Raw genomic sequence first — 57,671 nt, forward strand, 5'->3', positions numbered from 1 at the left:
CTAATTGTAACTCTGCACTAACTCTATTTCTGAAGGCATTTATATCCCCATCATACCCTACCTGATAGAAAGTGATAAAACTCAGCGTAGCACTTTCTGACACATCCAAATTAGATTTTATATAAGTGGATGATTTCCAGAGATCTATATTCACGACTTCACTCACTGCATCAAAGGTCTCCCATCTCTCATACTCATTCAATATCCCCGTACCCATATCTAACTCAAACCCATCAAAATCAAAGAAGCGATATTTAATCCCGACTCCAGCTAAATGCCTAGAATCCAATCTACGACTGGCATCAAAGGAAGACTGTAAGAACAACTCGTAGGATAGCCTTCTCTTTCGAAGAAAATTAGCTCTAAAGTGTAGATACCCCGTACTGATAATGGGGTCTCCAGTAGCGCGATAATAGTTCAGTTCCCCACTCTGGAAGTAGGCATGTTTCTTAGACACATAGGCTACATCGAGTGCTGACTCTATCGTCATTAGTTTTGCCGATTCGTCAGGAGTCGGACTTCTGTTATCTGCCTCAAAGAAAAAATCAAACCCACCGTAAAAGTAATTCGACGAATCAGAGGTTACATCCATTTTATTGACATTTAGGATTTGACCATATGTAGAAAAGCATAGTATTGATTGGAGGGCAAAAAGAAAGAGTAAAGGTCGAAACATAATAAATTGTCAGTGTTAGTTTGGTGAGGTAAAATATAAATTTGTATGGAACTATAAAAGGCAAGACTCAACGAAAAGGATATATACCCTAACTTCGAACCGTGAACGAAACAGAGACAGCTCCGAAACTTGAAATCCTATATCAGGACGAAGATTATGTGATCATAAACAAACCTCACGGATTGTTGGTACATCGCAGCAAAATGGCGGCCAACACCAACCATTTTGCGCTTCAAGAGCTACGTAACCAGCTCAATAGACACGTTTATCCCGCACACCGGTTGGATAGAAAAACCAGCGGAGCTTTGGTATTCGCTTTAACTCAAGAAGCCTTAAAAGCTGTGAGACAGGAATTTGAAAAACTAGCAATAACCAAAACCTACTGGGCAATCGTCAGAGGATACACAGAGGATGAAGGCTGTATCGATTACGCACTAACGAACGACAAAGGAAAACTTCAAGAAGCAATCACACGCTACCGAACGCTAGACCGTAGTGAGATTGATGTACCCTTCGGCAAACATCAGACGTCTCGCTATTCACTGGTCGAAGTGTACCCCGAAACAGGCCGCATGCATCAGATCCGAAAGCATTTGGCACACATCTTCCATCCCATCATCGGAGACAGACCCATTGGCTGCAACAAGCAGAACAAGCTGTTCTTAGAAAAATGGAACATGAACACCATGCTACTGCATGCCAAAAACATCTCCTTTCATCACTATGCACTAGACAAACGTATCTCTGTCAGTGCGTGTCTACAGCCAGAGTTTATTCGGATGATTGAGACCTTGGGGTTTAGTAAAGAGCTACTCTCCTAATTTTCCCGCCACGAAACCTGTACTCCATGCTGCCTGAAAATTGAACCCACCAGTGATCCCATCGACATTCAGCACTTCTCCTGCAAAATACAGCCCCGGTACTTTTCGGCTTTTCATGGTGTTAAAGTCTACATCTGCATTGTCCACACCACCACAGGTCACGAACTCTTCTTTGAAGGTCGTTTTGCCTTGAACTGAATAGGTATCGTTGCAAAGTACATTGATCAGACGGTTTCTTTCCTTTTTACCAAGCTCGTTCCATCGTTTGGTCTCCTCTATCTCTACGCGATCCAATAGATAAATCCAAAGACGCTTCGGTAGTTCAAACGGGTTGACATTCACCACGAGTTTCTTCTCAAAACTGGCGAGAGACGACTGGAGTTGCTCCCTGACCTGCTCCTCGTTATCCCAACTAGTCCAGTTGACCTGTATGCTAAAATCATACTGGCGATCGTACAACGATCGAGCACCCCATGCCGACAGCTTTAGCACGGCTGGCCCGCTCATCCCCCAGTGAGTTATCAACAGCGGCCCAGAGACTACCAGTTTAGTTCCTTGGATCTTAACAGTTGCTTTGGATAGCCCCGTCCCTGGGAGCTGTATCAGTTTTCGTTCATTGGGGATGTTAAAAGTGAATAGCGACGGCACAGGGTCTAAGATATGATGCCCTAGTTGTTCGAGCCAAACATAAGATTCCTTTTTGGGACTCCCGCCAGACGCGACGATGACATGGCTGTAGGTTGTCTCACCGTCTTTTGTAACGAGTCTAAAGTCATCCTCACCAGAGATCAGTTGTGTAATTCGATGGTTCTGCCTTACTACTATTCCCAGTTGACTACACTGCGTTCTCAGACAATCAATAATCGTTTGAGAATCATCTGTAATCGGAAACATACGTCCATCAGACTCTGTTTTGAGAGACACACCTCGTGACTCGAACCAGTCGATAGTACTTTGCCTATCAAAGTGTGAAAAAGTCTTCTTGAGATACTTGGCCCCTCTGGGGTAGTACTTGAGAAACTCCGCATTGGATTCACAGCCGTTGGTGACATTGCACCGTCCGCCTCCAGACACTTTTACTTTGGATAGCGTCTTACCTGACGCCTCCAGTATCTCCACGGTCGCACCTGGGTGATGCGCTTTGCATGACAATGCAGCAAAGAACCCTGCTGCTCCCCCCCCTATTACGGCTACTTTCATAGCCCAAAGAAAACAAGATAAACCCAAACCAAGTACATAAGTAATGGTTCTATTGTTTCGATAGACTAATGATTCTTCTATCTTTGCGCCTTCAAATAATTAGGTCTATGATTTCAGCAAACAACATCTCTCTCCAATACGGTAAAAGAATTCTTTTTGACGAAGTAAACATCAAGTTCACGGGCAACAACTGCTACGGTGTGATTGGTGCCAATGGCGCGGGCAAGTCTACCTTTCTAAAGATTCTTTCTGGCGAGATACAGCCTAATACAGGTAGCGTCGTATTGGATCCGGGCAAACGCATGGCGGTATTGAAACAAAATCACTTTGAGTTTGATGAAGAGACTGTTATCAATACGGTAATGAGAGGTCATACGGAACTATGGGCGATCATGCAGGAAAAAGATGCGCTGTATGCTAAACCTGATTTTAGCGAAGCGGATGGCATTCGTACTTCAGAGCTAGAAGAGAAGTTTGCAGAGATGGATGGTTGGAATGCTGAACCCGATGCAGCCAGTTTGCTAAGTGGTCTGGGGATCAAAGAAGATGACCATTATCAACAACTCAAGGAACTCAATGGTAGCCAAAAAGTAAGAGTACTACTCGCTCAAGCACTATTCGGCAACCCAGATCTTTTGATTTTGGATGAGCCGACCAACGACCTGGATCTTCATACGATCTCTTGGCTAGAAGACTTTCTTTTGGATTTCAAAAACACTGTAATCGTTGTCTCGCATGATAGACACTTCTTAGATACAGTATGTACTCATGTAGCAGATATCGACTTCAGTGCAATCAAAATATTCACTGGTAACTATAGTTTCTGGTACCAATCTAGTCAGTTGGCACTGACTCAGCGTAGCTCTGTCAACAAGAAGGCCGAGGAGCGCAAAAAGGAATTGCAGGATTTCATTGCTCGATTTAGTGCCAATGCTGCCAAATCCAAACAAGCCACTTCGAGAAAGAAACTTTTAGACAAAATCAACATTGATGAGATTCAACCTTCATCGAGACGATACCCAGCCATCATATTCAACCAAAATAGAGAAGCTGGTGATCAAATCTTAGAAGTAAAAGGATTGAGCAAATCGGTATCTGGAAAGCCGCTGTTTACTGACTTTGATCTCTTTGTGAATAAGGGAGACAAAATTGCTTTCCTAGCAGACGATAGTTTGGCCATCACCAACTTATTCAAAGTCTTCATGGAAGAAGCTAAAGCTGATAGCGGCACCTTCAAATTCGGCCAGACGATCACCACCACCTACCTCCCGAATGAAAACGAAGAGTTTTTTAAGACGGATGAAAATCTCATCGATTGGTTGAGAGAGTATTCTACAGGGGAGAAAGACGAAGTATTCATCAGAGGGTTCTTGGGCAAGATGCTTTTTTCTGGAGAGGAAACCTTCAAAAAAGCAAGTGTACTCTCTGGAGGTGAAAAAGTGAGATGTATGCTCTCCAAAATGATGCTAAACGAGGGCAACGTTTTGATCCTTGACGAACCTACCAACCATTTGGACTTAGAGTCGATTCAGTCACTCAACAACGCGCTGAAAGACTTTCCTGGCACCATTCTATTTACCTCTCATGACCATGAGTTTGTTCAGACTGTTGCGAACCGTATCATAGACCTGAAAGATGGTAAATCTTACGCAGATAAACTGAGTACTTTTGATGATTATCTTGCGACTATTGAAAAGTCATAAACCGTTATAATACAGATTGTTAAACTAAATAGTTGTAATTATTTATTTAAACAAGGAAAGCTTTCCTTGTTTATGTGTATTTTCACTTAGATAAGAGTTAAGATTTTCTCTTAATTCCATTAAGCAATACGCTTAAATACTAGTGTTTGATAGAATTCATACAGATGATTATAAATTGTCTTCACTAGTTTTGACTTTCAACCATTTGAGAAGATATTAGATGAAGCATATATTTTGGATATTATTACTGGCTAGTCAAGTAACTTTTGCGCAAAGTATATCTGAGAAAAAACTGAGCAAAAAGAAACTAATAGAACAAGCTGATTATTATTTCTTTCAGGAAGACTTTGTCAAAGCATTAGAGTTGTACAGTGACATACTAGACAACTACCCTCGCAATCACTATGTTCAGTATCACAAGTATGTAGCTTACCAACTCACGGCAGGCACGAGCGAAAACTTGGACTCTCTCAAAGAATATGAAGCCAATGAAGGAAAAACAGACAAGTTCTATAACTACTGGCTAGGCCGTATACATTACAACCGCTATGAGTTTGATATTGCTGAGAAGCATTTTCAAGCCTTTCTAGATTTAGATATCTATAAAACCAAAGAAATCACCGTAGAGACGAAACAACGACTAAAAGAGACTGTCAAAGCGCAAGAATTTTACCTTTCTCCTAACGAGTTTGAGGTCGTGAACCTAGGTTCTCCTATTAACTCAGCATACGATGATTTATCCCCTGCGTTCTTCTCTGGGCATAGTGAGTTACTGTTTATCTCTTCGAGAGATTATGCTCATGAAGGCACAGACTATAAAAAACCGACGACTCATTCTGTCTTTCATTGCGTCAAAACGGGTGAGTCTTGGGACACTCCCACCTCGATTGATGCGCTAGGAACTTTTACCGAGAAGAATGCAAAAATTGAAGTAGTCAACAATGACGGCAGACTTTTCCTATACAAAACAGAAGCAGGTAAGAGTCAACTATATTTCAGCCAACCAATCAAGAACAGCTGGTCAAAACCTATCATATTTGATTCGCGACTAGGTTCAGCCAACATCCAATCTCACTTTTTCATCAATGATGCGGAGACGGTTATCTACTTCTCTTCAAAAACAGACAATGGCGACTTGGATCTATACCAAAGTATCTATGATCCTGCCAGACAAAGCTGGTCATCTCCTGTGGCAGTGCCTGGTTTAGTCAATTCACAGTATGATGAAGACAGTCCCTTTTTATCACATGATGGCAAAACGCTCTATTTCAGCTCTAACAATCCAGAATCTATCGGGGGGTACGACATTTTCATGTCGACATGGAATGAAGGCAGCTACGGCTGGGGCACGCCTGTCAATCTGGGCTTCCCTATCAATACAATCAATGATGAAATCAACTTCCAGATGAATGAAGATGACATATCAGGCTTTATGAGTTCTGATAGGTTGCATGGCAAAGGAGGCTTTGACATCTATTACTTCCACAAACAAGGCAAAGTTTTGGTAGAAGGGACGGTTTTTAACAGTGCAGATGGTAGTCCCGTAGCGAATGCTCGAATTGACCTTAAGCCAATCAACAATGATGACGAGACTTTTAGAACACATACCGATCAAAATGGGCACTACGAAACGGAAATCTTCACCAATGAGAATTTCAAAGGGCTCATCTATGTAGGCAACCAGCTGGCTCATACAGAGACTTTTAAATCTGAGCATCCAGAGCATAGTAAATCATTCGAACAAAACTTTAGAATTGATATCCCAGAGCACGTAGAAGAAACTGATTTTAAAACGCTCTATGACAAGAAATCTGAGCAAAAATATGAGCGAATGGAGATGCTCGGTAGCAAATTTAGAGCGGGAGAAAAAGCCATGCTTCGAAACATCTATTTCGATGTTCATTCGGCGCAGTTGACACAAGAGTCCTACCCTGTCCTCAAAGAACTCTATCTCATGCTCAACAAAAACAAAAGTCTCAATGTTGAAATAGGAGGTCACACTGACAATACAGGTACGCTACAGAGTAACATGGACTTATCCCTAGCCAGAGCGGAATCGGTAAAGGCATACTTAGTAAAGCAAGGGATCGCAACCAATAGACTAATCACAAAAGGCTATGGCCCTACAGAACCTCTGGCCTCTAATGACGATGAAGTCAATGGACGAGAACTCAATAGAAGAATAGAGGTACGTGTACTAAACTAATCCTGTCGCAATCAGCTTAATTTATAATATATTTGCCCTCAAACTACAGAAAACAAACATCTGAAGCATTGAGGAGCCTTTTAGTTGTACTATTTTTATTTATATCCTTTGGTATCCAGGCTCACAATAGAGATACGGTGACCATGAGCAACAATCAAGTGTTGATTGGTGAAATTAAAGGCATGGAACTAGGGGTGCTCAGCATCGAGACTGATTACAGTGATAGCGACTTCAAGGTTGAGTGGAGCAATGTAAAAGGACTCAACACCTCTGCGGATTTTATCATCATGTTGAGCTCTCGCTACCGCATCAAGGGAACCATCAACATGGATGAATACAACCCCCAGTATCTCATAATATCACCTGTGGAGGGATCCAGATTATTTGCCAAAATAGAAGATATCGTATATTTAAAGTTAACCGAAGATGGTTTTTGGGATAAAGTTAAAGCGAGTATTGATGGTGGGTACTCGATCACCAAAGCTAGCAGCACAAAGCAACTTACGATCAATGGAGATTTTAGCTATACCAACACCGCACTGAATGCACAGGGCTATATCAAGCTACTGGACAACAGAGTAGAAGAAGATACAACGATCATCAAAACAGTACGAAACAATACTGGTAGCAACATCAGAGTATTCCTGAACAAGAGCTGGTTTATATCTAGTGCTACGGATCTACTGCAGAGTGATGAGCAAAACCTAGCCTTACGATCCACTAACCAAATAGGTATCGGTAAAATACTCGTAAGAAATCACCTCGTGTTTTTATACTCTTCAGTAGGGGTTGCTTCCAACACCGAAAAATTCAAAGATGGTGATGATTATTCTCAATCTTTAGAAGGCTTTGCCGAACTAGAGTTCAATGCATATGGTTATGATGACTTCACATTTTACACGAAGCTTCAACTTTATCCTAGTTTATCTAAGGAAAATCGTTTTAGAACAGTATACAATTTTAATGTGAAATACGACCTTCCCCTGGATTTCTACGTAGGTGCTAGTGCGACCCTCAACTACGACAACAAACCTGGAGAGGATGTTTCTAAATTCGACTATGTATTTCAGTCGGTATTTGGCTGGAGTTTCTAGCCCTACCAACCCACCTCCAACCACTCAATCCTTACTCTTATTGTTTACATTTTAATAAAAATCAATTTTTACATGCAGCGTTTTATTCTATTAGGAATACTCTTATTTACATTTTTCAATAATCATGCACAAGACATACTCACACTGAACAACGACGACACCATAGTAGGTGATGTTAAATCATTCGACAAAGGAGTGTTAATCTATGGCACATCATATAGCAAGTCAAATTTTAAGATTGATTGGAAATCGATCAAAAGACTTCAGACCAATGACACCTACATTATTCAAGTCCGAAATGGGAAGAGCATTTCCGGTACCATATCTATAGAAGACAGTCTAGCTACTATCACTGGAAATGATAGTATCACTGTAGTAGTGCCTACTATAGAAGTTGTTTATTTGAACTCCATTAGCAAGGTTTTTTGGGATAGAATGAGCTTGTCTATTGATGGTGGATACACACACTCAAAGGCAGCAAATAATGACCAGCTCACCCTAAGAGGAACCGCTTCTTACTTATCAACTAAAATAAACCCCGACCTATACTTCAACTTTGTAGACAATGCCATCGATGCAAATGACTCTGTCAGAGTTAGGAAAAGGCGGCACAACTATGGCGGAAATGTAAGGGTCTTCTTGACCAACTCTTGGTTTGGCATTACAGGTGCTGACTTTCTAAAATCTGACGAAATGCTCATGGACCTAAGAAGCACGTACACTTTGGGACTGGGCTACTATCCCATCCGAAATCACAAAATGTATCTCAATATCTCTACAGGTGCGGCGATCAACGACGAACGCTACCAAGCAGAAGCCATGACAGATAACACAGCAACTACAGAGGGCTTTGTCAATGCTGAGCTCAATGCCTTTGGACTCAAAGATGTCAGTATCGTTAGTTCTCTCAACTACTTCCCTAGCATTACCGATTGGGGACGAAACAGACTGAATTTCAATGTGAATGTGAAATTTGACTTACCGAAGGACTTCTACATTGGTATGGGGTACACGCTCAACTACGACAGTGATCCCAATATTGAATCTATAAGCACAAGTGACTATGTAGTACAGACTACTGTTGGATGGAGTCTTTGATCGCTGCTAGCCTTACAATCTATCTTAAGTATTTACCTAGAGGGAACCACCTATTGTATAGGTAATTCTCTTAATAGGTAGGTAATCACATTATTTTATATGCTTTTTTACAGTTAATTTTTGCTTTTATTAACATCTAATAACATATTGTTAATAGAAACTAAATATTATCCCAAAATATTTAGGCTTAAACAGTTAGCAGCATGAAAAGCATAATTACTAATGGTGTATATACACTACTCTTAATCGCATGCGCAAGCATGAGTCACGCACAGAGTGCCGACTTCACCAATGGAGAAATAGCATTTAATGAAGGCAGACACAGAGAGGCACTTTCACTCCTCAATCAAGCCGTTCATAATGATATGTACCTGATGAAAGGCAAAGAGATACCAAAGGCCTATGCTTATCTCGCAATCATCAGAAATGAATATCTAGAAAAAAAACTAGAAGGGGGAACTATTCAAACACTACAGGAAAATCCAGGATTACTCAACAGTACGATTAGTGATGTTCAAAATGCACTGAAATTTCAGGACAACGGGTCTAAGATTCTAGTAAATCGTGCCCAGAGTCAGCTGATTAGCAATGCCATGAAAGTAGGAAAAATAGTAGCCGACTCACTTTTAGAGCTTGACCTGGAGGTAGATGTAAAACAAGCGAATCAACTAGCTGTGATCTTGAATTTTGAATTAAAGGATCTATCAGAGATTAGTGAAGACAACTGGGAGCTGCATGATATGATTGGACTATCTCACTATATATTAGGAGAAGAGGATTTGGCTATGTTGGAGTTCAAAAGAAGCAGAGATGTGTATAATGCTACGGGCGAGACGACACTTTCTGAACTACACCTTTACAATTGTGTATATAGCACCAAATACAACTACAAAGTATCAAAGAATTATATAGAGGCATACAACGCATCGGTAGATGGAAAGAAAGTGGTAAGCCAGATGATGCAGAATGTAGACCCTGATAGTCTTCACCACCTAAAAAGACTGGCTGCCATGGATGGCACTTTTACGAGTATTCAGAGTAGAGTAGAGAATATGAACATCATCTCATCGGCCAAAGAATAAGACAGACTAGATTAACTATTGAAAAAAAGCTCGGTTTTGCCGAGCTTTTTCTTTTCACATCAGTTTGGTTTTAACTTTCCCCATATTACAAATAGCAGATCACTTCGTGTTTCTGGGGAGAGATAGAGATCGAGGATTACTTCGTGATTCATGATTCATGGTTCGAAATTCATTATTGTTTTTCGTGAATAACCATCTCTTATAAGTCCTTGAGGTTACATTTGAATGATTGGAGTAAAAAATATCGAATCTGTCTGCCGAGTTTAACCTCCAACTTTACAGACTGATCCCAAATAGCCTGAGTTCGATTAATAATGAATACCAATCCTCTTCTATATGCTTAATTTCAGGTTTTAATTATACCAGTATTCACAGCCTTGACCCTGTCTGATCGGGATGAGGCTCTTGTCATCGAACTCACCAGAATATATCACGAGCCCCTCGCATAAGGTGGTGATCTAGTACATGATAAACACCACAAGTTAACCGATACCTTTTGTGCTGCTTGCGCAAGCATGGCTTCTGTCTTGCGCAAGGGCGCCTCCCTTCTTGCACAAGGACGTGCCTGACCTTGCGCAAGCTCATTATGATATCAAAGTACAGTCAATCGATAGTTGGGTTATAGTATTTTGATTGGCTTTGACAGCAGGGCAACCTATGAGCGGATCAAAGTTACGCCTTGTACCGCAAAAGGCTAAATGCGCTCCCTACCCAGAACAAAATACAAAATCACTTGCCCTGTAACCAGACGCTTTGCAAAAGCTCCAAGACTGCACAGAACAAAATACAAAAGGCGTAGATTAAATCTACGCCTAGATAAGTATCCTCAGTTTACAACTCTCTTTTTCACATGATCATTGCATCCATAATCCAACCTTTCATAACTCTTATTACCATCTCTAATCCAATAAAAATCTAAGGAACCCTTTCTTTTGAGAATACTATCACCAGCTTGTAATTGGCTAAACACGTGCGATCTTTCATTTACAAAAAGCCAAGAACTCAATGTATCATACCCATTAGAATACAACATTATCTTAGCATGATTGAACTCATTAAGTGATGCATCAATTACTACTCCATCTATCTTTTCATTAATCGCTCTACTAGTTTCTTCACATAACGAACTTTTACTAACACAACTATAACAAACAGCATGTATTGAAAAAAGTAAAAAATAAAACAACATATTCTTAATACCAAATTTCATAGTCAAAGTAAATTAAAAAGTCCATGTATAATCAAAACCATAAGTGTATCCTAAAGGCAAACCAATAGACCCACCAAAACCCTTTGAGTAATAAGAAGGTTTAGCTTTATTACTAATCCAATTTGGAAGAAATGGAGTACTAAAGATATTATTTCTTCCCGTTGAAATATCTACTGCACCTATTGCATAATTACTTGAACTTCCCCAACCTTTTAAGGTTTCAAAATCAAATTGTCTGTTAACATCTCTATTTTGATGAATACCATGTGAAGTTCCAGCAGAAAAATCAACTCCAAGTGCTGGACCAAATGTAACGTAATGCATGTATTCATTACCTACAGATACTCTACCAATTTCAAATTTCAAACCTCCCTCTGGTCGTAGCGTCCGCTACGACCTATGCATCAAAAGAGCATCCACTCGATTACACATAGCTGATCTCGCATTGTAATCTACCCTACATCCTGAAAAACATCAACAACGGGCGGACGCCCTTCTACGTTTGGGGTCGTAGAACCGCTAGCGCTTAACCTACGACCAGAGGGGGTAGATTAAATCTACGCCTAGATAAGTATCCTCAGTTTACAACTCTCTTTTTCACATTGTCATTACAACCATAATCCAGTCTTATATATTCAGTCTTTCCGTATCTAGTCCAACTAAAATTCAAAGACCCCTTTACTTTAAAAATATCATCTCCTGAGCGCAATGTTTCAAAAACACCTGATCGTTCATTTACAAACATTAATGATTTAATTGTATCTCCTTCATTAAGATACATAATGGTCTCTGCCAAATTAAAATCACTTTTATAAACTTCAAGTATCTTTCCTTCTATTGACTGTTCTAACATTTTTTTTGTTTCTCTACAACTACTATTTTTAGCACGATGATCAAAACAGCTGAAAGCTAAAAGTGAAAAACAAATTATTATTGGCTTATTAAAAATCATTGTTACTATAATTAAAATATAGAATTATATATGCCTGAAAATGTAAAAACTCTAGTGTATTCAAAATTATAGGTATATCCAACTGGAGAACCTATAGAACCACCAAACCCTCCAGAAATATATGAATCCTTTGAGTTATTATTAGTAAGATTTGCTGCATCTGCCATCCAGTATGGAAGAAATGGCTTATTACCCTTATTATTTCGTCCAAAAGATATATCTCCTGACAAAACACCAATATTATGGCTTCCTGACCATCCATTCAGATCTGCGAAATTTATTGCTTTAAGACTATTCTTATTTTGATGCACACCACCAATTACACCAATGGATGCATCTACACCAATTGATGGACCCAAGGTAATGTAATGCTTATATTCATTCCCAATATATACCCTACCAATTTCAAATTTCAAACCTCCCTCTGGTCGTAGCGTCCGCTACGACCTATGCATCAAAAGAGCATCCACTCGATTACACATAGCTGATCTCGCATCGCTTCTACCCTACATCCTGAAAAACATCAACAACGGGCGGACGCCCTTCTACGTTTGGGGTCGTAGAACCGCTAGCGCTTAACCTACGACCAGAGGGGTTGCATTAGCGGTTAGTCTTGATTTCCTCGTTGGTAAATCTTCATTGATTGTAAAAGACACCAACATACTGGAACGTATGGAAGATATTGCCAAGCTCCCTGAGGATAAAAAAATAGAACTCTTTAACGTGATGGATGCCTACCTAAGAGACTTCAAAACAAGTAGGGCTTATTCAAAATAAAAAAGCCACCCCGTAGGATGGCTTTGATTTCATTTCAAATATTTATCTTCTATCGCTTGTGATTCTTTAAAGAGCTTGTAAATGTGCTCACAAGCTTCACTTTCAGAATCAAATTCTTTTTCATCATTTCTACCACCTCTTTCATCAAGGTAGAACACTTCCCATTTATGATACGAGTTATATAAAATGATATTGTCAGGCACAAGCTCTCCTTCTAATGAATATGCTTGAGAAGCAACACCAAGTAAATCTAATTTAGTTTGAAGCTCTTTCTTATTCATGTCAAATTATTTCAATGGTACAATTATCCCTCGTTTCAAAAGAGTATTCATATTTACAGGTGATAAATATTGTGTCCCTAAACCAATCTTATTAAAAGCTGGTGCAATCGTTGATGATTGAACTGGAAAAGGTTTAACAACCTGAAATGCATTGTAAGCACCAGTATTACCAGGAGGCAAAGCCCTCATATTCATAGGAGTACCGTGCGGTGAAAAATACTTCCCAAAACCACTACCAAATCTATCAATCTTGGTTCCAGGCATTAAATATTCAGTTGACCATTTACCTAATGCTCCACTATTCTTTGGATAATAACTAGTTACCGCTTTCGTACTTGTCCTAGCAGCATCATCTACAAAACCTGCACCTCTGACTACACCACTTCCTATTCCCCATGTAAAGTAAGTCAAAGCGATCTGAAATTCAATATTATATGGTTCAATAGCACCTGTGGCCCGAGGTGCAACTATGTCTCGGAAATTGTTAAAATCAAACATATCGGGCATATACCCCTCTGGTCGTAGCGTCCGCTACGACCTATGCATCAAAAGAGCATCCACTCGATTACACATAGCTGATCTCGCATCGCTTCTACCCTACATCCTGAAAAACATCAACAACGGGCGGACGCCCTTCTACGTTTGGGGTCGTAGAACCGCTAGCGCTTAACCTACGACCAGAGGGGGGGGTGAAGAGGATTTGGCTATGTTGGAGTTCAAAAGAAGCAGAGATGTGTATAATGCTACGGGCGAGACGACACTTTCTGAACTACACCTTTACAATTGTGTATATAGCACCAAATACAACTACAAAGTATCAAAGAATTATATAGAGGCATACAACGCATCGGTAGATGGAAAGAAAGTAGTAAGCCAGATGATGCAGAATGTAGACCCTGATAGTCTTCACCACCTAAAAAGACTGGCTGCCATGGATGGCACTTTTACGAGTATTCAGAGTAGAGTAGAGAATATGAACATCATCTCATCGGCCAAAGAATAAGACAGACTAGATATCCCCCGCTATCTACTTTTCAAGGGACTTCAGAAAAGAAACTACTGCTGTCCAATACGCTTCATGGTCATCGTAGCGCACCCACAAAGCACTTGACCCGTGGTTGCCTAAAGTCTCAGGCAAGAAATTCATCTTCCCATCCACTGGAATCGCTTCATATATGGCTTCCCAATTCGGTTTTTCATTGCGGGCTGAAGTGATAAATACGGGACACGTGATCTGCTTAGCGCTTTGGGTAATCCAATCCTCGGGTTTGCCTTGCGAACGGAAATACTCTCCAGGAGAAAATGATAATACTGCTTGTATCACATCTGGGTTGTCTCCGGCATATTTGATCACTAATGCTGAGGAATAGCTACTACCCCATATCAATAGCTTGCCCGTAGTGAGGCTCTTTGCGTAGCTGACCGCTGCTTCTATGTCTTGATGAGCATCCACATAGCGTGTCTGACGCATCTGGGCTTTGGCATGTTGATGGGTTTCGTTGCGGATGCCATTGACGAGATTGCCGGAGCGTAGATCAACTGCTAGGCAATTATACCCTAGTCGGTTCAGGGTAGGAGCAATTTCCAAGTACTCTCCTCTACTCCACCCTGCCTGATGAAACAGGACAATCAGAGGAGCAGATTTGGGATGAGACATGTGTAAGTCCGCCACCACCTCGACTCCATCCGCTGCTTTGAATGTAACTTTTTCAGAAGCCACAGCAAACAGACTTGAGAACAGGAGAATTAGACTTAGAAATTGCTTCATAATATGTTGTTAGACAGCTACACTGTTGTCACGTAGTGCATCATTGAGAGAGGTCTTTTTGTCAGTACTCTCTTTTCTTTTACCAATGATGATTGCACACGGAACGTTGTATTCGCCAGCAGGAAATTTCTTGGCATAAGAACCTGGAATCACTACAGAACGCTCAGGTACATAGCCTTTGTACTCCACAGGTTCGTCACCCGTCACATCGATCACTTTCGAACTCATCGTCAAGTTGACTCCTGATCCTAGTACAGCTTCTTTTCCTACTCTCACACCTTCTACTACGATGCATCGTGACCCGATGAAGGCATTGTCCTCGATGATCACAGGAGATGCCTGAACTGGTTCTAGTACACCGCCGATTCCTACACCACCACTGAGGTGAACATTCTTGCCAATCTGTGCACAGCTACCTACAGTAGCCCATGTATCGACCATCGTTCCTTCGTCGACATACGCACCGATGTTGACATACGAAGGCATCAATATCGTACCCGCCGAGATGTATGCGCCATATCTTGCTACTGCGTGAGGGACTACACGAACACCGAGCTTGTCATAGTCTTTTTTGAGCGCCATTTTATCATGAAACTCAAATGGCCCAACCTCTATCTTCTCCATTTTTCTCAATGGGAAATACATAATCACCGCTTTCTTTACCCAGTCATTGACTTGCCATCCGTCTGCAGTAGGCTCGGCAGTTCTCAATCTACCTTTGTCCAATTCTTCGATTACATATTCTATAGCCTGCACCACTTCTGGCTGGCTCAATTTCGATCTGTCTTCCCAAGTATCCTCTACTAGTTTCTTGATGTCTTCCATCTTATCTTTGGTATTAAATTTAAAAAGTGACTAAGTATCATTAGCGGGTAAAAGCTCCGCAATATTACATACATTTGATTTCATGCCGAAGGAAAAAATAGCAATCATTTCCCTGCTCAAACCCGTAGACGATATCCGCTCCTATCATAAGCTGGCCAAATCAATTGCTAAGTCATGTCCACTCCCCATCCACCTGATCGGGTATCCATCCAAAGCACAACATTCCACGAGTGAAACCATCATCTTCCACACCTCTAAAAACTATAGTAGATTAAGTCTTCCTAGATTTATTCAGCCTTGGGTAGTCTTTAAAAAACTACTTAAACTGAGACCGAAACTAGCAATCATTAACTCCCCTGAATTACTGCCAGTTACAATTGTGTGCCAAATAATATTTGGTACGAAAACCGTCTATGATATCCAAGAAAACTACTACAGAAACCTATGGCACCAACAGATCTACCCTCCTGTAGTCAAACATCTGTTCGCCTGGGGGATTCGGCTGATTGAAACTGCATCCGCACCTTTCATCTCGCACTTTATCTTAGCAGAAAAGTGCTACGCCAACGAACTTCCTTTTTTGAGAAATCGATATACGGTCTTAGAAAACAAAGCACTAAAACCCGATACAACACCTATCATTAGAGAGGGAAAAACAAAGGAAACAAGACTGCTTTTTAGTGGGACGATTTCAGAAAATACAGGCGTCAAGACAGCGATCGAGCTGGTCAAAATTTTGAACCAACCGCATCTACATTTGGAAGTAATCGGGCACTGTTCGAATAGAACCTTGTACGAAGAGTTATTGCAAATAGGCCACCAATGGCTGAGTCTAAACATCTCCCTAACCCCATTGCCATACCGTGAGATTCAAGCCGCTATATCGAGAGCAGATGTAGGGGTCGTTAGTTATCGCACCAACCCTAGCAATGTCCATTGTATGCCCACCAAAGTTTATGAATATGCTGCCAATGGACTAGCGATGTTGTACGAAACGGGTAGCTATTGGTCACCTTTCATCCAAGCAGAAGGGAAAGGTTTGGCTTTGGACTTCAATAAACCTGAGAGAGAAAAGACACTAGCTTTCTTAACAGAAGTAAAACAACAGCCTGCTACGCCTAGCGCACAAGCGCTCTGGGTATTTGAAGAGTCTAAACTAATGAATGTAATAAAGCAGCTACTCAACTAGCTTCTTTGTCAATCCTCCTGTCTATAAAAGTCGGCATGAACTCCATCCTCTGTAATAGAGAAGTGATTTGTGCCATGGATACTGATCGTATAACCACCATCAGAACTTTCTAGATATACTTTTTCGGTTGATTTGATTGCTAATGTCAGCCGCTCACGCTGTCCCTTGTTGATGGTCCATTGGTAGAAGTTATTGTTGACTTCATCAAAGCCAATCAAACCTTCTTTCACATACTGATCTCCGTTCTTTTGTTCGATCTCGAAAGCATTATCCTGAATTCGTGTAAAACGAATGACCGTCTCATCTGTGCCTTTGAACTCTCCATGCAGCATGGACAACACCGTATGGGCATTCTGCTCTTCATCGTCTGTCGGTTTGATCTTGGAGGATAGTTCTATCGCCAAGGCCAACTTAACTTTGATAGAGTCAGCTGTGACATGAAGGCTGTCATAAGTATGTGGGACAGGTATTTGGAGAAAGAATTCGTTGAATGACGGTCTATCATTCTTGATACGCTGTATCTTTTTTTGATTGCCGATGACATTTACCTGAACCACTTGACCATAGACGATGCGTCCCTGATCTTCATTCACATCATGTACCTTGATGCTACTGGCATCCAGATCCGACAGCAATACTTTGCGATCATAGTAGCTCTTTCTATTCAGAAAGGACGGTACATCCGATGAAGTATTTTTGATATTAATGACACCTGTTTCTGAATTGTAAAAGAAACGGTTGCTCCACCATTCATTGGTTTGTGCATTGAAATAAGTGATATTGATTTTCCTTTCCAACCAAGTAATGGTTTCGGATAACACGACTTGGTCGTTTTGAGCAAGGAGACTAGCACTACCTCCCACCCATAATACGATGAAAAGGAAAATCAATTTCTTCATCTGGCTAATTTAAGGCTTTTGCCTGATCCCACCAGCGAGGAAAATCCGTTTGTAAAGAGTCCATCGTAAAGGGTAAGCCAATCTGAGGTGCTATCAGCGGTATGCCCAGCTCTATGGCCTTTTTCTCAGCCCGTTGCACAGGATCTCTCCAGTCATGAAACGCCAACACAAAAGCTCCCCAGTGAATCGGCATGATTACTTTAGCTTGCACATCTTGGCCAGCCATTACGCTTTCCTCTGGCATCATGTGGATTTGGCTCCAACGCGGATCATACTGCCCACACTCTACCATCGCAAAGTCAAAAGGACCATACTTCTCTCCTATTTCTTTGAAGTGAGGTCCATATCCACCATCTCCACTAAAGTAGATGTTATCTTCTTTTCCCTTGATCACCCAAGACCCCCAGAGAGAGGCATTGCGATCAGTTAGCCCTCTACCGGAAAAATGACGCGATGGCGTGAAAGCCAAATGAATATCATTCAGTTTAGTTTCGTCCCACCAATCTAAGGCTTCAATCCGAGCGGGCTCTACTCCCCAAGCGACGAGATGTTTATCAACTCCAAGCGGGACATAGAATCTGTCCACTTTGTCTTTCAGCTTTTTGATAGAACCATAGTCCAAATGATCGTAATGATCATGAGAAATAATAACTGCATCTAGGTGCGGTAGTTTTTCGATGGCTATCGGTAAATCATCCACAAATCGACTTTTGCCCAACCATGGATGTGGAGCGGGAACATCCCCTAGCATCGGATCAATCATGATCTTAGCCTCATCTATCTCTAACAATAAGGCCGAATGCCCAAACCAAGTAACTCTTGTCTTTTCATTCCCTACTATATCTAAAGAGTCCAGTTTGCCCGTGTGGAGTTTAGGAACGGGTGCACGCTTAGGATCATTTTTGAACTGATCTCTGAGAATACTAACAAAGGATTTAAATCCCATATCCATCGAAGTGGGAATCAAATTGACAAACGAACCATTCTCATAGTGATCCAACTGGGCATATTTTTCTAAGTCTGTTTTGCCGGCCTTGCCACCAAACTCAGGGCTAAATTGGACAAATAAAAACCCACCAATAGCCAATAGGGCGATTGATGAGCCAATAATCGTTAATAGCATGTAAAATGTTTTTTTAATCAAATCGTGTACCACTCAGGCGAGTGATGTTATTTACTTCCCCTGTAACGTAGCTTTCGCCTGAGAGATGCTATTTTTTATCATTTCATTCATTTTTTTAACACTAGCCTCTTGTGCTTTAAGTGCGTCAAGTTTTTGTTCTGCCTCAGCTTTAGCTTCTTCCGTGTCAAACTGTTCGGGTAATCCGTTGAGCAATTCTTCGCCTGTAAATGCGTCAGAGAACCCTCTCATCCAAACCATCATACCCTCATGTGCAGCCTCTAAATCCTCTATCGCGACCACAGCAGTACTATCTATAGCTGTGCTATCTAGCTCTGCGGCCAACTCCTTTTTAAGACGCATGATAGTCCCCATCTCGGCCATAGCCTCATCGTGTATGGTAATCACTTCTGCTTTCAAATCATTAAACTCCACACTCACTGCTTCTGGTTTTGGTGTGTTACATGCAGATAATACGATTAGAACTATGGCTACATTCTTCATTTTCATATTGATATACTTTGGGTAAAACAAAGGCCTGACCCATCTCTATCCTTATGGAGTGAAACAGGTCAGGCCTTTTGTGTAATTATTATCTTATTCGAATTCTATCACTAAATCATTAGATTCTACGAGATCACCAGCCGTCAAATGAACACGCTTTACTACTGCACTTTCTGTAGCAGTAATAGTTGTTTCCATCTTCATCGCTTCGATCACGAATAGCGGATCATTGTCCTTCACTTTGTCTCCTACTTTGACACGAATATCAACCAACTTACCTGGGATCGGAGCACCGATCTCATGGTCTCCCTCGGCCTTTTTGTGTGCAGGCTTAGCAGCAGTCTGGTTTTGATCCAATACGCGAATCATTCGTGTCTGGCCATTGAGCTCAAAATACACATCACACTGACCAGACTCATCTGGTTTGGACTGGTATAAAAACTTGATGATAATAGACTTTCCTTTTTCCAGCTCTACCAAAATCTCTTCGTTTTCTTTCAATCCAAAGAAGAAAGCTCTTGTAGGTAACTTCATCACCTCGCCAAACATCTTCCATCTGTTGTAGAAATCTTTGAATACTTTGGGGTAGAGTTTGAATGACAAGAAGTCTAGTTCGTCACAGTACTCGTCGAACTCCTCCTGAAACGCCTTCATCTCTGCATCAAAATCGATTGGCTCGAGATGTGCATTGGGACGCTCGGTAAAGGGCTTCTCCCCTTTTAGAATCACCTTTGACAGCTCCATAGGGAAGCCACCTGCCGGCTGACCAAGCTCTCCTTTGAACAAACTCACTACCGACTCTGGGAATGACAATGACTTGTTGGTCATCACATCCTCTGGAGTTAGGTTGTTAGAGGTCATATAAATCGCCATGTCACCGACCACCTTAGAAGATGGGGTTACTTTGACAAGGTCTCCAAACATCTTGTTGACGATGGCGTAGTTCTTTTTCACTTCTTGGAACTTGTCTCCCAAGCCCAACGATTCGGCCTGTGGACGTAAGTTGCTGTACTGTCCTCCTGGGATCTCATGGTCGTAGACTTCAGCATTTCCAGCTTTCAATCCAGACTCGAACGGGTAGTAATACTCACGTACATCCTCCCAATAATTAGAATAGTCGTTGAGTGATTTCACATCAAACTGATGCGCTCTCTCATGCCCTTCCATCACGTGTAAGAAGGAGTTGAAATTGGGCTGAGAAGTCAACCCTGACATAGAGCCCAACGCCAAGTCTACCACGTCCACCCCTGCATTGACTGCTGAGTGATAAGTCGTTGACTGTATGGATGATGTATCATGTGTATGCAAGTGAATCGGTAGATCCACCGCCTTCTTCAATTCGGTGATCAGCAGCTCTGCACTCTTAGGCTTGAGTAGACCTGCCATATCCTTGATAGCCAACATGTGTACCCCCTCATCTTCGAGCTGACGAGCGAGTGTGAGGTAGTAGTCCAAGTTGTATTTTGAGTTGTTCTCAAATACATCCCCTGTATAGCAGATACACCCTTCAGCCAGCGCACCTGTTCTTTCCGTCACAGCCTTGATACTGACCTTCATGGCCTCTATCCAGTTGAGTGAATCAAAAATCCTGAATACATCCATACCATTCTCCCAAGACTTCTCGATGAACTTCTCTACGAGGTTGTCTGGATAGGCTTTGTAGCCCACACCATTCGATCCTCTAAACAGCATCTGGAGCAGTACGTTAGGCATAGCCGCTCGTAGCAATTTCAATCGCTCCCATGGGTTTTCGTTCAAGAAACGCATACACACATCGAAAGTCGCTCCACCCCACACTTCCATCGAGAAGATGTTCGGGTGATTCTTCGCAAAGCCCTCTGCGACTTTGAGCATATCTTGCGTACGCATACGAGTCGCCAATAGCGACTGGTGCGCGTCTCTAAAAGTCGTGTCGGTATAGTGAATTTTCGTATCGTTCTTCAACCAATCCACAAATCCCTCCCTGCCCAATGCAGTGAGTTTGTCTTTAGTACCCTCAGGGTACGCACCTGCTTTGTCAAACTCAGGAATGATGGGTGTTCTAAAGACTTTTTGCTCATCTACACGCTTCACATCTGGATTCCCATTGACAGAGATGTTGCCGAGGTAGCGGAGCAGTTTGGTACCGCTATCCTTGCGACGCGGCATATCAAATAGTTCTGGATGTTCCTCGATGAACTTGACCGTTGCTTTCCCTTTGTAGAACTCAGGGTGCGTGATCACCTTGTTGACAAAACCAATATTGGTCTTGACTCCACGAATTCTAAATTCTTTGAGCGCTCTACTGAGACGCTGAGACGCTCCTTCGAGCGTTCTACCCCATGAGCTCACCTTCACCAGCATCGAATCAAAGAAGGGTGAGATATTCACGCCCGAGTAGCAGTTGCCCGCATCGAGACGAATCCCAAATCCACTGGCACTACGGTAAGCGATCACGCGTCCATAGTCTGGACTAAAGTTGTTAGCAGGGTCCTCTGTCGTGATACGGCACTGGATTGCATAGCCATGACATTCTACATCCTCTTGTGACTTGATGAAAATCTCCTTGTCGGAAAGTTTGTGTCCCATCGCGATCAATATCTGCGAACGGACAATATCAACACCCGTCACTTCTTCAGTGATTGTGTGCTCCACTTGCACTCGTGGATTTACTTCGATGAAGTAGATATTTTCTTCTTGATCCACCAAAAACTCTACCGTACCCACATTGCTGTACTCCACAGATTTTGTGATATTGAGCGCGTATTTATAGAGTTTGTCTTTGGTTTCTTGTTTGATCGAAATACAAGGAGCGACCTCTACCACCTTCTGAAAGCGACGCTGTACCGAGCAGTCTCTCTCAAAGAGGTGAATCAAATTGCCATGCCTATCCCCCATGATTTGCACTTCGATATGTTTGGGGTTGTCAATGAATTTTTCGATGAATATCGTATCGTCTCCAAACCCCATCAAAGCTTCTTTCCGTGCTTCACTGAAAGACTGGGCAAGTTTAGACTCTTCGCGTACTACACGCATACCACGTCCACCACCACCAGCAGCCGCTTTGACCATCACTGGGAAACCAATACGTTTGGCTTCCTTCATGGCGATCTCCACTGAGGTAATATCCTCCTGGCTATCTTCGATCACAGGTACCTCAGCAGCAATGGCGATTTTCTTCGCAGCTACTTTGTCTCCCAACCGTTCCATCACTTCTGGGTCTGGCCCGACGAAAATTATTCCCGCTTCTTGAATCTTACGGACAAAAGTCACATTCTCTGACAAGAAACCATACCCTGGGTGGATAGCGTCTACGTCATTGGCCTTGGCTACTGCGATAATCTCATCGATATCCAAATATGGCTTGAGAGGATCATCATCCGAACCGATTTGGTACGCTTCGTCTGCTTTGTATCGATGGAGAGAATAGCGATCCTCATAGGTGTACATCGCTACGGTTCGGATTTCGAGTTCGTTAGCGGCACGCAATATTCTGATGGCAATTTCCCCTCGGTTGGCTACTAGGAGCTTCTTGATAGGTCTTAGATTCTTGAGATGATCCATATAGGATAAAACAGGTTTAAATGATACAATTAGTCTAACAACAGAAGTAAAAATAAGGTGAGTTTAGCCCAATCCACAGACTATTGTAGAGTTTTTCTTGTGATAAATTTAACATGTCAAGATATGGAGTATCGATCGACCCAAAGTCTATCTTGCCGTAGGCTCGACATGTATCGAGATCAACCCCAACGTAGGGATCGCTGCGTGCAGTGCATCTTGCAACTCATGGGCGAGATCATGTCCTCTCCGTACCGTCAATTCTCCATCCACTATCGCATGCAGATCGACGTGATACTTCATCCCAGATTTTCTAATGCGGCACTTTTCTGTATCCTTGATTCCTTTGACCGTCAGGGAGACCCCTCTAATCTCATCAATCAAATCATCATAGCGGTGCTCATCCATAATCTCACCAAGCGCAGGACGAAAAATCAAGAAGCTATTGTACAATATGAATCCAGAGGCCAAAAGTGCAGCCCAATCGTCAGCTGTCTCGTATCCCGGCCCGAATATCAGCGCAATAGCAATCCCTACAAATGCCGTCACCGAAGTAATGGCGTCACTACGGTGGTGCCACGCATCTGCTCGGAGCGAGGAGCTGTTGGTTTCTTTACTTTTCTTGATCACTATGCGATAGGATATTTCCTTCCAGACGATGATCGCAGCAAGTACATAGAGCGTCCATACCTTGGGTACTTTGTGCGGGGTCTGTATATGTAGAATACTCTCGTAGGCAATAATCCCAGCCGAGATGACCAAAAATCCAACGACCATAAAGGTTACCAAAGGTTCTATCTTGCCATGACCATAGGGGTGATTTTTGTCTGCGGGGCGCTTAGCATACTTTAATCCTAACAAGACCAATATAGAAGAAAACACATCTGTCGTCGACTCCAGTGCGTCTGCGATCAACGCGTAAGAATTGCCCAAAAGTCCTGCGACTCCTTTGATCAGAGCCAAACCGAGATTGCCCGCTATACTAAAGTAGGTGGTCTTGATAGCCGATTCTTCGTTGTTCATTTTTGGATGAAATTGCTAAAGATGCGAAACTACAGGGTGAATATCCAAAATACCACAAAACCAATCATTAAAGCTTGAGACACTAAGCGTCATGTAATACCTGATCGTCCAAAGAGACGTATTATATTTTTGTACTATGAATACTGGATTATTCTACGACAACAAGACCGATACAGGAACTTCAACCTTACTACTGATCAGTCATGTCATATAGAGGTTCTCAACCCAGCAACTTTCTGATGTCTATCTATGGATAGATCGATGAGTTTTGAGATGAGGTTAGTGTAAGTCAGACCTGTCGCTTCCCATAGTTTCGGGTACATGCTGATTTTAGTAAAACCGGGAATGGTATTGATTTCATTGACCAGTATACGGTTGTCTTTGGTGAGGAACACATCTACTCTGGAGAAGCCTTCGCACTCTAGCACCTTAAAGGTATCAATGGATATTTGCTGAATCTGAGCAATCTGCACGTCAGTTATCTTAGCGGGGATATCGATGCGGTATCCTTGATCGTCCAGATATTTGGCCTCATAGGAATAGAAATTCGCCGAAAACGAAATCTCACCTGGGATGGATGCCTTAGGTTCTTCGTTTCCTAAGATCGCACATTCAATTTCACGGCCTTCGATGAATTCTTCGATGACGATTTTTCTATCATAGGCAAATGCCTCGTCTAGCGCTTGGTGGTATTGCTCTTTTGTATCGGCACGATTAATCCCGACAGAAGAACCCATATTGGCAGGCTTCACAAAACAGGGCAAACCGAGTTGTTCTTTGATCTCTTCAAAAGTAGGACGAGTCTCATGAGATTTTAGGGCGATGTATTTACCTATCGGCAAACCCGCATCACGTAGAATACGCTTCATCACATCTTTGTCCATCCCTACGGCAGACCCCAGTACATCACACCCTACGAAAGGCACGTCTGCCAGTTTGAGCAATCCCTGCATCGCTCCGTCCTCTCCTAATGGCCCGTGCAGTATCGGGAACACCGCATCTACTTTCTCCGCCAGTTTGCCCGTCTCTACGAAACGAAGCTGACCTGCGCTATGTGGCACAAGTGCTACTTCATGGCTGTCAGCATTAAGAGTCAAATCTTCACCAGTACCGACGATCAACTGAGCGGTATCATTGTACAGCCATTTGCCATCCTTTCCTATCCCTATCAATACGGGATGATAAAGCTGCTGATCCAGTGCTTCGATGACATTTTTAGCAGATCGAAGTGAGATTTCGTGTTCTGCTGACTTTCCTCCAAAGAGAATACCGACGTTGATTTTTTGATTTGCCATAATGGGCAAAACTATCAATAAGTTTGTTTTGAAATAAGACCTAGATGTTTATTTCAAAATAATTTCCCTTACATAGGAAATAGATATTAATTTGCTCTTTTACAATCATCAGATCAATGGAAGAAATCGAAGAAAAGAAAAAGACCACCAAAAAGCAGTTTTTGATCCACCTTGGACTCGCTGTAGTTGTCATGATATTTTTGGTGTATGCCGTTTTCAACATTTACTTTCCCTTCGTGACCAATCACGGCGAGAGCCTCTCTGTACCAAACCTAGAAGGCATCTTGGTGGATGATCTTGATGAGTTTCTAGAAGATCGAGACCTACGCTACGAAGTGGAGAAAGACTCGGGCTACTCTGCCAAATACCCCGCAATGGCGGTCCTAAAACAATTCCCAATGCCCAATGCAAAGGTCAAAGAGAATAGAAAAATATACGTCACTCTCAATGCTAAGAAGCCGCCAGTGGTTAAGATGCCTTCTCTCAAAGGACGTTCGCTCAAAAACGCTCAACTAGAACTAAGAAGTCTAGGACTGTCTCTCGGTGAGATTCGTTACAAACCTGACTTTGCACTCAACACTATCCTAGACCAATACCATGAAGGTAAAATCATCGAACCTGGAAAAGAAATCGCTAAAGGATCACAAGTAGATTTCGAAGTAGGTGATGGACTGGGCAATCAGAATTTTCAAATGCTCAATCTGAAAAATCTAAACCTTGATGAAGCCATCTTTGTATTGAGAGGCTATGGCCTGAAAGTTGGAGACCTCTACTATGAGAAGGAAGGATCGTACAACAAAGAAACCGAAGGTGAAGATGGCGAAACAACCTACACCAAACTAAAAGTCTCTGGAGGTAAGGTCTTTAAACAAAATCCAAAAGCAGGGTTCAGCGCAAGAATAGGCCAAAGCATTGACCTGTGGGTGGTCGAAGTGGATTCAGCGGCGTTAGAAAACACCCCGAGCCTAGAAATTACAGAGTAACAAAAACACAAAGCATGCAGTCAAAAAACATCATTGTAGGATTGATCGGAATAGCCGCTTTTTGGCTATCTCCTACGCTGCATGCACAAATCACGCTGAAACCTATAGGTCACGGAGGCCAGTCTAACGCTATCACCCAAGCAAGAACTCATGCAGCAGGTGACACTTTGACCTTGCCATTCTTTGATGATTTTTCGACTTCATGGGGCACTGCCAGTAGTGATCTATGGCTCACCAAAGAGGATGTCCTGATCAATGCCACCATGGCAATCGTACCGCCGAGCATCAATGTGGCGACATTCGATGGTGTAGACCAAACTGGAACACCATACAGTGCAGAGACTACAGGTACGATCACCGATGTACTCGAATCTAAACCGATAGACCTGTCAGGGTTAGACGAGGGAGACAACGTCTATTTGAGTTTTTACTGGCAACAAGAAGGCCTAGGTGAGATTCCTCAAAGTGATGACTCGTTGATCGTAAGGTTCTATACGAATGACGAAAAATGGATTGTCCCAACTGATGGAAAAATTGCTGGTGACCCTACCCTACCCTCTGACAACTTCCAAAAAGCCAGCTACCATATAGATAACCCTTTGCTATTTCATGAGGGATTCAAATTCAAAATCGAAAGTTATGGTAATCCAACGGGTCCTTATGACACATGGCATGTGGATTATATCCTATTGGACAAAGAGCGTGTGATAGCTGGGGAATCGATCAAAGATCATGCGATCTCGACACAGCCTACCTCTATTTTTAGCCGCTATTCGAATATCCCATTTGATCAATTTTACGCTTATCCTGATTCGATATTTAAGGGGTCGGAGTTTTGGTTGTACTCGCTTTTCTCAGGGCAAAACAATCCAGAGTTCCTCCTTACCATAACGGATACCGTCAACCAAAATATCATCTATAACACACCACAGAGCACAACTCAGCTGATTTTGAATGGTGTGGATGATCATAAGATGTACGTTACAAGTAGCATGACGATGGCGGATTGGCTTCCCTCCCAAAACCAAGACTCTCTATTTCTAGAGGCAAAGTTGGCTTACAACAGTGACGATGATCTCGCCTACCAAAACAACGACACCACACGATTCTATTTTCAAATCCATGAAACTCTCGCCTATGACGATGGCTCTGCAGAATTCGCCGCGGGGATCAACCAAAGTTCTGGAGAACTAGCTGTGTCTTACACGCTATCTTCAATAGACACCCTAACTCATGTTGACATTTATTTTCCACAGATCTACCCACAACCTGATGTCGCGACACTGAATCTACGAATCTATACGGCCCTATCAGGAAATGTAGCAGACACCAAAGGGGGAGTTCAGATCAGGGTCAGCCTAGCTGACTCTATCAACCGATTCTCCCGCTTCACACTGAGTACACCTATCGTGTTGCCCGCAGGAGAATTCTTCATCTCCCTAGAGCAGTTTACCAATGATTATGTCCCTTATGGCTGGGACAAAAACACCGACAATGCAGACAAAGTGTACTACAAAATAGGAGAAGAATGGTTCCAAAATGACAGGGTGAACTTAGCAGGATCTCCTATGATACGCGGCATCTTCGCTGACAATGATGTCATCGTCATGTCAAGTGCACAAGAAACTACTACATCACTGCTGGTATACCCTAACCCAGCTAAGGATTACATATATATAGAAGGAGACATAGACGAGTACCAACTCATAGACCTGTCTGGAAGTGTCCTGCGCTCAGGATCACACCCTCAAATCACTACTGAGGGAATAAAAAATGGTGTCTATTTGATCAAAACCAGAAGTGGTAATCAAACAAACACCCAAAAAATTATTATCAATCGCTAAGAAAGGCGGTTTTTGAAGTCATCGTAACCAAACTCACGGGTCAGTTCAAAGTCTCCATCTACATTCAAAATACCTATAGCAGGATGCGCTACGCCGTTAAAGGTAGAAGTCTTCACCATCGTATAGTGTATCATATCTAAGAACGTAATGGTATCCCCAATTTTCAGCTCTCGATCAAAGCCATAAGCCTCTAGATAATCACCAGCCAAACAACTCACTCCTCCCAGTCGATACAAGAATGGTGACTCCCCAGCTTCTTTTTCACCCTCAACGATCGCAGGTCGGTAAGGCATCTCTAGACAGTCTGGCATGTGGCAAGTGAAAGACGCATCTATGATGGCGGTACGCACTCCATTGCGCTGTACCACATCAAGTACAGTTGTTTTGAGAAAGCCTGTCTCCCATGCAAAAGCGCTACCTGGCTCTAGTATAATCTCTAGGTCGTGCTTCTTCTTGAAGGCTTTGAGTATTTTGATCAAATGGTCTGTATCGTATCCAGTTCTGGTCATGAGGTGTCCACCGCCCAGATTAAGCCATTTAGCATCTGGCAATAAATGCCCAAATTTATCCTCTATAGCCTGTAGCACTTCCTCTAGTGCATACGAACTACTCTCGCACAGTACATGCGAATGCAGTCCCTCTACCCCATCGGGCAGTCCGTCTTTCAACTCCGATTCGGTGATCCCTAGGCGAGAATGGGGCGAAGCGGGGTTGTACAAGTCCGTCTCTACATCAGACTGTTCGGGATTGATCCGTAGGCCAATGGATACAGTGCTATCCTGACATTGGTCTTTAAAGTGATGGAACTGACTGAGCGAATTGAAAGTCAAATGCGTAGACCCCTTGAGTATTTGTACAAATGACTCTTGATCATAAGCCACACAGTAGGTGTGCGCCTTGGTACGCATGTGTTCATTGCACAGCAGAACTTCATTCAGAGAGCTAGCCGTAGCTCCCTGAATATATTGTCTCACGATAGGAAACGCACTCCACATCGCAAAGCCTTTGAAGGCTAAAATAATATCTACTCCAGCAGCATCTTTCACCTTTCGGATCAACTGGAGGTTGCGAATGAGTTTTTCTTCTTCGAGTACGAAACACGGAGAAGGAATTTTTGCATCACTCATGCCTACTGGACTTCCAAGTCCACGTTGTGCTGCTCATGCCAAGGTAACCCTTGAGTCATCAACTGCTCCATAAATGGGTCTGGATTAAACTCCTCTACGTTGAATACACCTGCTCCTGTCCATTTTTTGGTCAATACCATCATAGCACCTATCATGGCAGGTACTCCCGTGGTATAGGATACGCCCTGTGCGCCAGTCTCGTCAAATGCGTCCTGATGCTTACAGTTGTTGTAAACGTAGTAGGTCTTTTCTTCTCCGTCTTTTTTTCCCTTGATACGACAGCCGATGGAGGTCTCTCCTACATAGTTGTCTCCGAGGCTACCTGGATCAGGCAATACAGCCTTCAAAAACTGCAACGGCACGATTTCCTTACCTTCGTAGTTGATAGGCTCTATGCTCGCCATACCTATATTTTGAATCACACGTAAGTGTGTTAAATACTCATCACCGAATGTCATCCAAAATCTCGCACGCTTGAGGGAAGGAAAATTTTTAACCAAAGACTCTAGCTCCTCATGGTAGATCACGTAGCTGGCACGTTCGCCAATATTAGGATAGTTGAGTTCTTGTCTAATCTCGTGTGGCTCAGTCTCTACCCAATCTCCATTCTCCCAATATTTTCCTTTTTGGGTCACCTCACGGATGTTGATCTCTGGGTTGAAGTTAGTAGCAAATGCTTTACCATGGTCTCCACCATTACAATCCACGATATCTAAGTATTCGATCTCATCGAAATGATGCTTGGCTGCATAAGCAGTATATATACTAGTCACTCCCGGATCAAAACCACACCCTAACACAGCAGTCAGGCCCGCCGCTTTAAATTTGTCCTGATAAGCCCACTGCCAGCTGTATTCAAATTTTGCCTCATCCTGCGGCTCATAGTTCGCTGTATCTAGATAGTGGACACCCGTCTCCAGACATGCGTCCATGATGGTTAGATCTTGGTAGGGCAGTGCCACATTGATCACTAGCTCTGGTTTGATCTGGTTGATCAGTGTGACGAGCTCAGGCACGTTGTCTGCATCCACCTGTGCAGTCGACATACTATAGCCAAAAGCCTCTTTGATATCTGCTGCAATAACATCACACTTGGACTTGGTTCGGCTGGCGAGACAAACCTCGGTAAATACCGCACTGTTTTGTGCACACTTGAAAGCCACTACTCTACCGACTCCTCCTGCACCTATAATTAATACTTTGGACATGTTTGTTCTAATAATGTTTCAACAAAACTACAAAATGACTCGCTTGAATTAAACATGAGATTTCTTTTTTATTTCAACCCCAGTCCGCTATTGACTCTTGCTCTAGTTTTAACTAACTTATGTCTGATTTACAAGAACTTAAACCGATTTAATATGAAAAAACACTTCTTTTTCGCCATTCTACTTGCCTCCGTTTTAGTTTCTTCCTGTTCCAGCCAAAAAGATTTCGTCATCGAATCAGACTATAGTTACAATGGTCGATTCAAAAAATACAAGACATTTGATTTCATCATCATGGCTGAAAATGACACGCTCATCCACAAAGACCTAATCGAAAAAACCATTGCTTCGCGTATGCATGCCCAAGGCTATCGCTATAGCGCAGAAAAACCTGACCTACTCATTACATATAAAATATTTGTAGAAAATTTTGCTATGAAAGGGTACGCCCAACCCAGTTTTGACAAATGGGTATCAGACAACTGGAGCGAACGGCTCCTTGTGGATGACAAACTAGTACAAGACCCCAGCAACAGTATCACTGCTGAATACAATAACCAGATGTACGACATGTATGACGGCACTATGCTCGTATCTTTTTTCGATAGGAAAAGAAGACGAACCGTCTGGCAAGGTTATGCTTCTGGTGTATTCTCTCAGGGAGAAGATACCTCCGACAGAAGCATCAAGCTGGCTACTGCTAAAATTTTCAGAGAATTTCGCATCGTAGCAAATGGCTACATCATCAAAAAAGATGCATAAGAGTTATCATATTTAATGTTGTATCATCAAAGAGAGGCTTAAAGCGACAACTTTAAGCCTCTCTTTCTTTTATGACAACTATTTCTTATTCACTCCTAATAAAACTTCATCAGTCGAACATTACTGAGTAGCCTTCTCACTCAGTAATCTTACCTCGACGATTTTAGTCATCCATTTTCCTTCTTTGCTTTTGATTTTGACCGTGATCAACTTCTCTTTTCGAATATCAACAGGTATATCGATGGTCAGTATATTCAGATGCTCCTTACTTTTGGCATCTAAATCTAGATCAGCGACTTTTTGATCATTGAGATAAATCTCACTCCGACGCAACGGATCTACATCTAAGTACTTAACATACAATGTACTAGATTCAATCCCTGGATTTTTCATCTGATAGCTAAACCATCCAGGCCCCTCACGATAATGCTCATCATACATATACCCCGTCCAAGTGTCCTGCTGCTGAACAAAATGATCTGACTCAGGTTGTTGTTGTCCTGACAGTACGATATCCACCGTCACAGCATCCAGCTGGCGAACTGCCTCTTCTTTTTCAGACATCTTGCGTTTGATCTCCTCCAATTCATCTTGATTCGCCTGAGGGAAATAAACCATGTACCGAGCGTCATGCAATGTATAAAAAGGTATTAGTTGTAATCCTTGGTTGTATTTTTCAGGATACAAACCAGTTAATTGAAATTGCAAGGATCTACCCGGTATAGGTGCGACATTTTCCAACAACTGCTCAGTATCACTCAAGAGTATCGGCATCTCATGAATAGGAATAGTTCGACCACTGGCTATATGCCCTCCTCTACTGTCATCTGCATTCAAACCTGGCATATTTAGATTACTCGTCTTGGCAGCTAAAACGATTGGCCCGTACAAAAAAGAATAATAGTTAGAACCATCAGGCAGTTGCTCAGTGTGCAACTTCATTGGCATTTTGACAAGTATTTCATCTCCTTCCTTCCACTCTCGACGCAACGCTAGGTATCCCTGATTCGCCTCAAAATCAGTAAACAGAGTCCCATTGATCCATACCTCTAACTCACCATGAATCCACTCTGGATTTCTAAGTTGTAAGGTAAAATCTCCCTTAGCAACAGTGGCGATTGTCAATTTGGTTTCTGCCTCTTGAGGAAAATTATTCTCCTGCAATATTTTCACTCCTCTCTCTTTCCACTCGACCTCCGACGGAATGAAAAGATTGACATACAGTGCTTCCTTAGTGTGTGCATAAATCATCTCTCCATATTTCGCATGATTTTCTATCCCCGAACCTACGCAGCACCAAAAACTAGTTTGTGGCTGGGAATAGACTCTATAATGTCCCGGTCTCATCTGTGTAAAATAAACCAAACCACCTGTTTCGGGATTTTGGGAGGATAAAATGTGATTGTAAAGCGCTCGTTCGTAGTAGTCTATATAATCTGCATTGGGCGAATCTTGATAGAGCGAGCGAGTCAAACGAAGCATATTGTAGGTGTTGCATGTTTCTGGCCCTTGCGTACCTTGTATCATTCGATTAAAATCATCTGAGGGATGAAAATGCTCATAGGCACTATTACCCCCAATGGAGACCGAGCGATCATTCACTACCTGCTCCCAAAAAAAGCGCGCTGCACGAGTCCAACTGCTGTCCCCATTGATCTCCGCCACTCGTTGAAAACCAATCACCTTGGGTATCTGCGTATTGGCATGCATACCCGTCAGATGGTCTTCACCTTTGATGAGTGGGGCTAAAAGTACCTGATGTGAAAATTGCTTGGCTAGTTTCAGATATTTCTTATCTCCTGTGATCGCTGCTACATCTGCAAAAGTTTCATTAAGTCCCCCATGCTCACTTACCAACATGTCTTGTATTTGTTCATCACTGAGTTGTGAGACTACTTCAATCATCCAGTCGGTCATTTTGATCAGCATACCTTTGGCTTCTATGCTGCCCGTATAGAGATAGGCATCTCTCAGACCTGCGTAAGTCTTATGGATGTTGTACAAAGGAACCCAACGATCATTGAGACCAAAAGCTCCCGCCCTGATATTGCCTTGAGCTATTTCTTTCCAGATTACCTTTCCATCTGGTACCCCTCCGATATAGCCATTGTTATTGGCTTGCTGACAAGCGTTGAGTTCAGTCAGCATATAGTCTAATCTGTTCTTTATCTCCTGATCACCCGTAGATGCATACATCTGTGATAGTGCACTCAAATAATGCCCACCTATATGACCGTCCAAGCCCGTATTTTCCCAATTGGTATAATTCTCGGCCTTTGGCTTCAATCCTGCCTCTCTTAGAAAGGGAGCCAAAAGTCGATCCGCATTCAGTTCCAGCAAATATTGCTTGTCTAATTCTTGTGCATGCAAAAATGGACTCTCCAACAATCGAACATCCTCTAATGAGAAATATTCCAATTTTTGAATTGCCTTGGACTGAGTAGATGGCGTGCAGGACCAAAAGGTTACCCATACAGCAGTCATGCATAGTAGTGTTTTCATGTCTTTCATTCATCCAATGTTTAGCCGAATTAACAAAGTGTAATTTATACACTTCATTCAATATGAAAAATCAAATACACTATAATTCTATTTTTATCATCAAGTAAACCAGCAGCAATTTATGGTGGGTTATTTAGGTTCTATGGTGACAATCACTCTTTTGTATCTGGTCAGGGCAGGTTCGCCCCTGTCCGTTACTTTGACTATAAAGTGGGCTGTTTGTGATTGCTCTACGACTGGAGCTGTAAAATACGCCATGTGAACATTCTCAGCGCCATTGACTGGAATCAACTTCTGGTAACTACCTGCCTCGGGATAGTTAAACCAATGAAAACTGAAACTATCCCCGTCAGGGTCTGTCGTATCGAAAGCATCCAAAGTGAATCCCTCTCCTGACTTGACCGTTAACCGATCTTCATGAGTCAACACGGGAACAGGTGGATGATTGGCCTCATCGTAGGTCGATAGACACCAGTCCATACGTGCTGCAAAATCATTCTGAAAATCATCTCTCCATCGCCAAAGTGTCACTTTGAAATCCTCAAAAGTCACAGCTCCTTGCTTAATTGTACGCCCAAACTCATTGGGAACATGAGCTGTATATTTGTCATTGGCATTGGTCCATATCGCTCTGGTCTCAGGAGCGATCTTTACGATCGAGCTCCCCTCTTTTACCTTCGAAAAATCAGGAAGATACAGTTCGTAGCGACCTCCCCACGCCCCCCACTCTGGGTGCTCGGCATCATTGAGTCCATTGGCTATCAGAGAAAGAAACGCTGGTGTATCCCCTTCCACGCCCCAAGCCACATCAGGATAAATAGCACCAAGTGCTCCATGGTTTTGCTGGAGGTTCTCTGCTATCCATTCGTTGCTAATCGTCGTGTGATCGACTCCACTCATATAACTGGCATTGATACCGGTCCAAGTCGCACTACCATAGTCATCACCAGGGCTCACGATGTAAAATAAGTCTGGAAAGGTGTTTCTAATCCAGATCCCACTATCATCCTGATCCGATATCGTATAGACTCTCAGTTTGGAAACCAGTCTGGCAAGTTCCTTTTCAGACTTGGTCTGTTTCATTTTGAACAAGGCCTGTGCCAGTGTATTGACACCACCCCAGGTAGAGATCCAAAGTGGTCGATCGTCTTTCTCCTCTAACACCTTGATAATCCATTCCGACCCTTCCGAATCCATCCCCTTGCCTACGCCTTTCATGCCATACTTGGGCAGACCACTTTTGACCAACGATGAGAGATGCTTAGCTTCTGGAAAACCCGCTTCGTGTTTAAGAAGGTTGGGCTGCACCTTAGCATAAGCCTCCATGACCTTATCAATAGATTTCGGACTCACCTTCGTAGTGTACCAACAGGACGTTGTGGCAATGATTCCTTGTATATCAACCTGATTAGCATACAAAAGCAGACGTACCAGAGACTGCGTATCATCTGGGTCAGCCTCTATATCCGTCAGGACAATGACTCGGTTCTTGTGGGCGTCCTTGGCGGAAAGCACAGATGATGCCGCGAGAGACAGATACACTGTAAGTGAAAAGACAACTCCTAATTTCAGATAATTTTTCATGTCATGCTTGGTTTACACCGCCTCAGGCGACAAATTTTCTTTCGTTAAACAATATAGATCAGTCACAAATGCCATGGTTTGAACACTCAACATAGAGTGGTATTTTTTTCTAACACGTCATTTTCATTTTGCCCAAAGAACAAATTTTATATAAATTTTTCATTCTCTCCACAAATCATCACAATAATTACGCAATCGATTGTTTTTAACGCTAACAATTCAAATAGAACAATACTTTTGAGTGAATCTCAACATGGGCTCTAGGATGGATTGAAGATATGTCTTTGGAGACCTGCCCGATAGTCATTTACCACTGAACATCAATTGCTTAACCTCCTAAACGGGGAGATAAATTACATAGAAAAGCAACGCGTTGGTATCTACTAACAATGCTCCTGTTGAAATCAAATTATATCTTCTCGCCAACTGTCCCCTTTGAGGGAATTATAGGGATGTAAGATGACATCACATAGAGAAACAAATTATAACAGGAAAGGCTTGAAAGAGGATGGAAATCTTAGTTTTACGATATACTTGAAGTTAATGAGTCACCGAATCACCATATCACGGATCAAGCCCGAAATCAAGGTTACCACTGCTCGCAGTAGTGGTCCAGGTGGACAGCACGTCAATAAGGTAGAATCGAAAGTCATGCTAAGGTTTAATGTATTGGAGTCCACAGGTCTGACAGAAGCAGAAAAACAGCGTCTTCTTTACAAAATGAAGGGGCAACTCACCAAAGACGGTGTGTTGATCATCGTGGCAGAGAGCCACAAGTCTCAACTGAAAAACAAGGAACTGGCCTTTAGCAAGCTGGAACAAATGTTGAAGCAAGCCTTACATATCCCCAAGGCTAGGCGAAAAACCAAACCTTCTAAATCATCCATCAACAAACGAATCCAATCCAAAAAGCAACAGGGTGAAAAGAAAAAGTGGAGACAAAAGCCTTAGCCTAATTTGAGATACTCAACAAAATGGCTTTTGGAATGGAAAGGACAAGATTTGGAGTAGTAACCTATTTGGTTTATTCCATTATTTTGAATGTATGAATGTTATACATTCTTCTCCTTTGTACAACCTAATTTTCGTAATAAGTCTCTTCCTTTTCCACTCTCCCTGACATTAAGCCCCCAATCACAAACATTATATGCAACCATATTGCATATAATGTTTGTGATTACTATTATTGCAATATTGTTGCAATAATAAATTTTATATGAAACAATATTTGATAGGAATCCATGCGGACTGGATAGGATTGATCGCTTCGTTTGTATGTGCCTTGCATTGTCTACTGATGCCTGTTGCGCTTAGTTTAGTGCCCTTGTTGGCTGGGTACATGAACCATCCCGCACTAGAGGCAACTATGATTGGTATCAGTGTGGTTATCGCTAGCTACGCCATAGGGAGAGGATATTATTCACGTCACAGGCGTCTGTTGCCTGTGGTGATTCTATGCACCAGCTTTTTGCTAATTACTATAGGTAGATTCTCTAGTGATGCGCATGTAGAAGTATGGATGACTTCTAGTGGAGCATTTCTCATCGCAGTAGCGCATGCGATCAATTGGAAGATGTTGAACCTGAATTAAGCAATTTAAATCTACAGCATAACGCTTACTCCATGAATTTCATGACCAAAACAAGAAAGCTACCCGTCACTGTGTTGAGCGGTTTTTTGGGTGCTGGCAAAACGACGTTGCTCAACCACCTACTCAACAACCGTCAAGGGCTCAAAGTGGCTGTCATCGTCAATGACATGAGCGAAATCAATATCGATGAGAAGCTCATCACCAATGGGACCCAACTCTCACGAACGGATGAAAAACTCGTAGAGATGAGCAACGGTTGCATCTGCTGTACCCTGAGAGAAGACCTGATGGTAGAGGTCGAAAAACTGGCGAAGATGAAGAAGTTTGACTACCTACTGGTGGAGAGCACGGGCATATCCGAGCCGATTCCGGTCGCTCAGACCTTTTCGTTTGCGACGGGCGATGAACTGTATGATCTCACGCAGTTTAGCCGCCTGGATACGATGGTGACTGTCGTCGATGCGTTCAACTTCTTCACGGACTTTGGCAGTGCCGATACCTTGCTGGCCCGTGACATGACCGACGATGCGCAGGACGATCGGTCGATTGTCAATTTGCTGACGGATCAGGTGGAGTTTGCCAACGTCATCGTGCTGAACAAAACCGACCTAGTGGATGATACACAACTGGGTATGCTGGAGCGGCTGTTGAATAAGCTCAACCCCATGGCGCAAATAATCAGGGCGCACGAAGGAAAAGTCGACCCCAAGCGAATACTCAACACACGGCTATTTGACTATGCAGAGGCTGAGCAGTCGGCGGGTTGGCAAAAGGAACTGGAGTTGGCGCAGAAAGGCATCGGTCACAGCCCCGAGACAGAGGCATATGGGATTGGCTCCTTTGTCTATAGCAATGCGCGCCCGTTTCATCCCGAGCGCTTTTTGGACTATGTGAGCCAGCGATTTCCGACAAGTATCGTTCGTAGCAAAGGCATCTTCTGGATCGCCTCCAGGTCCGATCATGCCATCCTATGGAGTCAGGCGGGCGGTTCTCTGAAGGCCGAAATCTATGGACGCTGGTGGGTGAGTGTGCCCCTGAGTCAGCGCGCAGTGAGTCAGGCTTACATGGACAACCAGGAGCACATCCAAGCTAAATGGGACAAACGCTGGGGCGATCGGTTGAACGAACTGGTATTCATCGGTCAGGACATGGATGAGGCAGCCATTCGATCCGATTTGGACAACTGCCTGTTGACCGAGTCCGAACAAGCAGCTTGGGAGGACGGTTGGGATCTTGATGACTCATGGCCCATCTAATGGACGCAAGTCCTATGCAAACTTAGGCAAGGGACTAGCGGCTTGTCTCTCAGCTATGCATGTAGTAAAGGAGAACAAATGCAAGGTCAATCTTGGTCTGAAGACTACAACCTAAACCTTAGAATCACATGAAGTTTTGTAGTTTAGATATATGAATAGAATACCCGTACACCTCATCACAGGCTTCCTCGGTAGTGGCAAAACGACTTTCCTCAATCGGTTCATCAAGGAGCGATTGCCCGAAAGAATACTCGTCATAGAGAACGAATGTGGCCAAACCAATGTCGACGGTGCTTTGGTGATGGACGGTGTGGAAGAAATCATAGAGCTGAGTGCGGGCTGTCTGTGCTGCTCGCTCTCCGATGGTTTGCTCGACATACTCTATGAGGCCAGCAAAAGGAAAGAGCAGTATGATCGATTGGTGATTGAAACCACCGGTATCGCTGACCCTAGTTCGATCATTCAGGTGTTTTTGCAAGATCCACGCGTCGAAAAAGTATTTGACCTACAGCAGGTCATTTGCCTCGCTGATGCGAGTCAACTGCAATCCTGGCTCGATGAGGCGGAAGAAGCCCTGCGGCAAATCGCCCTGGCAGACAGTGTGCTCATCAATAAAACAGACAAGGTATCGGACAGCACCCGATCAGAGGTGGAATCGATCGTCCGAGGGATCAACCCCCATGCGCGGGTCTTCGCGGGCCACAACGGCAACTTTCCCATTGATGAGATTTTGGATACAGGGACTACCAAGCCCAAGACCGTCGAGTCTCCACAGGTGTCGTCCCACCATCATCACCAGCATGAAGGGCAACAATACAACAGCCACAAGATCACGACCTTTACCCTAACCTTCCCCTACCCTCTGGATCTCAACAACCTCTCGTTGGAACTCAACCGGATCGTCAACCTGTACCACGACCAAGTCTATCGTGTCAAAGGGTATATCGCCATTCCCAACTACCCCAACCGCGTCATTCTACAATCTGCCAGAAGTACGTTTGTCGCGACGGACGGGAGCCCTTGGGAGTCAAGCAGTGAGCGCACGGGCAAACTGGTGTTTATTGGTAGGGACCTGAACAAGCAGGTTTTTGAGAGGATGTTTAACAGATACATGGTTACTGACTAGTCAGGAAATTATAGAGACAGCGCCACTTGGTGCTTGATATTTGGTACTTGATATATTAGTCATTGAAGGAGTCACTATATACAAATAGTATTTTAATCCCTGTAAAGGAACCAATTCATAGATAGTCATGTTATAGTTGAGATTGTCATAACTTAGTGATGATTATGATTGTACTACCTCCAACGATTGACTATGAAAAAACACTACACGCAAAAGGCACTGATGTGTCTGATTTTGGTGACCTCCCTCCTGACGCTATCACAGCATAGCAAAGCTCAGTCTACGCTTCGAATAGAACTCAAAGAAATCAATGGGGAGTATTATACCCTAGACGACCTGAAAGGCAGTGAACTGACTGTCGTAGATTTTTGGGCTACTTGGTGCAAACCCTGTGTCAAATCCATCCCCAAGCTAGTAGAACTATCGCATCAGTATGAGAAGGAAGAAGTAGCCTTCGTCGGTATCAACGTCGACAGTCCCCGAAATCTGGCCAAGGTCCGACCCTTTTCCAAATCCCTCAAAATAGACTATCCTGTACTGCTAGATACCGATCAGGCACTTTACAATGAACTACTGGTATCTGTCCTTCCTACGGTGTTGATCCTTGATAGTGAAGGGAAAGTACTCTTTACTCATGAGGGCTATACGCATGGTGATGAGGAGTACCTAAAAGAGAAAATCAACGAACTGCTGGAAGAGAATGAATAGGTTTTTACTCATCCTGCTGTTGATCATCACTACAGTAGGAACAGGACACGCACAAGGGACACTGCGCGGCTCCAACCTCATGGAGTATCAGCTAGGCAATATCCCTGAGCTCACGCCACGCTACCAAAGCTCACTATTTGATCAACTTGATCTATCCTACCGATACAAGTCCTTTGGGTTAGATGCACGTGTAGAGCAGTACTATCCTTCTTTTGGTGACGACATCAGCTATACCCGTGTTAGTCAGTTCAAATTCCAGTATCGAGCAGAGATGATAGACATACAGGTCGGCAACCTCTACGAGTCATTTGGTAGAGGACTACTCCTTCGCACCTATGAAATACCTGGATCGATCTGGGAGACGCGCGGTTATCGCGTGCGCTATGGCTTCTACCGGGATCTACTCGGAGCAGCTGTCAAGTTCAACTACAAAAACGTCGAACTCAAACTAATCCGTGGCGAAGTACTCGATGTGACACTCCCCCCTACAGTCTCTGATGACACCAACCGACGACCTGATCTCGTAGAGGGGGCTGAAGCGAGTTATCGTTTAGGAAGTCAAAAAGTAGGGCTTATCTATATGCGACATCACACGGAGAGCCAAAGTATCGTAGGGTCTGACCCAGCCCAATTGCTATCGGCATACTATGACGGAGTACTATTCGAAAACTTCTCCCTCTATGGTGAGCTAGCCAAGTCGCTCAACGATAATACGGACCTCACAGACTTCTCCGACCAGGCCGCTTATGCTGGCTATGTGGGGCTCAGTTTCTACTTTGGTAATCTCGGAGCTAGTTTGGAATACAAAAACTATCATAACTTCTCACTCGGAGCCGGTATCAATGATCCTCCCACGTTAGTCAAAGAACACAGCTACCGACTGCTCAATCGCAGCACACATATCCCTGTACTGACCGATGAGAGTGGCTACCAAGTAGAACTCTATTACAGCTTTGAAGATGGCAGTATTTTGACATTCAACACGTCAAGAGCATCTAATGAGATCAGCGAAACGATACAACCGGTCTTCAAGGAGTACTTTCTCGAATACCAGTTTTACCCGATTGAAAAGCTATCGATCAAGGCCTTTGCAGACTATGCTGAGGATCCTTTCCGAGGCGAACCTCATCGCTATGCTGGTGGTAGTTATATAGACTGGGATCACCCCAAACTAACATCCTCGATAGAGTTCGAGTACCAACAGATCGAGCGGGATGCTGACCCAGCCCACAATTACTACATCGCCTATACCCTCGCTAAACCATCCAAATTCAGTGCGTCGGCGGTATTGGAACTAACGACTGATCCTTTTTTGTTGGTAGAGCCTAGTGACGACTTCAATGCTTACCCTGCATTCATAGGGACCTATCGCCCCAATACCAAAAATACCATTACACTATTTGCTGGCAAGCGCCGTGGTGGACCTGCCTGCAACTCAGGTGTATGCTATGATGTACTCAGTTTTGAGGGCGTAGAACTCAGACTAAATACAAGATTCTAAAATGACAAACGATATGAAAACTCGCAAACACCTCATCCTCATCCTTTGCCTACTCCTCAGCAACCTAGTGACTCACGCACAAAGTGTCGGAGACAAAGCACCTGACTTCACCTTAGACAAGTTGAATGGAGGATCTTTCAAATTATCTCAGCAGTCTGACAAAGTTGTTTTCATCTTCTTCTTTGGCAGTGCATGCCCTCATTGTCTAGCCAATGGGCCCAATACCCAGTCTGGCATCTATGAAGTGTACAAAGACAACCCCGATTTTGTAGCTGTGGGCTTGGACACTTGGGACAGAAATAGTGCGACAGTCACTAATTTCAAAGAGCAAACTAAAATTGAGTACGAGTTATGTCTAAATGCGAGTTCAGTCCAAGCCAGTTATTCTACCACCTACGATCGTATCGTGATCGTAGACAAAGAAGGCATCATTCGATACAAGGCCTCTGCCAATGCGACCACCGAAATAGTTAAAGCTGCCAGTGATGTGATTGCGACCTATCTATCCGCTGGAAACGGTGGTGGTGGAGGTGATGGAGACGATGGAGACGGCGGGGTACTGTCCACTATCGAACCCAACACTACCGACCTAATGCTCTACCCAGTCCCTGCACACGACTACCTCACGATCGAAAGTGATAAAATAGTGGATAGATCTGCTAGTGTCAAGCTATATGATATCACAGGCAAGTATGTCAAGACGCAGGGATTCCTAAAAAGCATAGAAGGACAGCTCACAATAAACGTCTCTGATCAGCCTACTGGTCTCAACATCCTCGAAATCACTTTCGAGGATCAAAGTACCATTAGAAGAATGTTTATCAAGGAGTAAAAATCTAAATCTGCCATTTATTATTGACATCTAATTGACTCGTTATTATTTCCGATTTTGTTTTCGTGCTTTTCAGTAACTAGTACTCACTTGTGTCAGTTACTGAAAAGTACGATTTAATTAATTGCACTCAGGATTTTTTTCAAACCGTTTTTTTGCTTGGCTTTATTCCATTTATTTTACAGTCACTTTATAAAGCAATAATTCATTTTAATCAAGCGGTCTTATTATCAGACCAAAACTAGATGGCAAGAGTATTAACGGGAATTCAAAGCTCAGGAAAACCACACCTGGGCAATATTTTAGGAGCCATATTACCGGCAATCCAACTTACAGAAAAAGAAAATCAAGAGTCACTGTTGTTCATAGCGGATCTGCACTCCATGACCACTATCAAGGATGCTGAGGTACGAAAAGAAAACACCCGAGCGGTGGCAGCTACTTGGCTGGCATTTGGTCTAGATACAAGTAAATCGATATTTTACCGTCAATCAAAAATCCCTGAAGTGTGTGAACTCACATGGTACCTGAGTTGCCTGACTCCCTACCCGATGCTAGCCAATGCGCATTCGTTCAAGGACAAATCGGACAAACTTTCTGATGTCAATGCAGGACTATTTACCTACCCGGTATTGATGGCGTCTGACATTCTCATCTATGACGCGGAACTCGTCCCCGTAGGAAAGGACCAAAGACAACATCTCGAAATGACACGAGATATTGCTAGTGCATTCAACCATCAGTATGGAGAAAATTTCCTCCTACCAGAGTCGAAAATTGATGATAACCTCATGACCATACCGGGTACGGATGGACAGAAGATGAGTAAATCCTATGGCAACACCATAGATATATTCCTGCCCAAAAAGCAGCTCAAGAAGAACATCATGTCTATCGTGACTGATAGCCTTCCACTAGAAGCGCCAAAAGACCCAGATACCTGCAACGTGTTTGCAATCTATAAAATCATCGCTACTAATGAACAAACAGCCGCATTACGAGAAAAATACCTAGCTGGCAATTACGGATACGGCCATGCCAAAACAGAACTACTCGAACTAATACTGGACAAGTATCAGCATGAAAGAGAACGTTTCGACTACTATATGGAGAACGAGGCGGAACTAGAGCAAAAGCTAGAAGAAGGAGAAAACAAAGCGAGAGCAATCGCCTCAGAAGTACTACAAAGAACCAAGAAAATAATCGGATTTTAGTCCCTAATAAAGATGGAAGCATACATACAAGAATCAATCGACAAGTGGTTAAACAGTAACATCGACGAAACTGACAAGCAAGCGATCAAGGAAATGATCGCTTCTGGTAACGAGACCGAGCTAATCGACTCCTTCTACAAGGAACTAGAATTCGGTACGGGTGGACTCAGAGGCATCATGGGACTAGGCAGCAACCGCATGAACAAATATACCATAGGTGTAGCCACACAAGGATTAGCCAACTACCTCAAAAAAGAATTTAGTGGGCAAGACATCTCTGTCGCTATTGCACACGATAGCCGAAACAATAGCTCTTTCTTTGCTAAAACTACTGCTGGAGTATTCTCTGCCAATGGCATCAAAGTCTACCTTTTCGATGCATTGAGACCTACGCCTGAGCTTTCCTTCGCGATCCGTGAGTTAGGATGCAAAAGTGGTGTAGTGTTAACCGCCTCACACAACCCTAAGGAATACAACGGTTATAAGGCTTACTGGGACGATGGTGCGCAAATGATCGCTCCACATGACACAAACGTAATCGATGAAGTAAGAAAAATCACCAGTTTCGACGCAGTAAAATTTGATGAGACCCCAGCACTCATCGAGAGTATTGGTAAAGATTTAGACAACAAATATCTTGAGATGCTAGCTGGACTCAGCTTGTCTCCAGGTTCTATCAAAAATCAATCAGATTTATCGATCGTGTTTTCTCCTATTCACGGTACAGGGATCACGCTAGTACCTTCTATTTTGGAAAAACTAGGATTCACCAATGTGAACGTCGTAGAAGAGCAGGCCGAACCTAACGGTAACTTCCCGACAGTTGTCTATCCTAATCCTGAGGAACAAGAAGCCATGAGCATGGCACTCCAGAAAGCCAAAGACATAGATGCAGATCTAGTCATGGCTACAGACCCTGATGCTGACAGAGTAGGTATCGCGGTAAAAAACCATGAAGGAGCATTCGAACTCCTCAATGGAAACCAAACAGGAGCGCTATTGATCTACTATCTCTGTACCAAATGGAAGGAAAATAATAAACTAGATGGTGATCAGTTCATTGTCAAAACCATCGTAACGACAGAACTCATCAAAGATATCGCTACACACTTCAACATCGAGAGTCATGATACCCTTACTGGATTCAAATTCATCGCAGGGTTGATCAAAGAGTTCGAGGGCAAGAAAAAGTTCATCGGAGGTGGTGAAGAGAGCTACGGTTACCTCATCGGTGATAGTGTCCGTGACAAGGATGCGGTAGCCTCATGTGCTATGCTAGCAGAGATGGCAGCATGGGCTAAGGACAATGGTAAAACTGTCATGCAGCTCCTAGAGGAGATCTACAGCCAATTCGGTATGTACTGGGAATCTTTGTCTTCTTTGACAAAAAAGGGCAAAGCAGGTGCTGAAGAAATACAGCAAATGATGACCGATGCAAGAACCAACACGCCTAGCCGTTTGGGTGGTTCTCCAGTAGTCTCGTTACTAGACTATCAATCTGGTGAAGCAACTGATCTTCAAAATGGAACTAAGACTAAAATGGATTTTCCTAAATCTAATGTACTTCAGTTCGTCACCGAAGATGGCAGTAAAGTTTCTCTCAGACCATCAGGAACAGAACCAAAAATCAAGTTCTATTTTAGTGTCAAATCACCTGCGGGTAGCAGTGCTACGATAGCCTCACAAAAAACAGAACTAAACCAAAAAATTAATCAGATCAAAAGTGAACTAGGGATTTCATAACCCCAGTTCACTTTTAAGATTCAAAGAATAAATATTGTTTTAATAGAACAATGGACTACTCTATTAAATGGATTTGAATTTATATCAGATTAATTTGTATTATAACAACAAATAAAACAGGTCGAATTTGAGTCATTCTAAAAAGCCTCAATATTTCATAAAATTACCTGTAAGTATTACAAGTTCTCTTTATATTTCAATTCTATAAGGTGAACCATCCAACACTAAATAATACTAAATGGTCTTAGAGTCAATACTAATAGTTGTCGGTTTTGTAATGCTTATCAAAGGAGCCGATTTCTTAGTTAATGGGGCTTCCTCCCTAGCGAAAAGATACAATGTCTCAGACATTGCAATTGGGCTCACAGTAGTAGCTATGGGTACGTCTGCTCCTGAACTTGTCGTCAATTTGATCTCAGGGTCTAATGGGCATAATGATGTAGTATTTGGCAACATCATTGGGTCTAATATTTTCAACATGTTTTTGATACTAGGTATCTCTAGTGTGATATACCCTCTCACTGTTCAAAAAAATGCACTATGGAAAGAAGTACCCTACTCACTGATAGCCACTATTGTTTTGTTTATACTGGTCAATGACCAATTGATTTTTGGTAGTGCTAGCAATTCAGCGAGTGTATGGGATGGTGCAATTCTATTGGTCATGTTTGTAGGGTTCTTGTATTATGTATTTCAAAACATGACTAGAACAGATGATTCGGCAGGAGATTTAGATGAAATCGAAATGTACGGCAGCCTCAAGACTGCATTAATGATCATCTTTGGAATAGCAGGTCTAGCCTTTGGTGGTCAGTTGATTGTTGACAATTCCATTGTTATTGCACATCATTTTGATATTAGTGAAAAGGTCATCGGGCTCACGATACTGGCAGCAGGTACCTCCCTACCTGAATTAGCGACAACTGCAGTAGCAGCGTTTCATAAAAAATCAGATTTAGCTGTTGGAAACATTGTAGGCTCTAACATCTTCAATATTTTGCTCGTGTTAGGAGCTACTGCCCTATTCAATGGTCCACTCGCTTTTGATATAGATTTAAATCTAGATTTATACATCATCATGATTGGTACATTTATGTTATTCCTATTCATGTTCACCCTTCAGAAGTACAAACTTGATAGAGCAGAAGGTGCATTGTACCTTCTTGGTTTTGTCGCGTATATAGTCTTTTTGTATTTTAACAGACTATAAACTCACTCCCTTAACGTTGCTTAACATCTTTTAACTCCTCCTTAACAGTAGGTTCTGTGTATGCTATATAGTTTGCAATGTAATTTTTACATACCAAGCAACTATACACACTTTGGAAGCATTACAATATCAGAACAATAACCATAAATATTCCAATCAATTGGAAGAGGGAGAATTAGTAAAGAAGTGTAAAGACCATGACGCATCCGCTCAAAAGGAACTTTATGACAAATACATGGATCAAATGTATCGAATAAGCTTGCGCTATTTAGCTAACGAAGCAGAAGCAGAAGATGCCGTTACTGAAGGATTCTTGAAGATTTTTTCAAAAGTAGGTTCTTTTGAATATAGAGGAAAAGGCAGCCTAACTGGCTGGATGAAAAGGATCATTGTCAATGAGTCTTTGATGGTTTTGAGAAAGAGAAAGCATCTACTCGTTGATATCCATGAGACGGATCATAAACTAAGATCCATTGATGGGGTAGAAAGTAATCTTCAAGAAGAGGATATTATCAATGAAATCAAAAAACTACCTAAAGGATATCGAACTGTTTTTAACCTCTACGCCATTGAAGGTTTTAGTCACCGAGAAATTGGAGAAAAGTTAGGAATCAGTGAAAACACTTCTAAATCTCAACTCAGTAAAGCCAGAGCATCATTGGCTAAATCATTAGTCAAAATAGGTGCCGTATAATCTGATATAAAAATGAAGAGCAACAAAGAAAACAAGAGCATTAATATTATAGACAGAGTCTGTCAAAATGCAAGTCAAGTTGCTGACCGCGTTAACGTGGACATCTCTAAGAAGAAAAGACTGTGGGATAATATATCTCAACGTCTTTCAGATTTGGACAAACGTGTACTCACATGGTTTCTCGCCATGACAACCTCCTTTTCATTACTAATAGCCGGAGGAATAGAGTTGTGGAAAAACACACCAGAGGTCATACCAACCCAAAGAGAACTAACATTGCAGGTTAAAACAATAGATACATCTGAGCCGATTGAATCATTCGAACACGCACTTACTTCTGAGCTAAAAGCCAAAAAGCAGCCAAGTAGTATTAACTCACCAATCCCTACAACAACTATATTAAAAGGAACAGAAATAATCCAAACCAAACAACCAGAAATTCCTAAAGAAAGCCATAAGGCACTTCAAAACATCAAACCGCAAATCTACCTCGGCACAACACTGAGTACAGCAGGGCTAACTCCAGAGCTCGGTATAGATGTTCCAGTTTACACCAAATCAACTGGCAAGCATACGCATAGTATCAAGACAGGTATATCGGCACAGTTTCTACTATTTGGTCAAAGAAAAGCAACAGAAGGTGAGCAGCAAGTCAACAACACCGCCATGCCATCCGTATTTGCCAATCTGCTGTATGAGATTAAAGACAATTCCAAAAACTCGACTTGGAGTGCACGTATTGGCTATCGACTTAACAACAACAATAATGATACAAGTATCTACTCTAACCACACGATGAAGGCTTCATTGCACAAAAGCATCAATAACCACATCAAGATTGGCCCAGAAGTTATCTTCACCAACAATTTCAGAAAGGTCTATCCAGGAATAGGGCTAGTTGTAAGCAGTTAAGCAAACTGAAACTTCATATATTTAATATCCTCCCCTTTATCATAGAAGAGTTGTTCGTATTTTGTCTTTACACCGAAGTGTTCGTCCATATATTCTGAGTCGTAGAGTTTGTGTGTAGAAGACAGGTTTTTCACTTTAAATTGCCCCGTTTCAATGAGTTCTAAGGTATAATCAAACAAAAAAGTGCTATCCGTTTTGAATTTAACCCAACCATCTTCAGCAAGAAGCTTACGATACATCTCCATAAAACGCGGTGAGGTTAGTCTTCTTTTCTCATCTTTGTCTTTTGGTCTAGGATCAGGAAATGTAATCCACAACTCTGAAATTTCATTCTCACCGAAATGGTCCACAATCTGCTCGATTTTGGTTCGCAAGAAAGCAACATTATCCAATTGATTCTCAATCGCATAATTACTACCTACCCAGATACGTGCTCCTTTGATATCCACACCTACGAAATTCCTATCTGGAAATTTCTCTCCTAACCCAGTGGTATATTCTCCTCTACCACACCCGAGTTCCACGACCAGCGGCTTCTCATTCTTAAAATGATCATCTCTCCACTTAGCTACAAGCTGACCAAAGCAAGCTTTGCCATTTTCTACAACGTTGTAGCGGACAGCATTGTCCTCAAACCTTTCTAACTTCTTACGCCCCAATTTATATATCTTTTATTTCTGCCACTACAAAGGTACTGCCTCCTACAAAGACCCAATCTTCCTTGTGCACATTGGCCAAAGCTGCTTCATAGGCAGCCGACACTGTATCATGAGTAGTGTAGTTTAGTTTATGCTCATCCCCTAATCTAGCCAATTCGTTTACCGATAAAGCCCTCGGGATATCAGCTGCGCAAAAGTAGTACGAAGCATCCTTTAATAATAATCGAAAAATGCTTTCGATAGATTTATCACCAGCCATTCCCCAGACCACATGCAATTTCGCTCCCTGTCGTTGAGTGTCTAGTCGGCTCATCAACTCACGAACGGCTTCTTCATTATGACCTATATCGGCTACTACAGTTGGAGAAACACGTAATTTCTGCCACCTTCCTTTCAGTCCGGTATGACTGACCACCTGTCTGATTCCATCGACAGCTTGTTGATCGCTGATAGCAAAACCACGGGTACGCAACTGCGATACGCCCTCCAGTATCAGCGGAACATTTTTCAACAAAGAATACCCTCCTAATTCTGAAGTGAATTCTATATTTTTTTTGGTATCTCTGTTGACCACTCTGATGTGATGGTCAGCTAAAACTAAAGTTTCATACCACTCACTAGGACAAAAGACAGGGGCTTTCTTTTGTTTTGCCACAGCGGCCACCTCTTCCTTTGCTTCTGATGCCAAGTCTCCTATAATAACAGGTATATATTCTTTTATAATCCCTGCCTTTTCTCTAGCGATATTTGCTAATCCAGCACCTAGTATATCTTCATGATCCAAACCTATAGAAGTAATTACTGATAATTCTGGAAGAATGATATTTGTAGAATCTAAGCGTCCTCCAAGCCCCGTTTCTATCACGGCGATATCCACTTTCTCTTTCGAAAAATACTCAAACGCCATAATCACAGTCATCTCAAAAAATGAGGGCTTCACCTCTACCATGAGATTCTTACAACGCTCCACAAAGTCAACAACGAATTCTTTACTCACCAACTGACCATTGACACGTATCCTTTCTCGGAAACTCTTTAGGTGAGGAGAAGTGTACAGCCCAACCCTGTAGCCTGCCTCCTGTAGTACAGAAGCAAACATGTGAGCAGTAGATCCTTTCCCATTAGTTCCTGCAATGTGTACGGATTTAAAGTCATGTTGAGGATTAGACAGTGCTTCTGCTAACACTATAGTATTGGTCAGATCCTTTTTCATGGCAGCCTTACCTATTCGCTGAAAGATAGGCAACTGCTCATAAAGGAAGTCCAACGACTCCTGATAGTCCATGATATTACTTGGATTGAATAATAAAGGTAATACGACCTGTCGAAGTAGAGGCACTATTTCGGTTATCAGCTGTCTTGCTAAAAGTCAATTCCATCACAGCATCTCTATAAATACGCTCTACCACAGGTGATACGGTCTTTTCGATGGTTCTAATCGCTACGATCTCACCTTCGTCATCGACTTTGATTTCAAACACAATGTAGCCCTCCTCAGTAGAGTTGTCATCTGGTTCTGGTCTAAAATCCCAAGCCCAACCACTCAGATCTAGACTAGCACCTTTATTACCACTTCCTCCTCCTGCATCAGATTTTTTGAATATCGCTCGATCATCAATCTTTGGTTTAGATACGACCTTCTTAGCCTCTTCTTTCTTTTCGGATGTTTCTTCTTTCTGTTCGGATGTTTCTTCTTTCTGTTCGGCTTCAGCCTTAACCACTTCCTTCTTCTCGACTTTCTTCTCCTCTACCTTTTTTTCTACTATATTGGGACTATTAATATCTTCCGTTTCAGCAGTCTCTTCGATAGGCTCATTGGTCTCTTCGACTTCTGGCTCTACAGGCTCTTCATTAGAAGCTGCATCACTTGCTTCACTCGTCTCCTCAGCCTCTTCCGCCTCCTGAACTTCCTCTACCTCATCGATCTGTTCTGCTTGCACAGGTACATCAGATTCAGAATCACTGACTATTTCATTTCCTAGGTTAAATTCAATGCCATACTCAGGAATCGGTGGATCAGGTTCTCTCCAGGCCAATACAAAGAAGAATATCAGCAACAACGCAGTATGTATCCCTACACTGACGTAAACACCCGTTATCCTATTTTTCTTTTCTCTGAGATTCATATTAATCTGGCTTAGTTGCCAAAGATATTTTCGCCTCCAATTTAGTTGCTATGCTGGCCACATTAACCAAATGTTCCACAGGAACAGACTTGTCACAGTGAAGTACAACTACACCTTCTTTGTCCTTCAACTCTACTTTAAGTGCTTGCTCAAGATTATTCAAAGACACCTGCTTATCATTTACAAAATACTGTAAATCAGGCGTAACCGTTACGCTAATCTTTTGCATTACGATATTCGAACTCTTACTTGTCGGTAGGTTCACTGGCAATCCTGATGGCGTAATAAACGATGAGGTCAACATAAAAAATATCAACAACAGAAATATCACGTCAGTCATAGAAGACATAGCAAAAGACGCATCCACCTTATGTTTACTCTTTATATCCATGGATATTATTTTTGCGGTTCTTGCAATAGATCGATAAAGTTGATGGAGGTATACTCCATCTTATGAATCAATTTAGCTACTTTGGTAATCAAGAAGTTATAGGCGATATAGCTTATAATCCCTACAAACAAGCCAGCCGCTGTTGTAATCATGGCCTCATAGATACCACTAGACAATAACTTAGGGCTCACCGCCCCTTCTTCTTGTGCGATTGACATAAAAGCCTGAATCATCCCTGTAACCGTTCCTAGAAAACCAATCATGGGTGCAGCACCAGAGATCGTCGCTAGCAACGTCAAGTTCTTTTCTAATTTATAGACCTCTATTTTACCTACATTTTCGATCGATGCTTCTATACTTTTTAGTGGGTTACCTATTCGAGACAGCCCTTTCTCCAACATTTTAGCGATAGGAGTAGTCTCACGAGCACAGAGTTGCTGTGCTTCTGATACTTTTCCACTCACGACCATTTGTTTCACCTCATCCATCAGACTCTCAGGAGTTTGATCTGCGGCTTTGATTGTCATCAATCGTTCAACCAAAATATACGTTCCTACCAAAGACAATAGTACAATGGGGAGAATCATATACCCGCCTTTGAACAACAAATCTAAAACGGACACATCGGCAGCTACAGCAGCTGCCGCAGCTTCTTCTACAGGAACATCCTGCAATAGCGTAACTAAAACCATACTAAGTGTATTCATAAAATGGATTTAAACAAAAAAAAGGCCAAAACTGACCTTTCTTATTTTTAATGCTAATTAATTATATTTTTAATATTTCAAAGCCCATACTTGATCTCCATACTCGCTTTTAAAGCTTCCGAGTTGACTAGCTGCATCACCATATGTTGAGTAATCTGCTACAGACACTCTAAATCGTTTAGCATTACCAAACGGTGAAATCACCTTCACTCCTTTACCTTCAGCGCTCAACTCTTTAGCATAATCCATTGCCAAATCATCGTCGATAAAACTAGCAATAACAATATAGGACACGCCTGTTCTTTCTGTGACTCTCACGATTTCACCAGCAGGCGCAGATGCAGCCTCTAATTCTGGTTTAGCAGACACAGATTCCAGCTCCTCTGTCGCAGGCTCTGGAGTAGCCTCTACTACCACTGGTTCTTCCTTTTTAACCTTTGGTTTCGTAATTGGTTTTTCTACCTTAGCTACTTTCTTTTCGGTTCCTTCAGGGCCTCCTGACAACCAAAGCATTCCCGCAGCAATAACGGCAATAACCACTACGCCAATTACTATTATTTTAGTAAAACCTCCAGAGGATTCATTATATGTATATGCTTTATAATTTTCTGGTAATTTTTTATCAGACTCTACAGACGAATCATCATCTGAGTCGTCATCAACTCCAAATGACACATTGTCTGAGTCAAATAGTGAATCATCACTATCAGAAGAGAACAAAGAATCACTATCTGTATCATCTTCGATAGAAAAATTAGAATCGTCATCATCATCAGCCATACCCAGTGCTGCTAAATCATCTGGACTATCAATACTGGCAAACAAATCATCACTAGACATCACATCCTCTTCTCCTGTAGTATCAGCCTCAAATAATGAAGTATCAATTGGATCACTATCAAACATCGAATCGCTCTGCGTATCGTCACTTCCTCCACCAATAAGGTCGTCATAATTGACGCTACTACCAAAATCAGTACTCAAGGAATCGTCCTCTTCATCGTCTCCCAACCTATCAGAAATCAACTGTGCACTATCTAGTACATCTTCAACTTCTTCTATACCCTCATCCAAAACGGACTCAGATGAACCAGATGAAAGATCTATCTCATCTAACACACTCATATCTATATCGTCGGAACTCCCAGACAGCGGAGAGTCTGAAACAGGGTTAGACTCTTCGAAAGACAATTCTTCTTCATCGTCATCGTCACCTCCAGATAAGTCCAATTCTTGCAATTCATCGAACTCTAAATCAGGTAATCCAAAATCATCATCAGAAAGGTCGTTTGATGCTTTCTTTTCCTCTTCTGAACCCTCGTTTAGCTTGTCTTCGGCCATAGTCAATCTTATTGTTGATACTGTAAAATATTCTTAATTCAATTCTTGCCAGTAAATGTAGAGAATTAATTTGACTTTACAACTTAAACCTAAGCCTTGTAAAATACAATAATATTACTTGCTAATATTGCACAATCATGTGGGACAAAAATTTTACCTCCCCTATCATTATTAACATTTTTCATGCGTATGAAACCTAAAAATCTATCGCGCCGAGTGAACCTATATATTGTTATCCTCCTATTTTCTACGCTAGTTTGGAGCTGTACAACTAGCCAAACTACTGAGCAGACTTGGATCAAAAAGCAATCATGGAAGAATGAACTTACTCAGTGTACTGGCTACAGATCAGAGTTAACAAATCAACTGGATTCACTCACTACTCACCTCAAAACTTTGAGAGAGAGCGAGGTAACCGATATCATGGGGATGCCAGATCAAACACTCTTATATGAACGAGGACAAAAATTCTTTGAATATCAAGTTAATTGTACCACTGACAAAAAGACAAACAAATTTCTAAGACTAAGGTTTAATGCCTTGGGGTATGTTAATGAAGTATTATTAATTGAAAGATAAACTAATCATGCATTGATGCCTGCGCCCCTACATTTGCATCAACCCTATCGTCATTAACCTTTTTCAAAACCAATATCCCGATGAGGATAAACATGACGAGAACAAATTTTCTATTTTTCATAGTGTTAGTTTATGCTAGCAAAGGTGTAGTATTTTTCAGATTAGAAAAATGGGGGAAATTCCAAATATTCTTCTTAGGAAGAATACCTAATTGATCCACTGTATCTCTCTAACCAATGTAACATCAGATACGCCAAAATAGCCAAAAACCACACTATTTGGATCACTGATACTCCTAACATTCCCTATTACTTGATTAGGTTTTGCGTTCGGGCCGATCGAATTTTGGTCGGTTTGGTTTTTGATCGCTACTAAATACTGGTACGCACGGCTAGTCAAAGAATACTGCTCAACACTCACTGAGTCTCCTTTTTTGAAGACGACATTCTTTGCGTCTACCCTGAACTTGTTTCCATCCGTAAATAAATCATCAAAAAGCACTATCTCAGATGGATGATTTCTCAGTTCACCGTTGACATAAATCTTCCACCTATAGTAATTGGCAACATCGGGTTCGTCATTGATAAGTGCCGAGACATAATAGTTATCTTGTTCATCTTCAACCACGAAACGTTGCGGATCAACAATAAAACTCACGAACGAAGTGTCAATGGATGGAACAGCCTGCATCTTTTCACTATAAGATACTAGTGTGTCTCCATCAGTAATCAAAAACAATTGATAAGAAGCTCCTACAACTGTTGCAAAATCATTTGTATCAGTGATGTATATTCCTGTATTCTCTACCTCTGTAAAAGTGTATTTGTTCCCTCGATCCGAGTACACATATACCCCCACTTGACTAATAGGTTCATAGTTTTCGGTGCTTGCGTAACTATTGCTCCAGTTCAATTTAATTTCTTGATTAGTATGGTCATGTCTAATCCAACCATAAACCACTCTCCTTGGTTCACCAGAAGGTAAATCCACCTTAACCTCTTCTAAGCAGGAGATACTCAGCACTCCAGAGGTAGCCAGTAAGAGTAAAATAACAACTCTAGTATTCATTAAAATCTAAAATTATAGGTTACGGATGGGACTGGAAATGCTAAGACGGATAATTGATTAACCGTAGGTCGACCTGGTATATCAGGATCTTCGGAAAAGAAATATGCTTGAGCATTATCTCTACTATATACGTTGTATATAGAAAAAACCAGCTCGGATTCAAACGTTCTCTTTTCACCATTCTTCTTCATGGGTTTGATTTGATAGGTTGCGGAGACATCTAACCTATGATAATTACTCAAACGATCCTGATTTCTACTCGGATAGTTTGGAACTAACACGCCATCCACTTCATACTTTGAGTCAGGAAAAGAATATGGCCTCCCTGTATAAAATACAAAATTAGTAGAAAAGCTCCATCTCTGCTCGGTCTCGTATACCAACGATAAGGCAAAATCATGTGACCGATCAAAATCAGATGCAAAAAAATTCCCGTTGTTAATTTCTAAACTCTCATTACTGTTTTCAAACTTGCGTTCTACTCGTGAAAGCGTATACCCAGCCCAACCTGTCCACTTCCCCAGCGACTTCTTTACAAAAAATTCAAGACCATAAGCCCTTTCAATACCATAAATCAATTCGGTCTCCACGGACTCGTTAAACTGTAAATTAGCACCATTTTTATAATCAATCACATCATTTAAATCTCTATAATATGCTTCCACAGAAGCATTCATATCCCATTGAGGAAAAAACTTGTACACGCCTACCGTACTTTGATTCATAGTCGTCGGAAGAACATTCAGACCTGCCATCACCCAATTATCAGATGAAGAAGGGGAAGTTGTATTGGAAAGTTGGTGCATGTACTGAACAGAACTACTATAACTAACCTTAGCAGACGAATTCGCTCCCAATGAAAATTTCAACGAAACACGTGGCAACCAGTTATAAAAATTCATCTTATTCTCATCACTACCTGCTTTCAACGTATCTACAATAGTGGTTTGGGACAGTGGCTCGCCTTCTTCATAGACATAAACATCTGATTGACCATCATTGATGAAGTGCGAAAAACGCAACCCCAAGGAAACAGTTAGTTTACTACCTATTCGGTTTTCAGTTGATGCGTACACTGAGGATTCGAAACTAGTCTCATCAGGCAATGAAATTTCATTGCCTGATGTATCGAGTTCTCCTTTGATAACTTCTCCTGGTAACAATCTATGATGAATACTGGAAATTCCCCAGTCCATAATAAAACCAGGGCCGTAATAACTGGTAATATCCGCTTTCACCGCTAAATCATTGATCGAGTATCTACCTTCCAAATCCCGAAACTCTTCTTCTTCCTTCAAACTATATCTGTACCCACTATAATAGGATGTCACATTTATAAAATGTTTGTTTCTCATGATGTGGTTCCATCGTAGAGAAAGCAATGAGTTCCCCCACTGCTGCAAAGCATCCGTCCCATACTTGGTAGCATCACTGCCCCAATATCCAGACATAAACAGTTTATTCTTAGCGTTAATGTTGTATTTAACTTTTCCGTTGAGGTCTTGAAAATTTGCACGGATATCATTGAATCTGGGGTCACTGAGGTTTCGCAATAATAGATCCCAAAATGTCGCTCTACCTGATACGAGAAAGCTCCCCTTCTGATTGAACATCGGCCCTTCTGCCATCAACCGACTGGTGAGCAATCCTAGTCCTCCGGACACTTCAAACTCTTTCTCGTTCCCCTCACGCTGGCGCACATGCATTACTGAGGACGTTCTTCCTCCATACTTGGCCGGAAAATCTCCTTTGAGTATCTCTACATCATTAACAGCATCTGGATTAAAAACAGAGATTAGACCAAAGAAATGGTTGGGGTTGTACAACACCGCTTCGTCCATCAAAACTAAGTTTTGATCCGAAGTTCCTCCACGTACATTAACTCCAGAGACGCCTTCACCAATATTGGTAATGCCAGGCAGTAATAGAGACCCCTGAAAAACATCCACCTCTCCTAGATACGGAATATGTTTTGCCATCTCCATATCGATGCGGTTCGTACTAGACAAAATAGTATGCGCTTTGATTTCCATAGGGTTTAGCTCATCGATAATCAATTCATCCAACTGAATAGGCTTAGGAACCAACTCAATATTAGATTTAATATTCTTTCTAAGATCCACCTCTATCATCATAGGCTCATACCCTAGATAACTCACCGAAATATGGTACACACCGCTGGGTACAGTAAAAGCATAAAAACCATAAGCATTAGCAGAAACACCAGATGCTAACTCCTGAATATACAACGAGGCTCCTATTAGCACCTCTCCTGTATCCGCATCTTTGACCCTACCACTGATGGTATATTTGTACTCTAAATCTGGACGTTCGTAATAAGTCAACAAAACTTGCCCCCCTATTACCTCATAGGTAAGGTTATCGTTTCTACATATTTTATCCAAGATGTGCTCAATGGTATAGGGCTTAACATCAAAGGTGATCACTTTGTGCAAAGGCACGATATTATCATGATAAGCTAAGGGTATGTCATGGGATGGGAGTATTTTTTCCAACAACACTCGCACACTGTATCGACGCTTTTTGAGGGTAATCTCTTGAGATAGAATATCCGACTGAGCCGATACCGTAGGGCACAGTGTCAATAGCAAAATAATTAAAACGTATGCTTTTCGCGTCGAGATACTCAATCTATCATATTACAAGGTGACTTAAAGCCAAATTTATAACATAGATTAAGATTGAATCAATAAAGAATCAATAAAGAATCTGAAGCGTT

Annotated in this window: 51 protein-coding genes (1 of these 51 only partly in view); 23 read left to right on the forward strand and 28 right to left on the reverse strand. The window is 42.2% G+C overall.

Going from position 1 to position 57,671, the window contains the following annotated elements:
• On the reverse strand, positions 1–592 hold the 5' portion of the coding sequence (locus BGP76_RS06265; protein ID WP_158584102.1) for a DUF481 domain-containing protein. It extends 125 nt beyond the left edge of the window; only the first 592 of its 717 coding nucleotides appear in the window; its start codon is at positions 590–592; its stop codon lies off the left edge, out of view.
• A gap of 185 nt (positions 593–777) precedes the next feature.
• Between BGP76_RS06265 and BGP76_RS06270 the strand changes: the two genes are divergently transcribed.
• Positions 778–1,497 carry a pseudouridine synthase gene (locus BGP76_RS06270; RefSeq protein WP_119844000.1) on the forward strand — a complete coding sequence of 240 codons (720 nt, stop codon included), beginning with the start codon at positions 778–780 and terminating at the stop codon, positions 1,495–1,497.
• Here BGP76_RS06270 and BGP76_RS06275 read toward each other — a convergent pair.
• Positions 1,486–2,697, reverse strand: coding sequence for an NAD(P)/FAD-dependent oxidoreductase (locus BGP76_RS06275; RefSeq protein ID WP_119844001.1), 1,212 nt, complete (start codon positions 2,695–2,697; stop codon positions 1,486–1,488). The genes BGP76_RS06270 and BGP76_RS06275 overlap by 12 nt on opposite strands.
• A gap of 107 nt (positions 2,698–2,804) precedes the next feature.
• Between BGP76_RS06275 and BGP76_RS06280 the strand changes: the two genes are divergently transcribed.
• From BGP76_RS06280 to BGP76_RS06300, 5 genes are all read left to right on the forward strand, one after another.
• Positions 2,805–4,400 carry an ABC-F family ATP-binding cassette domain-containing protein gene (locus tag BGP76_RS06280; protein ID WP_073118283.1) on the forward strand — a complete coding sequence of 532 codons (1,596 nt, stop codon included), beginning with the start codon at positions 2,805–2,807 and terminating at the stop codon, positions 4,398–4,400.
• A 220-nt stretch (positions 4,401–4,620) separates the two neighbouring features.
• Positions 4,621–6,606 carry an OmpA family protein gene (locus BGP76_RS06285; protein WP_119844002.1) on the forward strand — a complete coding sequence of 662 codons (1,986 nt, stop codon included), beginning with the start codon at positions 4,621–4,623 and terminating at the stop codon, positions 6,604–6,606.
• Between the two features lie 143 nt (positions 6,607–6,749).
• Positions 6,750–7,700 carry a DUF481 domain-containing protein gene (locus BGP76_RS06290; RefSeq protein WP_119844003.1) on the forward strand — a complete coding sequence of 317 codons (951 nt, stop codon included), beginning with the start codon at positions 6,750–6,752 and terminating at the stop codon, positions 7,698–7,700.
• A 72-nt stretch (positions 7,701–7,772) separates the two neighbouring features.
• A complete protein-coding gene (locus BGP76_RS06295) occupies positions 7,773–8,798 on the forward strand; it encodes a DUF481 domain-containing protein (RefSeq protein WP_073118277.1) in 1,026 nt (341 codons plus the stop codon).
• A gap of 203 nt (positions 8,799–9,001) precedes the next feature.
• Positions 9,002–9,880 carry a hypothetical protein gene (locus BGP76_RS06300; RefSeq protein WP_147407391.1) on the forward strand — a complete coding sequence of 293 codons (879 nt, stop codon included), beginning with the start codon at positions 9,002–9,004 and terminating at the stop codon, positions 9,878–9,880.
• Positions 9,881–10,706: 826 nt separating this feature from the next.
• On the opposite strand, the gene BGP76_RS06305 is transcribed toward BGP76_RS06300, so the two are convergent.
• From BGP76_RS06305 to BGP76_RS06330, 6 genes are all read right to left on the reverse strand, one after another.
• Complete coding sequence (locus tag BGP76_RS06305; RefSeq protein ID WP_073125778.1) at positions 10,707–11,090, reverse strand: hypothetical protein; 384 nt, start codon at positions 11,088–11,090, stop codon at positions 10,707–10,709.
• A 12-nt stretch (positions 11,091–11,102) separates the two neighbouring features.
• The gene (locus BGP76_RS06310) at positions 11,103–11,456 is read right to left on the reverse strand and encodes a hypothetical protein (protein WP_147407392.1); all 354 of its coding nucleotides are present in this window, start codon (positions 11,454–11,456) and stop codon (positions 11,103–11,105) included.
• Positions 11,457–11,667: 211 nt separating this feature from the next.
• Complete coding sequence (locus BGP76_RS06315) at positions 11,668–12,042, reverse strand: hypothetical protein (protein WP_119844006.1); 375 nt, start codon at positions 12,040–12,042, stop codon at positions 11,668–11,670.
• Positions 12,043–12,053: 11 nt separating this feature from the next.
• Positions 12,054–12,458, reverse strand: coding sequence for a hypothetical protein (locus tag BGP76_RS06320; protein ID WP_119844007.1), 405 nt, complete (start codon positions 12,456–12,458; stop codon positions 12,054–12,056).
• 390 nt (positions 12,459–12,848) lie between these two features.
• The gene (locus BGP76_RS06325; RefSeq protein WP_119844008.1) at positions 12,849–13,100 is read right to left on the reverse strand and encodes a hypothetical protein; all 252 of its coding nucleotides are present in this window, start codon (positions 13,098–13,100) and stop codon (positions 12,849–12,851) included.
• A gap of 6 nt (positions 13,101–13,106) precedes the next feature.
• On the reverse strand, positions 13,107–13,607 hold the full coding sequence (locus tag BGP76_RS06330) for a TNT domain-containing protein (RefSeq protein ID WP_119844009.1): 501 nt from the start codon (positions 13,605–13,607) through the stop codon (positions 13,107–13,109).
• 199 nt (positions 13,608–13,806) lie between these two features.
• Here BGP76_RS06330 and BGP76_RS06335 point away from each other — a divergent pair, with 199 nt between their 5' ends.
• The gene (locus BGP76_RS06335; protein WP_119844010.1) at positions 13,807–14,103 is read left to right on the forward strand and encodes a hypothetical protein; all 297 of its coding nucleotides are present in this window, start codon (positions 13,807–13,809) and stop codon (positions 14,101–14,103) included.
• A gap of 24 nt (positions 14,104–14,127) precedes the next feature.
• Here the strand turns inward: BGP76_RS06335 and BGP76_RS06340 are convergent, their stop codons facing one another.
• Complete coding sequence (locus BGP76_RS06340) at positions 14,128–14,868, reverse strand: alpha/beta hydrolase (RefSeq protein ID WP_084190548.1); 741 nt, start codon at positions 14,866–14,868, stop codon at positions 14,128–14,130.
• Between the two features lie 9 nt (positions 14,869–14,877).
• A complete protein-coding gene (locus BGP76_RS06345; protein ID WP_073122996.1) occupies positions 14,878–15,693 on the reverse strand; it encodes a 2,3,4,5-tetrahydropyridine-2,6-dicarboxylate N-succinyltransferase in 816 nt (271 codons plus the stop codon).
• An 82-nt stretch (positions 15,694–15,775) separates the two neighbouring features.
• Here BGP76_RS06345 and BGP76_RS06350 point away from each other — a divergent pair, with 82 nt between their 5' ends.
• Positions 15,776–16,882 (forward strand): hypothetical protein, encoded by a 1,107-nt coding sequence (locus BGP76_RS06350; protein WP_119844011.1) that lies wholly within the window; start codon positions 15,776–15,778, stop codon positions 16,880–16,882.
• An 8-nt stretch (positions 16,883–16,890) separates the two neighbouring features.
• Here BGP76_RS06350 and BGP76_RS06355 read toward each other — a convergent pair whose 3' ends face one another.
• The 6 genes from BGP76_RS06355 to ddlA form a co-directional block, all read right to left on the reverse strand.
• Positions 16,891–17,781 (reverse strand): hypothetical protein, encoded by an 891-nt coding sequence (locus tag BGP76_RS06355; RefSeq protein WP_119844012.1) that lies wholly within the window; start codon positions 17,779–17,781, stop codon positions 16,891–16,893.
• Positions 17,782–17,785: 4 nt separating this feature from the next.
• Positions 17,786–18,904, reverse strand: a complete 1,119-nt coding sequence (locus tag BGP76_RS06360; RefSeq protein WP_119844013.1) for an MBL fold metallo-hydrolase — start codon at positions 18,902–18,904, stop codon at positions 17,786–17,788.
• 51 nt (positions 18,905–18,955) lie between these two features.
• Entirely contained in the window at positions 18,956–19,411 is a 456-nt protein-coding gene (locus tag BGP76_RS06365; protein ID WP_073123003.1) for a hypothetical protein, read from the reverse strand.
• An 87-nt stretch (positions 19,412–19,498) separates the two neighbouring features.
• The gene (locus BGP76_RS06370) at positions 19,499–22,948 is read right to left on the reverse strand and encodes a pyruvate carboxylase (RefSeq protein WP_119844014.1); all 3,450 of its coding nucleotides are present in this window, start codon (positions 22,946–22,948) and stop codon (positions 19,499–19,501) included.
• A gap of 147 nt (positions 22,949–23,095) precedes the next feature.
• Positions 23,096–23,968: a cation diffusion facilitator family transporter gene (locus BGP76_RS06375; protein ID WP_119844015.1), complete on the reverse strand. Its 873-nt coding sequence runs from the start codon at positions 23,966–23,968 to the stop codon at positions 23,096–23,098.
• Positions 23,969–24,174: 206 nt separating this feature from the next.
• Entirely contained in the window at positions 24,175–25,263 is a 1,089-nt protein-coding gene (gene ddlA / locus BGP76_RS06380; RefSeq protein WP_119844016.1) for a D-alanine--D-alanine ligase, read from the reverse strand.
• A gap of 116 nt (positions 25,264–25,379) precedes the next feature.
• Here ddlA and BGP76_RS06385 point away from each other — a divergent pair, with 116 nt between their 5' ends.
• Together BGP76_RS06385 and BGP76_RS06390 are read left to right on the forward strand one after the other, a co-directional pair.
• Positions 25,380–26,246: a PASTA domain-containing protein gene (locus tag BGP76_RS06385; protein ID WP_119844017.1), complete on the forward strand. Its 867-nt coding sequence runs from the start codon at positions 25,380–25,382 to the stop codon at positions 26,244–26,246.
• Positions 26,247–26,260: 14 nt separating this feature from the next.
• A complete protein-coding gene (locus tag BGP76_RS06390) occupies positions 26,261–28,090 on the forward strand; it encodes a T9SS type A sorting domain-containing protein (RefSeq protein WP_119844018.1) in 1,830 nt (609 codons plus the stop codon).
• Here the strand turns inward: BGP76_RS06390 and nspC are convergent.
• Together nspC and BGP76_RS06400 are read right to left on the reverse strand one after the other, a co-directional pair.
• Positions 28,087–29,217, reverse strand: a complete 1,131-nt coding sequence (gene nspC, locus BGP76_RS06395; protein WP_119844019.1) for a carboxynorspermidine decarboxylase — start codon at positions 29,215–29,217, stop codon at positions 28,087–28,089. The genes BGP76_RS06390 and nspC overlap by 4 nt on opposite strands.
• Positions 29,218–29,219: 2 nt before the next feature.
• The gene (locus BGP76_RS06400; RefSeq protein WP_119844020.1) at positions 29,220–30,425 is read right to left on the reverse strand and encodes a saccharopine dehydrogenase family protein; all 1,206 of its coding nucleotides are present in this window, start codon (positions 30,423–30,425) and stop codon (positions 29,220–29,222) included.
• A gap of 153 nt (positions 30,426–30,578) precedes the next feature.
• Here BGP76_RS06400 and BGP76_RS06405 point away from each other — a divergent pair, with 153 nt between their 5' ends.
• Positions 30,579–31,187, forward strand: coding sequence for a DUF4136 domain-containing protein (locus BGP76_RS06405; protein WP_073123019.1), 609 nt, complete (start codon positions 30,579–30,581; stop codon positions 31,185–31,187).
• A 120-nt stretch (positions 31,188–31,307) separates the two neighbouring features.
• On the opposite strand, the gene BGP76_RS06410 is transcribed toward BGP76_RS06405, so the two are convergent.
• Positions 31,308–33,698, reverse strand: a complete 2,391-nt coding sequence (locus tag BGP76_RS06410) for a glycoside hydrolase family 127 protein (RefSeq protein WP_119844021.1) — start codon at positions 33,696–33,698, stop codon at positions 31,308–31,310.
• Between the two features lie 120 nt (positions 33,699–33,818).
• The gene (locus tag BGP76_RS06415) at positions 33,819–35,273 is read right to left on the reverse strand and encodes a DUF1593 domain-containing protein (protein ID WP_119844022.1); all 1,455 of its coding nucleotides are present in this window, start codon (positions 35,271–35,273) and stop codon (positions 33,819–33,821) included.
• A gap of 543 nt (positions 35,274–35,816) precedes the next feature.
• On the opposite strand from BGP76_RS06415, the gene arfB reads away from it, so the two are divergent.
• From arfB to BGP76_RS06475, 12 genes are all read left to right on the forward strand, one after another.
• Positions 35,817–36,224, forward strand: a complete 408-nt coding sequence (gene arfB / locus BGP76_RS06420) for an alternative ribosome rescue aminoacyl-tRNA hydrolase ArfB (RefSeq protein ID WP_119844335.1) — start codon at positions 35,817–35,819, stop codon at positions 36,222–36,224.
• 265 nt (positions 36,225–36,489) lie between these two features.
• Positions 36,490–36,864 carry a MerC domain-containing protein gene (locus BGP76_RS06425; RefSeq protein WP_119844023.1) on the forward strand — a complete coding sequence of 125 codons (375 nt, stop codon included), beginning with the start codon at positions 36,490–36,492 and terminating at the stop codon, positions 36,862–36,864.
• 41 nt (positions 36,865–36,905) lie between these two features.
• Positions 36,906–38,120, forward strand: coding sequence for a GTP-binding protein (locus BGP76_RS06430; RefSeq protein WP_119844336.1), 1,215 nt, complete (start codon positions 36,906–36,908; stop codon positions 38,118–38,120).
• Between the two features lie 151 nt (positions 38,121–38,271).
• On the forward strand, positions 38,272–39,246 hold the full coding sequence (locus BGP76_RS06435; protein WP_119844024.1) for a GTP-binding protein: 975 nt from the start codon (positions 38,272–38,274) through the stop codon (positions 39,244–39,246).
• Between the two features lie 192 nt (positions 39,247–39,438).
• Positions 39,439–39,954 carry a TlpA disulfide reductase family protein gene (locus BGP76_RS06440; protein ID WP_119844025.1) on the forward strand — a complete coding sequence of 172 codons (516 nt, stop codon included), beginning with the start codon at positions 39,439–39,441 and terminating at the stop codon, positions 39,952–39,954.
• Complete coding sequence (locus BGP76_RS06445; protein ID WP_119844026.1) at positions 39,947–41,455, forward strand: DUF6029 family protein; 1,509 nt, start codon at positions 39,947–39,949, stop codon at positions 41,453–41,455. Before BGP76_RS06440 ends, BGP76_RS06445 begins: the two co-directional genes overlap by 8 nt.
• Before the next feature lie 13 nt (positions 41,456–41,468).
• Positions 41,469–42,287, forward strand: coding sequence for a redoxin domain-containing protein (locus tag BGP76_RS06450; protein ID WP_158584104.1), 819 nt, complete (start codon positions 41,469–41,471; stop codon positions 42,285–42,287).
• A 245-nt stretch (positions 42,288–42,532) separates the two neighbouring features.
• Positions 42,533–43,501: a tryptophan--tRNA ligase gene (trpS, locus tag BGP76_RS06455; RefSeq protein WP_119844028.1), complete on the forward strand. Its 969-nt coding sequence runs from the start codon at positions 42,533–42,535 to the stop codon at positions 43,499–43,501.
• Between the two features lie 12 nt (positions 43,502–43,513).
• Positions 43,514–45,244, forward strand: a complete 1,731-nt coding sequence (locus tag BGP76_RS06460; protein ID WP_185146838.1) for a phospho-sugar mutase — start codon at positions 43,514–43,516, stop codon at positions 45,242–45,244.
• 238 nt (positions 45,245–45,482) lie between these two features.
• Positions 45,483–46,454: a calcium/sodium antiporter gene (locus BGP76_RS06465; RefSeq protein WP_073123039.1), complete on the forward strand. Its 972-nt coding sequence runs from the start codon at positions 45,483–45,485 to the stop codon at positions 46,452–46,454.
• A 112-nt stretch (positions 46,455–46,566) separates the two neighbouring features.
• On the forward strand, positions 46,567–47,148 hold the full coding sequence (locus BGP76_RS06470) for an RNA polymerase sigma factor (protein WP_119844030.1): 582 nt from the start codon (positions 46,567–46,569) through the stop codon (positions 47,146–47,148).
• Positions 47,149–47,160: 12 nt separating this feature from the next.
• On the forward strand, positions 47,161–48,060 hold the full coding sequence (locus tag BGP76_RS06475) for a hypothetical protein (protein WP_119844031.1): 900 nt from the start codon (positions 47,161–47,163) through the stop codon (positions 48,058–48,060).
• Here the strand turns inward: BGP76_RS06475 and trmB are convergent.
• The 8 genes from trmB to BGP76_RS06520 all read right to left on the reverse strand — a co-directional run bounded on the left by trmB (position 48,057) and on the right by BGP76_RS06520 (position 57,537).
• On the reverse strand, positions 48,057–48,719 hold the full coding sequence (trmB, locus tag BGP76_RS06480; RefSeq protein ID WP_119844032.1) for a tRNA (guanosine(46)-N7)-methyltransferase TrmB: 663 nt from the start codon (positions 48,717–48,719) through the stop codon (positions 48,057–48,059). The genes BGP76_RS06475 and trmB overlap by 4 nt on opposite strands.
• 1 nt (position 48,720) lies before the next feature.
• The gene (locus tag BGP76_RS06485) at positions 48,721–50,004 is read right to left on the reverse strand and encodes a folylpolyglutamate synthase/dihydrofolate synthase family protein (RefSeq protein WP_119844033.1); all 1,284 of its coding nucleotides are present in this window, start codon (positions 50,002–50,004) and stop codon (positions 48,721–48,723) included.
• A gap of 4 nt (positions 50,005–50,008) precedes the next feature.
• On the reverse strand, positions 50,009–50,845 hold the full coding sequence (locus tag BGP76_RS06490; protein WP_119844034.1) for a hypothetical protein: 837 nt from the start codon (positions 50,843–50,845) through the stop codon (positions 50,009–50,011).
• Between the two features lies 1 nt (position 50,846).
• Positions 50,847–51,236: a biopolymer transporter ExbD gene (locus BGP76_RS06495; RefSeq protein ID WP_073123050.1), complete on the reverse strand. Its 390-nt coding sequence runs from the start codon at positions 51,234–51,236 to the stop codon at positions 50,847–50,849.
• Positions 51,237–51,241: 5 nt separating this feature from the next.
• A complete protein-coding gene (locus BGP76_RS06500) occupies positions 51,242–51,943 on the reverse strand; it encodes a MotA/TolQ/ExbB proton channel family protein (RefSeq protein ID WP_245816842.1) in 702 nt (233 codons plus the stop codon).
• 69 nt (positions 51,944–52,012) lie between these two features.
• Positions 52,013–53,284 carry an SPOR domain-containing protein gene (locus tag BGP76_RS06505; protein ID WP_119844035.1) on the reverse strand — a complete coding sequence of 424 codons (1,272 nt, stop codon included), beginning with the start codon at positions 53,282–53,284 and terminating at the stop codon, positions 52,013–52,015.
• Positions 53,285–54,070: 786 nt separating this feature from the next.
• Positions 54,071–54,931, reverse strand: coding sequence for a DUF4249 domain-containing protein (locus tag BGP76_RS06515; protein WP_119844037.1), 861 nt, complete (start codon positions 54,929–54,931; stop codon positions 54,071–54,073).
• Entirely contained in the window at positions 54,931–57,537 is a 2,607-nt protein-coding gene (locus BGP76_RS06520) for a TonB-dependent receptor (RefSeq protein WP_158584106.1), read from the reverse strand. Before BGP76_RS06520 ends, BGP76_RS06515 begins: the two co-directional genes overlap by 1 nt.
• Positions 57,538–57,671: the final 134 nt, after the last annotated feature.

The sequence above is a fragment of the Reichenbachiella sp. MSK19-1 genome (assembly GCF_003590315.1).
GTDB classification, from domain to species: Bacteria; Bacteroidota; Bacteroidia; order Cytophagales; family Cyclobacteriaceae; genus Reichenbachiella; species Reichenbachiella agariperforans.

Coding starts and splice junctions, on each gene's coding strand:
- arfB (WP_119844335.1), top strand. CDS start 35,817: ATGAGTCACCGAATCACCATATCACGGATCAAGCCCGAAATCAAGGTT.
- BGP76_RS06340 (WP_084190548.1), bottom strand. CDS start 14,868: ATGAAGCAATTTCTAAGTCTAATTCTCCTGTTCTCAAGTCTGTTTGCT.
- BGP76_RS06405 (WP_073123019.1), top strand. CDS start 30,579: ATGAAAAAACACTTCTTTTTCGCCATTCTACTTGCCTCCGTTTTAGTT.
- BGP76_RS06330 (WP_119844009.1), bottom strand. CDS start 13,607: ATGCCCGATATGTTTGATTTTAACAATTTCCGAGACATAGTTGCACCT.
- BGP76_RS06345 (WP_073122996.1), bottom strand. CDS start 15,693: ATGGAAGACATCAAGAAACTAGTAGAGGATACTTGGGAAGACAGATCG.
- BGP76_RS06505 (WP_119844035.1), bottom strand. CDS start 53,284: ATGGCCGAAGACAAGCTAAACGAGGGTTCAGAAGAGGAAAAGAAAGCA.
- BGP76_RS06300 (WP_147407391.1), top strand. CDS start 9,002: ATGAAAAGCATAATTACTAATGGTGTATATACACTACTCTTAATCGCA.
- trpS (WP_119844028.1), top strand. CDS start 42,533: ATGGCAAGAGTATTAACGGGAATTCAAAGCTCAGGAAAACCACACCTG.
- BGP76_RS06495 (WP_073123050.1), bottom strand. CDS start 51,236: ATGGATATAAAGAGTAAACATAAGGTGGATGCGTCTTTTGCTATGTCT.
- BGP76_RS06385 (WP_119844017.1), top strand. CDS start 25,380: ATGGAAGAAATCGAAGAAAAGAAAAAGACCACCAAAAAGCAGTTTTTG.
- BGP76_RS06275 (WP_119844001.1), bottom strand. CDS start 2,697: ATGAAAGTAGCCGTAATAGGGGGGGGAGCAGCAGGGTTCTTTGCTGCA.
- BGP76_RS06375 (WP_119844015.1), bottom strand. CDS start 23,968: ATGAACAACGAAGAATCGGCTATCAAGACCACCTACTTTAGTATAGCG.
- BGP76_RS06465 (WP_073123039.1), top strand. CDS start 45,483: ATGGTCTTAGAGTCAATACTAATAGTTGTCGGTTTTGTAATGCTTATC.
- BGP76_RS06325 (WP_119844008.1), bottom strand. CDS start 13,100: ATGAATAAGAAAGAGCTTCAAACTAAATTAGATTTACTTGGTGTTGCT.
- BGP76_RS06425 (WP_119844023.1), top strand. CDS start 36,490: ATGAAACAATATTTGATAGGAATCCATGCGGACTGGATAGGATTGATC.
- BGP76_RS06445 (WP_119844026.1), top strand. CDS start 39,947: ATGAATAGGTTTTTACTCATCCTGCTGTTGATCATCACTACAGTAGGA.
- ddlA (WP_119844016.1), bottom strand. CDS start 25,263: ATGGCAAATCAAAAAATCAACGTCGGTATTCTCTTTGGAGGAAAGTCA.
- BGP76_RS06285 (WP_119844002.1), top strand. CDS start 4,621: ATGAAGCATATATTTTGGATATTATTACTGGCTAGTCAAGTAACTTTT.
- BGP76_RS06280 (WP_073118283.1), top strand. CDS start 2,805: ATGATTTCAGCAAACAACATCTCTCTCCAATACGGTAAAAGAATTCTT.
- BGP76_RS06290 (WP_119844003.1), top strand. CDS start 6,750: ATGAGCAACAATCAAGTGTTGATTGGTGAAATTAAAGGCATGGAACTA.
- BGP76_RS06305 (WP_073125778.1), bottom strand. CDS start 11,090: ATGAAATTTGGTATTAAGAATATGTTGTTTTATTTTTTACTTTTTTCA.
- BGP76_RS06430 (WP_119844336.1), top strand. CDS start 36,906: ATGACCAAAACAAGAAAGCTACCCGTCACTGTGTTGAGCGGTTTTTTG.
- nspC (WP_119844019.1), bottom strand. CDS start 29,217: ATGAGTGATGCAAAAATTCCTTCTCCGTGTTTCGTACTCGAAGAAGAA.
- BGP76_RS06410 (WP_119844021.1), bottom strand. CDS start 33,698: ATGAAAGACATGAAAACACTACTATGCATGACTGCTGTATGGGTAACC.
- BGP76_RS06350 (WP_119844011.1), top strand. CDS start 15,776: ATGCCGAAGGAAAAAATAGCAATCATTTCCCTGCTCAAACCCGTAGAC.
- BGP76_RS06365 (WP_073123003.1), bottom strand. CDS start 19,411: ATGAAAATGAAGAATGTAGCCATAGTTCTAATCGTATTATCTGCATGT.
- BGP76_RS06360 (WP_119844013.1), bottom strand. CDS start 18,904: ATGCTATTAACGATTATTGGCTCATCAATCGCCCTATTGGCTATTGGT.
- BGP76_RS06435 (WP_119844024.1), top strand. CDS start 38,272: ATGAATAGAATACCCGTACACCTCATCACAGGCTTCCTCGGTAGTGGC.
- BGP76_RS06315 (WP_119844006.1), bottom strand. CDS start 12,042: ATGATTTTTAATAAGCCAATAATAATTTGTTTTTCACTTTTAGCTTTC.
- BGP76_RS06295 (WP_073118277.1), top strand. CDS start 7,773: ATGCAGCGTTTTATTCTATTAGGAATACTCTTATTTACATTTTTCAAT.
- BGP76_RS06400 (WP_119844020.1), bottom strand. CDS start 30,425: ATGTCCAAAGTATTAATTATAGGTGCAGGAGGAGTCGGTAGAGTAGTG.
- BGP76_RS06335 (WP_119844010.1), top strand. CDS start 13,807: ATGTTGGAGTTCAAAAGAAGCAGAGATGTGTATAATGCTACGGGCGAG.
- BGP76_RS06460 (WP_185146838.1), top strand. CDS start 43,514: ATGGAAGCATACATACAAGAATCAATCGACAAGTGGTTAAACAGTAAC.
- BGP76_RS06500 (WP_245816842.1), bottom strand. CDS start 51,943: ATGAATACACTTAGTATGGTTTTAGTTACGCTATTGCAGGATGTTCCT.
- BGP76_RS06390 (WP_119844018.1), top strand. CDS start 26,261: ATGCAGTCAAAAAACATCATTGTAGGATTGATCGGAATAGCCGCTTTT.
- BGP76_RS06355 (WP_119844012.1), bottom strand. CDS start 17,781: ATGAAGAAATTGATTTTCCTTTTCATCGTATTATGGGTGGGAGGTAGT.
- BGP76_RS06475 (WP_119844031.1), top strand. CDS start 47,161: ATGAAGAGCAACAAAGAAAACAAGAGCATTAATATTATAGACAGAGTC.
- BGP76_RS06450 (WP_158584104.1), top strand. CDS start 41,469: ATGAAAACTCGCAAACACCTCATCCTCATCCTTTGCCTACTCCTCAGC.
- BGP76_RS06370 (WP_119844014.1), bottom strand. CDS start 22,948: ATGGATCATCTCAAGAATCTAAGACCTATCAAGAAGCTCCTAGTAGCC.
- BGP76_RS06485 (WP_119844033.1), bottom strand. CDS start 50,004: ATGGACTATCAGGAGTCGTTGGACTTCCTTTATGAGCAGTTGCCTATC.
- BGP76_RS06515 (WP_119844037.1), bottom strand. CDS start 54,931: ATGAATACTAGAGTTGTTATTTTACTCTTACTGGCTACCTCTGGAGTG.
- BGP76_RS06490 (WP_119844034.1), bottom strand. CDS start 50,845: ATGAATCTCAGAGAAAAGAAAAATAGGATAACGGGTGTTTACGTCAGT.
- BGP76_RS06440 (WP_119844025.1), top strand. CDS start 39,439: ATGAAAAAACACTACACGCAAAAGGCACTGATGTGTCTGATTTTGGTG.
- BGP76_RS06415 (WP_119844022.1), bottom strand. CDS start 35,273: ATGAAAAATTATCTGAAATTAGGAGTTGTCTTTTCACTTACAGTGTAT.